The 40,707-nt window shown below is 41.7% G+C and carries 62 protein-coding genes and 2 pseudogenes; 13 read left to right on the top strand and 51 right to left on the bottom strand.

The window, feature by feature from the left end; all coding sequences use genetic code 11:
• Positions 1–74: 74 nt before the first annotated feature.
• The 5 genes from V7K27_RS32685 to V7K27_RS32665 form a co-directional block, all read right to left on the bottom strand.
• Positions 75–563 carry a hypothetical protein gene (locus V7K27_RS32685; RefSeq protein WP_334952821.1) on the bottom strand — a complete coding sequence of 163 codons (489 nt, stop codon included), beginning with the start codon at positions 561–563 and terminating at the stop codon, positions 75–77.
• Positions 563–973 carry a hypothetical protein gene (locus tag V7K27_RS32680; protein ID WP_334952820.1) on the bottom strand — a complete coding sequence of 137 codons (411 nt, stop codon included), beginning with the start codon at positions 971–973 and terminating at the stop codon, positions 563–565. The genes V7K27_RS32685 and V7K27_RS32680 overlap by 1 nt, the downstream gene beginning before the upstream one ends.
• Before the next feature lie 501 nt (positions 974–1,474).
• Positions 1,475–1,753, bottom strand: coding sequence for a hypothetical protein (locus tag V7K27_RS32675; RefSeq protein ID WP_334952819.1), 279 nt, complete (start codon positions 1,751–1,753; stop codon positions 1,475–1,477).
• A 14-nt stretch (positions 1,754–1,767) separates the two neighbouring features.
• On the bottom strand, positions 1,768–2,343 hold the full coding sequence (locus V7K27_RS32670; RefSeq protein ID WP_334952818.1) for a hypothetical protein: 576 nt from the start codon (positions 2,341–2,343) through the stop codon (positions 1,768–1,770).
• Between the two features lie 3 nt (positions 2,344–2,346).
• Positions 2,347–2,649, bottom strand: coding sequence for a hypothetical protein (locus V7K27_RS32665; RefSeq protein WP_334952817.1), 303 nt, complete (start codon positions 2,647–2,649; stop codon positions 2,347–2,349).
• Positions 2,650–3,249: 600 nt separating this feature from the next.
• Between V7K27_RS32665 and V7K27_RS32660 the strand changes: the two genes are divergently transcribed.
• From V7K27_RS32660 to V7K27_RS32645, 4 genes are all read left to right on the top strand, one after another.
• Positions 3,250–3,519: a hypothetical protein gene (locus V7K27_RS32660; RefSeq protein ID WP_334952816.1), complete on the top strand. Its 270-nt coding sequence runs from the start codon at positions 3,250–3,252 to the stop codon at positions 3,517–3,519.
• Between the two features lie 21 nt (positions 3,520–3,540).
• The gene (locus V7K27_RS32655; RefSeq protein WP_334952815.1) at positions 3,541–4,110 is read left to right on the top strand and encodes a GNAT family N-acetyltransferase; all 570 of its coding nucleotides are present in this window, start codon (positions 3,541–3,543) and stop codon (positions 4,108–4,110) included.
• 14 nt (positions 4,111–4,124) lie between these two features.
• On the top strand, positions 4,125–4,598 hold the full coding sequence (locus tag V7K27_RS32650) for a hypothetical protein (RefSeq protein ID WP_334952814.1): 474 nt from the start codon (positions 4,125–4,127) through the stop codon (positions 4,596–4,598).
• A 195-nt stretch (positions 4,599–4,793) separates the two neighbouring features.
• Positions 4,794–5,543, top strand: coding sequence for an SDR family oxidoreductase (locus tag V7K27_RS32645; protein WP_334952813.1), 750 nt, complete (start codon positions 4,794–4,796; stop codon positions 5,541–5,543).
• A 157-nt stretch (positions 5,544–5,700) separates the two neighbouring features.
• Here the strand turns inward: V7K27_RS32645 and V7K27_RS32640 are convergent.
• The 14 genes and pseudogenes from V7K27_RS32640 to V7K27_RS32575 all read right to left on the bottom strand — a co-directional run bounded on the left by V7K27_RS32640 (position 5,701) and on the right by V7K27_RS32575 (position 12,339).
• Positions 5,701–6,532, bottom strand: a pseudogene (locus V7K27_RS32640) (aldo/keto reductase).
• 300 nt (positions 6,533–6,832) lie between these two features.
• On the bottom strand, positions 6,833–6,994 hold the full coding sequence (locus V7K27_RS32635; RefSeq protein ID WP_334952812.1) for a hypothetical protein: 162 nt from the start codon (positions 6,992–6,994) through the stop codon (positions 6,833–6,835).
• Positions 6,978–7,217 (bottom strand): hypothetical protein, encoded by a 240-nt coding sequence (locus V7K27_RS32630; protein WP_334952811.1) that lies wholly within the window; start codon positions 7,215–7,217, stop codon positions 6,978–6,980. Before V7K27_RS32630 ends, V7K27_RS32635 begins: the two co-directional genes overlap by 17 nt.
• Before the next feature lie 11 nt (positions 7,218–7,228).
• Complete coding sequence (locus tag V7K27_RS32625) at positions 7,229–7,552, bottom strand: hypothetical protein (RefSeq protein WP_334952810.1); 324 nt, start codon at positions 7,550–7,552, stop codon at positions 7,229–7,231.
• The gene (locus V7K27_RS32620; RefSeq protein WP_334952809.1) at positions 7,549–7,749 is read right to left on the bottom strand and encodes a hypothetical protein; all 201 of its coding nucleotides are present in this window, start codon (positions 7,747–7,749) and stop codon (positions 7,549–7,551) included. The genes V7K27_RS32625 and V7K27_RS32620 overlap by 4 nt, the downstream gene beginning before the upstream one ends.
• A 132-nt stretch (positions 7,750–7,881) precedes the next feature.
• On the bottom strand, positions 7,882–8,352 hold the full coding sequence (locus V7K27_RS32615; protein ID WP_334952808.1) for a hypothetical protein: 471 nt from the start codon (positions 8,350–8,352) through the stop codon (positions 7,882–7,884).
• A 61-nt stretch (positions 8,353–8,413) separates the two neighbouring features.
• Positions 8,414–9,637, bottom strand: coding sequence for an RNA-guided endonuclease InsQ/TnpB family protein (locus V7K27_RS32610; RefSeq protein ID WP_334952807.1), 1,224 nt, complete (start codon positions 9,635–9,637; stop codon positions 8,414–8,416).
• A gap of 147 nt (positions 9,638–9,784) precedes the next feature.
• On the bottom strand, positions 9,785–10,102 hold the full coding sequence (locus V7K27_RS32605) for a hypothetical protein (RefSeq protein ID WP_334952806.1): 318 nt from the start codon (positions 10,100–10,102) through the stop codon (positions 9,785–9,787).
• A gap of 39 nt (positions 10,103–10,141) precedes the next feature.
• Positions 10,142–10,915, bottom strand: a complete 774-nt coding sequence (locus V7K27_RS32600; RefSeq protein WP_334952805.1) for an ERF family protein — start codon at positions 10,913–10,915, stop codon at positions 10,142–10,144.
• 15 nt (positions 10,916–10,930) lie between these two features.
• The gene (locus V7K27_RS32595) at positions 10,931–11,191 is read right to left on the bottom strand and encodes a hypothetical protein (RefSeq protein ID WP_196524403.1); all 261 of its coding nucleotides are present in this window, start codon (positions 11,189–11,191) and stop codon (positions 10,931–10,933) included.
• Between the two features lie 29 nt (positions 11,192–11,220).
• The gene (locus tag V7K27_RS32590) at positions 11,221–11,430 is read right to left on the bottom strand and encodes a hypothetical protein (protein ID WP_334952803.1); all 210 of its coding nucleotides are present in this window, start codon (positions 11,428–11,430) and stop codon (positions 11,221–11,223) included.
• 39 nt (positions 11,431–11,469) lie between these two features.
• Positions 11,470–11,700 carry a hypothetical protein gene (locus V7K27_RS32585; protein WP_334952802.1) on the bottom strand — a complete coding sequence of 77 codons (231 nt, stop codon included), beginning with the start codon at positions 11,698–11,700 and terminating at the stop codon, positions 11,470–11,472.
• Between the two features lie 66 nt (positions 11,701–11,766).
• Positions 11,767–12,135, bottom strand: a complete 369-nt coding sequence (locus tag V7K27_RS32580; RefSeq protein ID WP_334952800.1) for a hypothetical protein — start codon at positions 12,133–12,135, stop codon at positions 11,767–11,769.
• Positions 12,136–12,171: 36 nt separating this feature from the next.
• A complete protein-coding gene (locus V7K27_RS32575) occupies positions 12,172–12,339 on the bottom strand; it encodes a hypothetical protein (RefSeq protein ID WP_292843889.1) in 168 nt (55 codons plus the stop codon).
• A gap of 320 nt (positions 12,340–12,659) precedes the next feature.
• Here V7K27_RS32575 and V7K27_RS32570 point away from each other — a divergent pair, with 320 nt between their 5' ends.
• From V7K27_RS32570 to V7K27_RS32560, 3 genes are all read left to right on the top strand, one after another.
• On the top strand, positions 12,660–12,989 hold the full coding sequence (locus V7K27_RS32570) for a helix-turn-helix domain-containing protein (RefSeq protein ID WP_334952798.1): 330 nt from the start codon (positions 12,660–12,662) through the stop codon (positions 12,987–12,989).
• Between the two features lie 179 nt (positions 12,990–13,168).
• Complete coding sequence (locus V7K27_RS32565; RefSeq protein WP_334952797.1) at positions 13,169–14,767, top strand: hypothetical protein; 1,599 nt, start codon at positions 13,169–13,171, stop codon at positions 14,765–14,767.
• Between the two features lie 235 nt (positions 14,768–15,002).
• Entirely contained in the window at positions 15,003–15,575 is a 573-nt protein-coding gene (locus tag V7K27_RS32560; protein ID WP_334952795.1) for a hypothetical protein, read from the top strand.
• A gap of 217 nt (positions 15,576–15,792) precedes the next feature.
• On the opposite strand, the gene V7K27_RS32555 is transcribed toward V7K27_RS32560, so the two are convergent.
• From V7K27_RS32555 to V7K27_RS32540, 4 genes are all read right to left on the bottom strand, one after another.
• Positions 15,793–15,954: a hypothetical protein gene (locus V7K27_RS32555; protein WP_334952794.1), complete on the bottom strand. Its 162-nt coding sequence runs from the start codon at positions 15,952–15,954 to the stop codon at positions 15,793–15,795.
• 394 nt (positions 15,955–16,348) lie between these two features.
• The gene (locus V7K27_RS32550) at positions 16,349–16,822 is read right to left on the bottom strand and encodes a hypothetical protein (protein WP_334952793.1); all 474 of its coding nucleotides are present in this window, start codon (positions 16,820–16,822) and stop codon (positions 16,349–16,351) included.
• Between the two features lie 40 nt (positions 16,823–16,862).
• Entirely contained in the window at positions 16,863–17,405 is a 543-nt protein-coding gene (locus tag V7K27_RS32545) for a hypothetical protein (protein WP_334952791.1), read from the bottom strand.
• Between the two features lie 82 nt (positions 17,406–17,487).
• The gene (locus tag V7K27_RS32540; RefSeq protein WP_334952790.1) at positions 17,488–17,694 is read right to left on the bottom strand and encodes a DUF2945 domain-containing protein; all 207 of its coding nucleotides are present in this window, start codon (positions 17,692–17,694) and stop codon (positions 17,488–17,490) included.
• A 192-nt stretch (positions 17,695–17,886) separates the two neighbouring features.
• Here V7K27_RS32540 and V7K27_RS32535 point away from each other — a divergent pair, with 192 nt between their 5' ends.
• Positions 17,887–18,144 (top strand): hypothetical protein, encoded by a 258-nt coding sequence (locus tag V7K27_RS32535; protein ID WP_334952789.1) that lies wholly within the window; start codon positions 17,887–17,889, stop codon positions 18,142–18,144.
• 215 nt (positions 18,145–18,359) lie between these two features.
• Here the strand turns inward: V7K27_RS32535 and V7K27_RS32530 are convergent, their stop codons facing one another.
• Together V7K27_RS32530 and V7K27_RS32525 are read right to left on the bottom strand one after the other, a co-directional pair.
• Positions 18,360–18,671: a hypothetical protein gene (locus tag V7K27_RS32530; protein ID WP_334952788.1), complete on the bottom strand. Its 312-nt coding sequence runs from the start codon at positions 18,669–18,671 to the stop codon at positions 18,360–18,362.
• An 11-nt stretch (positions 18,672–18,682) separates the two neighbouring features.
• Entirely contained in the window at positions 18,683–19,651 is a 969-nt protein-coding gene (locus tag V7K27_RS32525) for a hypothetical protein (RefSeq protein WP_334952787.1), read from the bottom strand.
• A gap of 496 nt (positions 19,652–20,147) precedes the next feature.
• Here V7K27_RS32525 and V7K27_RS32520 point away from each other — a divergent pair, with 496 nt between their 5' ends.
• The 3 genes from V7K27_RS32520 to V7K27_RS32510 all read left to right on the top strand — a co-directional run bounded on the left by V7K27_RS32520 (position 20,148) and on the right by V7K27_RS32510 (position 22,296).
• Positions 20,148–20,747, top strand: coding sequence for a hypothetical protein (locus tag V7K27_RS32520; protein ID WP_334952786.1), 600 nt, complete (start codon positions 20,148–20,150; stop codon positions 20,745–20,747).
• A gap of 148 nt (positions 20,748–20,895) precedes the next feature.
• Positions 20,896–21,042 (top strand): hypothetical protein, encoded by a 147-nt coding sequence (locus tag V7K27_RS32515; RefSeq protein WP_334952784.1) that lies wholly within the window; start codon positions 20,896–20,898, stop codon positions 21,040–21,042.
• A 498-nt stretch (positions 21,043–21,540) separates the two neighbouring features.
• Entirely contained in the window at positions 21,541–22,296 is a 756-nt protein-coding gene (locus tag V7K27_RS32510) for a TspO/MBR family protein (RefSeq protein ID WP_292792476.1), read from the top strand.
• A gap of 135 nt (positions 22,297–22,431) precedes the next feature.
• Here V7K27_RS32510 and V7K27_RS32505 read toward each other — a convergent pair whose 3' ends face one another.
• The 24 genes and pseudogenes from V7K27_RS32505 to V7K27_RS32395 form a co-directional block, all read right to left on the bottom strand.
• On the bottom strand, positions 22,432–22,656 hold the full coding sequence (locus tag V7K27_RS32505) for a hypothetical protein (protein ID WP_334952783.1): 225 nt from the start codon (positions 22,654–22,656) through the stop codon (positions 22,432–22,434).
• A 48-nt stretch (positions 22,657–22,704) separates the two neighbouring features.
• Positions 22,705–23,262, bottom strand: coding sequence for a WGR domain-containing protein (locus V7K27_RS32500; protein ID WP_334952782.1), 558 nt, complete (start codon positions 23,260–23,262; stop codon positions 22,705–22,707).
• 66 nt (positions 23,263–23,328) lie between these two features.
• A complete protein-coding gene (locus V7K27_RS32495) occupies positions 23,329–24,897 on the bottom strand; it encodes an AAA family ATPase (protein WP_334952781.1) in 1,569 nt (522 codons plus the stop codon).
• Positions 24,894–25,145: a hypothetical protein gene (locus V7K27_RS32490; RefSeq protein WP_334952780.1), complete on the bottom strand. Its 252-nt coding sequence runs from the start codon at positions 25,143–25,145 to the stop codon at positions 24,894–24,896. The genes V7K27_RS32495 and V7K27_RS32490 overlap by 4 nt, the downstream gene beginning before the upstream one ends.
• A gap of 42 nt (positions 25,146–25,187) precedes the next feature.
• A complete protein-coding gene (locus V7K27_RS32485; RefSeq protein ID WP_334952779.1) occupies positions 25,188–25,400 on the bottom strand; it encodes a DUF2997 domain-containing protein in 213 nt (70 codons plus the stop codon).
• 3 nt (positions 25,401–25,403) lie between these two features.
• The gene (locus V7K27_RS32480; RefSeq protein WP_334952777.1) at positions 25,404–25,853 is read right to left on the bottom strand and encodes a DUF1257 domain-containing protein; all 450 of its coding nucleotides are present in this window, start codon (positions 25,851–25,853) and stop codon (positions 25,404–25,406) included.
• Between the two features lie 107 nt (positions 25,854–25,960).
• Positions 25,961–27,034 (bottom strand): annotated as a pseudogene (locus V7K27_RS32475) (hypothetical protein).
• A 233-nt stretch (positions 27,035–27,267) separates the two neighbouring features.
• On the bottom strand, positions 27,268–27,822 hold the full coding sequence (locus tag V7K27_RS32470) for a hypothetical protein (protein ID WP_334952775.1): 555 nt from the start codon (positions 27,820–27,822) through the stop codon (positions 27,268–27,270).
• Positions 27,823–27,958: 136 nt separating this feature from the next.
• Complete coding sequence (locus V7K27_RS32465) at positions 27,959–28,867, bottom strand: hypothetical protein (protein ID WP_334952773.1); 909 nt, start codon at positions 28,865–28,867, stop codon at positions 27,959–27,961.
• A 101-nt stretch (positions 28,868–28,968) separates the two neighbouring features.
• Positions 28,969–29,415, bottom strand: a complete 447-nt coding sequence (locus tag V7K27_RS32460) for a hypothetical protein (RefSeq protein ID WP_334952771.1) — start codon at positions 29,413–29,415, stop codon at positions 28,969–28,971.
• Positions 29,416–29,534: 119 nt separating this feature from the next.
• Positions 29,535–29,657 (bottom strand): hypothetical protein, encoded by a 123-nt coding sequence (locus V7K27_RS32455; RefSeq protein ID WP_334952769.1) that lies wholly within the window; start codon positions 29,655–29,657, stop codon positions 29,535–29,537.
• A gap of 222 nt (positions 29,658–29,879) precedes the next feature.
• Positions 29,880–30,641, bottom strand: coding sequence for a hypothetical protein (locus tag V7K27_RS32450; RefSeq protein WP_334952767.1), 762 nt, complete (start codon positions 30,639–30,641; stop codon positions 29,880–29,882).
• Positions 30,642–30,779: 138 nt separating this feature from the next.
• The gene (locus V7K27_RS32445) at positions 30,780–30,962 is read right to left on the bottom strand and encodes a hypothetical protein (protein WP_334952766.1); all 183 of its coding nucleotides are present in this window, start codon (positions 30,960–30,962) and stop codon (positions 30,780–30,782) included.
• Positions 30,963–31,061: 99 nt separating this feature from the next.
• Positions 31,062–31,238, bottom strand: a complete 177-nt coding sequence (locus V7K27_RS32440) for a hypothetical protein (RefSeq protein ID WP_190964335.1) — start codon at positions 31,236–31,238, stop codon at positions 31,062–31,064.
• A gap of 103 nt (positions 31,239–31,341) precedes the next feature.
• Positions 31,342–31,674 carry a helix-turn-helix domain-containing protein gene (locus V7K27_RS32435; protein ID WP_094345915.1) on the bottom strand — a complete coding sequence of 111 codons (333 nt, stop codon included), beginning with the start codon at positions 31,672–31,674 and terminating at the stop codon, positions 31,342–31,344.
• 224 nt (positions 31,675–31,898) lie between these two features.
• On the bottom strand, positions 31,899–32,069 hold the full coding sequence (locus V7K27_RS32430; RefSeq protein WP_334952824.1) for a DUF1392 family protein: 171 nt from the start codon (positions 32,067–32,069) through the stop codon (positions 31,899–31,901).
• A 98-nt stretch (positions 32,070–32,167) separates the two neighbouring features.
• Positions 32,168–32,479 carry a DUF1392 family protein gene (locus V7K27_RS32425; protein ID WP_334952763.1) on the bottom strand — a complete coding sequence of 104 codons (312 nt, stop codon included), beginning with the start codon at positions 32,477–32,479 and terminating at the stop codon, positions 32,168–32,170.
• A gap of 163 nt (positions 32,480–32,642) precedes the next feature.
• Positions 32,643–33,059, bottom strand: a complete 417-nt coding sequence (locus V7K27_RS32420; RefSeq protein ID WP_334952823.1) for a cytochrome — start codon at positions 33,057–33,059, stop codon at positions 32,643–32,645.
• A gap of 379 nt (positions 33,060–33,438) precedes the next feature.
• Complete coding sequence (locus tag V7K27_RS36640) at positions 33,439–33,636, bottom strand: UBP-type zinc finger domain-containing protein (RefSeq protein ID WP_442947666.1); 198 nt, start codon at positions 33,634–33,636, stop codon at positions 33,439–33,441.
• A 199-nt stretch (positions 33,637–33,835) separates the two neighbouring features.
• Positions 33,836–34,027 carry a hypothetical protein gene (locus V7K27_RS32415; protein WP_334952762.1) on the bottom strand — a complete coding sequence of 64 codons (192 nt, stop codon included), beginning with the start codon at positions 34,025–34,027 and terminating at the stop codon, positions 33,836–33,838.
• 332 nt (positions 34,028–34,359) lie between these two features.
• Positions 34,360–36,876: a molybdopterin-containing oxidoreductase family protein gene (locus tag V7K27_RS32410; protein WP_334952761.1), complete on the bottom strand. Its 2,517-nt coding sequence runs from the start codon at positions 36,874–36,876 to the stop codon at positions 34,360–34,362.
• Positions 36,877–36,915: 39 nt separating this feature from the next.
• Positions 36,916–37,857, bottom strand: coding sequence for a hypothetical protein (locus tag V7K27_RS32405; protein WP_334952760.1), 942 nt, complete (start codon positions 37,855–37,857; stop codon positions 36,916–36,918).
• Between the two features lie 64 nt (positions 37,858–37,921).
• Positions 37,922–38,719, bottom strand: a complete 798-nt coding sequence (locus V7K27_RS32400; RefSeq protein WP_334952759.1) for a TIM barrel protein — start codon at positions 38,717–38,719, stop codon at positions 37,922–37,924.
• Positions 38,719–39,417: a hypothetical protein gene (locus V7K27_RS32395; protein WP_334952758.1), complete on the bottom strand. Its 699-nt coding sequence runs from the start codon at positions 39,415–39,417 to the stop codon at positions 38,719–38,721. Before V7K27_RS32395 ends, V7K27_RS32400 begins: the two co-directional genes overlap by 1 nt.
• Positions 39,418–39,445: 28 nt before the next feature.
• Between V7K27_RS32395 and V7K27_RS32390 the strand changes: the two genes are divergently transcribed.
• Together V7K27_RS32390 and V7K27_RS32385 are read left to right on the top strand one after the other, a co-directional pair.
• On the top strand, positions 39,446–39,748 hold the full coding sequence (locus V7K27_RS32390) for a hypothetical protein (protein WP_334952756.1): 303 nt from the start codon (positions 39,446–39,448) through the stop codon (positions 39,746–39,748).
• Position 39,749: 1 nt separating this feature from the next.
• Positions 39,750–39,896 carry a hypothetical protein gene (locus V7K27_RS32385; RefSeq protein ID WP_334952755.1) on the top strand — a complete coding sequence of 49 codons (147 nt, stop codon included), beginning with the start codon at positions 39,750–39,752 and terminating at the stop codon, positions 39,894–39,896.
• A gap of 41 nt (positions 39,897–39,937) precedes the next feature.
• On the opposite strand, the gene V7K27_RS32380 is transcribed toward V7K27_RS32385, so the two are convergent.
• Positions 39,938–40,405: a hypothetical protein gene (locus tag V7K27_RS32380; protein WP_334952754.1), complete on the bottom strand. Its 468-nt coding sequence runs from the start codon at positions 40,403–40,405 to the stop codon at positions 39,938–39,940.
• A 107-nt stretch (positions 40,406–40,512) separates the two neighbouring features.
• A partial coding sequence (locus tag V7K27_RS32375) for a sunset domain-containing protein (protein WP_334952752.1) occupies positions 40,513–40,707 on the bottom strand: 195 nt, incomplete at its 5' end.

Here is a 40,707-nt window from a genome sequence, read left to right as displayed (position 1 = left end):
GTTTGTGTTAATTGGCGCTTTCGGATAGATGATGCGAGAATTAAACTTTCACGAATCTATCCAACCCATCAAAACTAATGACATAGACTACTAGGCTTAGTTTCAAGGTCATAAACCATGTGGTCTTGAAGTTCCCGTCGTGCTGAATCTGGGTTCTTACCCCGTAGGGCGTGGGCTTCGATTACCTGAACGCCTACAGAAATTATGAATGCCAGGTAAAAAAACGGGTTGAACAGTGCAAACGGCACATTTAGCCAATTCCAAGTCGGCTCAAACCAGGGTAAAACAGGCGGCCCAGTAAAGATTAATTGCCAAGTTGAATCAGCACTGATTATGGAACCGCCGATAAATAAAATCCCGCCAACTAATGCACGACCCGCACCACCGTTAGCAACAAACTGATTGACAATCGCGGCGGCAGCCCTAATGGGTAAACCGACAATCATCACTATAGCCTTGGCACAAAAATCGATGATTTCACCAAGCGATCGCTTCTTACCTTTAGGCTTACTATCGCTGTTGCCAGTACTATTAGTTTCCGCACTTGATGAACTATTAGCCATTACTTTTTCCTCACTGGTTTGATATTTTGAACGCTTTTACAAATCTTTTTGGCTTTGTGCTTCCACTTCCAAATTCCTTCTTCAATTCGTCCAATACACCTGCCCGTCGCATCAAAAACATCAATAATCTCATCATCAAGATATAGGGTTGTGTCTGGTCTGGGATTGCGTTTACTGTTGTCAAAGTAATTGGTAATTCTCAACTTTCGAGTTGTGGGCATCACTCCCGCCTCATACAAGGCATCACTGGTTTTAGCCCGTTCTTCTATGCGGGAACGTTCTAATTCTTCTGAGGCTTTTAGCCGTTGAAGCTCTGCATAAGCCCCCAACTTGGGTACTAAGGGGATGATTACAGGCAATATGCAGATGCCAACACCAGCCAAAGCTAAGTACAGTTGTTTCTTATACATGAGACTGCTGTGCTATAGCGCGTTCTTAGTACAAATTTTTCCCATGTTTCACACATATCTTTAATAAGGTGTTTCATGTTTCACGCCCTGAAACACTGATGAAACCGTTGAAACGTTTCATGAAACAGTGCTGTGAAACAGTTGGATGAAACACTACCCTTCATAACGGCTTTCGAGCAAGGAATTGTCTAGTGTTTCATGTTTCACGTTTGATGTTTCATGCTGGGGGAATGCTGTTTCATGCTGTTTCACGCCCTGAAACACTGATGAAACCGTTGAAACAGTTTCGTGAAACAGTGCTGTGAAACAGTTGGATGAAACACTACCCTTTATAATGCCTTTCGAGCAAGGAATGGACTGTTGTTTCGTGTTTCATGTTTCACGTTTCACGCTGGGAGAATGCTGTTTCACGCTGTTTCACGCCCTGAAACACTGATGAAACCGTTGAAACAGTTTCATGAAACAGTGCTGTGAAACAGTTTTATGAAACACTCCCGCCCATCACTCTTGCCTCGATGCCCGTCCCAGAAATGTCAATCCTGCACCAACAAGTAATCCCAACGGTATGAACATCCCACTACCAATTAATCCAGTAGCGACAACGCTACCAACGAGATATGCACTGCCACCTAAAGCGCCAACAACTGAAGTAGCAAACAATCCGGTACTGAGAATATCCATAACTTGATTTTTCCTTTGATGAGTTAATAGTTCTTGAAGCAGTCGGATTTCGGCAACAGTGGCAACAGTTTCATTTTGGATTTGTAACAATGCCGCCACTGTTTTATAAGCTTCTAAAATCGGATCTGTGTCCCCATCGAAGAAACTCTCTCCCGCAACAAATTGAGTCGCGCTTTGAGTAGTTCCTTTTTTTGGATGGACTTCCCCAGCCTTGTTGAGGCTTCTTCTGCCAAATTAATCAAACTCTGATCTATCTCGGTAATCTGGTTATCGACTTCCAACATGGATTGTTCAGCAAAGGCATCCAATACCGTCCCCTTGGCTCCAATCAAGGATTCCATGAACAACAAAGCTCCTGTGACACCAGTCGATGCACCCAAAATCTTAGATTGCTCATTTTGAACGGCTATAGCACCAGAAATAGTCTCTTTATCAGCCGCAGTTAACTTGTATGAGGCTTGTTGAATTGCTTCGTCAGCTTTAGTGATTGTGGCTTCGGGTATATCTGCTACAGGTGATTGTTGAGGCTGTAATCTTTCACTATTGGTAATATCTTGAAATCTAGCTAAAATCTCCTCTGGAACTGGTGAATCGACCGTCCATTTTTGCTCTGGATATTGACGGCGCAGCTCATCAACTACTTTTCCAGGTACTTTTTTGAGAGCTTGTGCGAATTCTTTAACAATCATGATTTACGCTCCTAAAAACTTTTCGGGGTGATTTTTTAATTCAATTGCCACCTTCTTCAAAGAACCTTTGACTAAAACGTAACTTCTAATTCTTTGAAGCACAGGTAAATGCCAGTTTGTCAACTTTGCTCGTCCGTTTAGCCCTCCATTATCTTCGTCCCGAAAATCTTCAAATTCTGGCAAGTACAAAGAAGCTAAGTCCAAATACTTTTGGAACTGTCTAATTCCAACTGATGGCTCCAATTGTCTGGCTGCCTCCTCTCGTGTTAACAATTGTTCAACTACACAGCTTCCTTGAATTAGCAATGGTTTCGGCTCCTAGAGTTCCGATTGAGTTCCTGCTGAGTTCCGACTGAGTTCCGATTGAATTCCGGTTGAGTTCCGATTGAATTCCGGTACTGATAATACTAATAATAAAAAAACCACCGACTGGTGGGGAGGGTTTTTCTAATGACTTAGTGTTTGGGAAACACTAACTTCTTAATAAGTAACTATGAATCGCCCCAAAATGATTAAGTACATACGGCTTTGGTTCGACAAATCTGGAGCTACTTTCATCCGCTAACCAGTTTTTTAGTGCCTCGACTGAGTAACCTGACAAACGACTCATTTGGTAAGTCGAAAAATTATGAACTCTTTTAAATTCTTTAGGATGTATTGGCTTAATACCAATATTTTTCATGATTGCTCCTACTATTTGTGAAGCTATTGTGTGAGTAGTCCATTTTTAAGAAGTGGTGGGAATTTAAGTTAAGAGCTTCTATCAAGCAATACGAATTGAACGCCTAAATCTAAATCCCGGCCACAAAACGTAATTGCGAATTATTTTAACGTACCATACCGCACAAATATTTGCAAACATAACGTAAACTGCCGTACTATCTTTATATTATTTCTCTGTTGTGTATGCCGAAGCCAGGATTTAAAACAATCACAGTACCAGACTGGATTGTTGAGGAGATTAAGAGACAGCCTGACTATAAAGGGAATCAAGCTGCCACTTTGGGGGCACTCGTTAGGGATGGTGTTGCGGCTCGTGGTGGGGAATTGGAAAACCCAGCAATATTCCTTGCACGCGTACTGAATAATTTACCTAATTGGGAGCGGCGCGAATCCTGGGAGTTAGCGTTGACTATTTTAAGTTGGTTGCAAGAAACAGAGCATAATGCTGATTAATGAGATTGATACAATTAGTTCATGGGTAATTTTGGTGCAATGCTTCTGGTAAAACTAATTCGCGGTCAAGATAACACGATTGTGGAAGCAGATTTAGTGGAGCTATGGCAAAAGCACGTCGATGATTATGCCAACAAGTGGAAAGAACAATTAAAACTGCACGAGCAATCAGATAAATTTTGGGACTGGGAGTTTAAACTGGAGTTTGTCATTAATAGACAAGCAAACCACGAAGGCTATGCGATTGAATACGAAGATGAAACTCAAGGATTAATGCTGATTGAAACCCAAATGCACGGTTCTCGTCTACAAGAGGGAAAACGCTTGATATATATTGATGGCATAGCTACCGCACCTTGGAATCGGTTATATATCCAACGTCCGCCAAAATTAAAAGGTGTTGGAACTGCATTTTTGGCGTTTGCCAGAACTCGCAGTTTAGAGCTAGGTTATGAGGGCAGAGTAGGGTTACATTCACTACCGGGAGTAGAAGAATTTTATGATAACCAAGGCATGATTGATGTCGGAGAGGATGAAGATTACGATGAACTAGTTTATTTTGAGTATGGAGTTTTTCGTTCTCCTGTATGAGGTAGTAAAGCTAAATGAGTCAATTATTTGATGAAGAATCTTTAAGAAAAAGTGTTGAAGCTGAGGATAAAGTTGGTGGCAACATTGGGGCTGGATTAGATTGGGGGTCAGCATTTGGTTCCTTAATGGGCAATCTAGAACTTTGGGGACGCTTCACGACGTTGCGTATTTCTCTAAATAGAGAAGTGCGGTTGTTGCTGAATAATTGGAATTTAGGGACAGCTACGAAAATTGCAGTCATTGCTGCAAGAGAAAGAATACTTGAAAAGTTTAGATTGCCGACACCAGAGGTAAGAGAATACATACTTGCTACTCTGGAAAATGATGAACTTTATGGCGAAGAATTCATTTCTAATCGAGAGATACTGCGCGAACTGCTTGGGGTGTTATTAAAACAAGAAGATTGGGAAACCATTGCAGCAGTCGCAGCAGATTCGTTAAAGAAAGAAATTATACATCAAGCTATTGGTGAAAAAATCTCAGCATAGTCAAGCTCATCGCAATAATCCTATTTGAATTACTTTTTGTTTTGCCAACAAGTGTGTGCTGTTTTACCTAGCCTTTCTTCTAGGTTTCCAATATTTAGACTTTGTGGGACGATTAAGCCAGTATTTAAACTCAGCTTAAACATTTTGTTCTGAAATGTGATCTAAATTTATCACTACACACAGGAGTGCTTAATCATGGTGCAGGACGAACTAAAGAACAAAGTAGCTTTGATTACTGGTGCAAATAAAGGTCTGGGGCTGGAAATGAGTCGCCAACTCGGACAACATGGATTGACAATTCTGATAGCGGCCCGAAACTTAGATGCAGCTAAAACAGCAGCAAGTAACTTAGAGAATGAAGGAGTAATAGCTCACCCAATTGCCCTGAATGTCACTGATAGCAATCAAATTGAATCTGCTGTTCAACAAATTAGTAACTCTTTTGGGAAACTTGATGTCTTGATCAATAACGCAGGTGTGTTTTTAGATGGTGATTGGTTAACCAGTAATGCTAGTTCTATTTCTGTAGACATTATTCGACAGACATTTAGCACCAACTTTTTTGGCTTAGTGGAATTAACTCAACGAGCATTGCCGTTAATATTGAATAGCCCTAGCGGTCGAATTGTGAATATGTCGAGTATTGAAGGCTCGTTAACACTTCATTCTGACCCCAATTCATTCATCTATGATTCCAAACCATTTGCTTACAATGCTTCTAAGGCAGCAGTGAACTCATTCACGATTCATTTGGCTCATGAGTTACGTAATACTCCGGTGAAGATTAATAGCGCTCATCCGGGTTGGGTAAAAACGGAATTAGGTGGTGAAGGTGCAATGATGGACATCGCATCAGGTGCGAAAACTGGTGTTGAATTAGCGATATTGCCAAATGATGGCCCCAGTGGTGGGTTTTTCCATCTTGGTGAACCTGTAGCTTGGTAACTTGGTAACTCATCCCACGGCTTCAAGCCGTGGGCTCGTCAACTCACGCGCAATTAATCTCATGCTCCCTTATCGGTTGAGACGTGAAATTTCTTGCTGTTTCAGCTAACTTATTTGAACTGGGAATGAAAACTTACTTACCAGTTCGGTAACTAACTTAACGATTAACAGTACTCATATCAGGGTAGCGTAAGCCTGCGGTAATCCCTTTTGGTGCAACTGCCTCAATTTGAGCGAGTTCATCTGATGTAAGAGTCATGGAAGTAGCTGCAATGTTTTCCTCCAAATAGGTGCGTCGCTTTGTACCAGGAATTGGGATAATATCTTCACCTTGAGCTAATAGCCATAAGAGAGCAAGTTGGCTAGGTGTGACTAAGCGGACTGTAAGCCACAAAACCAATTCCTAACTCTCGTACAGTAGATAAAATTTCATCTTCTGGGTCGCGGCTCCACAAAGAATACTCTGTTTGAAGTGCAGTAATTGGGTGGGTTGCCTGCGCCCGTCGAATTGTCGCCGGAGCAGCTTCGGAAAGTCCTAGATAGCGCACTTTACCAAGTTTGACTAACTCTGCCATTGCTCCTACGGTATCTTCTATTGGCACATTAGGATCGACCCGATGTTGATAATAGAGGTCAATTGTCTCAATCCCCAGCCGTTTAAGTGAAGCATCACAAGATTGATGGACATATTCTGGCCTGCCACTAACGCCTTTCCAACCGCCGTCTTCAGTACGGACATTACCAAACTTGGTTGCTAATACTACTTTGTCTCGACGATCAATAATTGCTTTGCCTACTAATTGCTCGTTGGTAAACGGGCCATACATATCAGCAGTGTCGAGGAAATTTACCCCAAGTTCTAATGCACGGTGGATAGTAGCGATCGCCTCAATTTCATCACGACCGCTGTAAAACTCAGACATTCCCATGCAACCAAGTCCGATCCTTGAAACTTCCAATCCTTGATTCCCTAGCAAAACACTTTTCATCTAATAGTCTCCTAATCAGTGATCAGAAAAATAAACCCTTCAGCATTATCCCTTTCCCTCTGAACAAGTCATCTATTAGAAGAAGTACTTCCTGGTAGAATAATAGATACGCCCGAACTGCAACTAGGATGCGGTTCAGGGACACCTGCTAAACCAAAAGCCAGCCTCGCTGTGAAAGAGCAGGTATTGTGATGTTGAAATAGTTCGGTTTCTTTTGCCCAAAAACCAGGAGAGAGCCACTTAAAGTAGTGGAAAAGGCGAAAACTGCAATGGCACAATTGAGGATCAACTGTTTTTTGTTCATCGTTGTTTTTTCGGCGGTTCGTATTTGGATAACAAAGCGCTGAAGTCGTAAATCGTTACTGTTGGCTTTGGCTTTGGCTCTGGTTCAGGTTTTGGTTTCGACTCTATTACGAGTTCAGGATTGCCGAAACCAATTGCATTTTTAATTTCCTGTTCCATGACTGGATTCTCCTTGTTGAGAAAATTGCTCTACCTGCTCGATTGCGTTGACTATATCTCCCAAAATATTGAACGCATCATTTAGCACCACATCGTTTGAGGTACAAAAATGTTCTGACGATTGAATTTTACGATAATCTCGACTACTCCCCACAAGCCGCAACGTATATTGACAACCTTGCAATATGGCTCGAATTTCTGATGTGGTTAATTTGATTTCCATCCTTGTTCCTCCTAAAACTTGTCCTGACGAATACTGAAACTCGCTCCAATCAAAGCACTGCCCAATAAGCCTGAAAAACTAACTAACATCATCCCCAAACAAATGTTCTTCTGATGCTGCCAATTTCGAGAACTCATAGCAATCTCCATTCCCCAGCACCCCATTGCCCCTGCTCCTGTAAATCCGGTAAAAAGCAGGGAGACAATTGCAGTTGTTTCTATGGTGCGGTTGATGAAAATTTTGGGGTTGAATCTCTTTCGAGTCCGGCGTAGAACTAATTTATTACGAGTGTTAGAAGGCAAGGATGATTGATAAATCGCTTTCTGTGTTTTCATTTGGCATCCTCCAATTCAACAAAAAATCCCGCACCAGTATTCTTAATCTTCACTAACTTTTGATTGACCAGTGTTTGAATCAGGCTAAGACTGAAGTTTATACTGCCCAATCGTGCGCTACCTCCACAACGACGGAGATACTGTAGGCACAGTGAGGACTGGTCAGTAGGGGTGGGATGAGTGGATTTTCTCGGCATAATCTTGACTATGACTCTATGATTTGTAAATGATGTGCATTGAAAAAAATTCCTTGACCAGTTGGCATATCTGAGAAATGAACACTTTTAGCGATCGCACACTGATGATTGAATGCAATCGCGCTTTCAGTTTTAATCTTTGAGCTTATGCTGTTGAATCAAAGCCAGCACAATGTTTGGAGTTAAAGGACTCCAACGTGGTTGGCTAAAACGTTGACCATCCCAATTAAATTGCACTAAAGAAAAATCTTCTGGTTCTTCGTTTTTACTTATTTTATTGCGAGGATAATGCTCGATAAATAGAAAATTATCCCCCAGATAGCGACCTGACGATAACACAGTATTCTGGTATTTTCGCCAAATCAATGTAGCTAGACCCTCCGCAGAATTAGTAATGCTTGTCCCCGTGTCTTGTTCATCTAAATCCGAACATAAGACAATGCTCGGCATGGAATATTCTTGATAAATTAGCAGATGACATTTACTATCCCAGTACTTTGGATTACTTTGCTGTAGTTCATGTCCGGCTCCTTTCCAAACGAAAATAGTGTCAAGCACTAAGCTAGGTGAATCAAGATTAATGTTTGTAGTTTGAGTAGTCATAGTTTTCCTGCTCTGACATCGCAATAAGTTGTACAGTTAATAACTTTATGGACAAATGTCCTCAAGCCACTTTTCCCGGTGTTAAGCGGAATGGGTAAACTGCAATACCCTCTATCCCTAAGCTAAAAGCCGCTGGGACTACCTTTCTTGTGATATTCAGACTTCCATTGATATCTGCATGAATTAGCCTACCATCCTTGGATTTGTACCAAGCACGTTTAACTCGTTTACCACTGAAAGTATGTTTTTCACCTTTCTTGTAAACGGGAATTGGATCTAAATCAAGGAACGAGGATGCAGAAGTGTAGGATTCTTCGTCAACCAAAACGGTCATACCAACTAACACAGCTTTGTATTGCAACTGCTCAATAAAACGAGCATGAGGAATACTTACGAAGTTCTGATTAGTTTTTGTACCAAGGTTAATTTCCTGTTTCCATTGCTCGTTTTTCCCAATAACCAGTGTCCCAATTCCCTCGGACACCAAATGGTCAATAATCCATCGACTTGCATTGTGCAGATAATTATCGACTCGGTTATTTCGTTTAGAAGTTAGGGCGTTGATTCTCCGGTAACTCTTAGCATTTCCCTTCAACTGTGATTGGAATTTAGCCTTAATTTTGTTGTATTGCTGGTTGATTGACTTTAGCGGTCGTCCATTAACAAGTACTGGTTTAAACCCAGGTTTGTTTGAAGTTAACGCCGCTAAGTTATCTAATCCAATATCAATACCCGCTACCCAACTTTGATTTAACTCTTTTGGTTCTGGTTCCTTTTCGTAAACAACCTCTACAACGTACTGCCCAGATTTGGGAATAACTCTAACCTCTCTAACATTACTAACTGAGGTTGAAACTTCAATGTTCGTTTGAGATAGTTTGACGATACCTTTTCTCAGTGCTGGCTTTGAAATCGCACCCAATTCATAAATTAGGATATTACGACCGTTCTCTTTATCCTTGTATTTTGGAAGCTTAGGGCGACCTAAAAACTTTGACGGGTCTTGATTGTAGGCTTTTGTTGCCTCAAAAAATGACTTCCAATTTCTATGCAAGACTATCAACACTTGATTACTAACTTTGCGCGGTAATGCTTGATAAGATTCATGCTGCTTTACCAGATGAAATATCGCAACATTGTTCAGATACTTATTTTCAAAGATAAATGACTGGCGCACCAAATAGTTAGCATAGTTGTACAGGTTTTTTGAGCGCCAACATAAATCATTTATTTCTTTGTATGAAACGTGACTTGTTTTAATTATATGTCGCTCAACGAGTCTCATCGTCTTCTCCATTTGCTCAGCTTGTGTTGATCATGAAGTGGATCTACTTCTGTTGTTACCTCAGAATCAAATCGATCCATAACAAACGCGCGAAGATAATCATATTCGGTCAAGAATTTTTCTCCCTCGTATATTGGATAAATTTTACTAATAATTCGAGTTTTCACCGATGCCATATTGCCATTTTAGAAAACTGACGGGAGTACAGATTTCTGACCAATCACAAGCTCCCATTGGTGCATTCCAGTCTTGTCGGTATTCCTCTCCAAAATACCCCAGTCCCCAATGCCAATCGTCATATTCCGGCTGTGACTCCCATCCAAACCAGAGAGCAACATTTACTTTAATCAGATACAAAAACTTAATCATCCATCCGCCACTGTAATCAGAAATGAAATCGTAAAAGTCTCCTAGAAAGCGTTCATTTGTTAATGCAATTAAATCCATTCTTGACCAAAGATTCATCTTTTTCTCTACCCCTAGTTTGAAGTATGATTTTTCTTTTCAATTGAGTTCAGGTAATTGTGCAAGCGCTCCTTCCATCCATGCTTGAATTGCTTCCATCTCAGAAACACCTCGCAATACAGCATCGATTACGTGTTTCTGATAAGAGTTAGCAGCATGATTCGGGTGTCCAAACTTATTACCAGTCCAAGCCAAACACATGGTTTTCACTAGTTCATCAATCTTGGTAGTATCAAGCTCACTCGGACTCGTAACATTTTGAGAATGCAGCCATTCTTTGACTAAATCGAGTGGATAATTTAAAAGTGTGCGAACTTCTTTGACTCGCAAATCTTTTGGGCTGATTGATGGTGCAGTTACAGCTTGTTTTGGTGGCTGGACTCTATACTGTTGATTGTCTTTGCGGGGTCTAATGTTATTCTGTGGCTGTTCAGATTTTTGAGGAGTAGTTGCACTTTCAGCATCATTATCTTCGTCAGCAGTCACCGATAAAATTGCACAAATCGCATATCGTCGTGCATAAGTTAATGCTGCACCAAACTTTTGAGAATCACTAATTTCGGGTAGAGGATAAGTGCTGGTGATATTTTCCCCAGATTCATGAAAAATATGAGTCCGTAGCACGGTTTTACCTTCAAAGATTTCAGTAGTTTGGATTATTACTAATCCATATTTACTAAGTCTGGGGGTGACAGCATCTAATACAGCATCTAGTGTTGCATATTTGCGCTTGTAGTGAGGATTAGTCCCGTCTTTTTGAATGGGATTAAACTCTGCCTTTGCCTTGATTAAAGCTTTGATTAGTTCTTGCATTATCCAGATCCTGTTTTACCAATCACTTTCATTGACATCACCGGACACTTTTTTGCGAGACTTAGCCTTATTTATCTGAAACTCTGAGGTTTTTAACACAGGCATTGCCGCAAGTTTGACTGAAGCTTTGGCTTGGTGATAGAGGAATTGGGTTATTCCATCAGCGTCTTCCCCATCCTCGACTTGCGCCCAGAGAGAACAGCCTAGTTCCAGCGATTCGTAGTCGCCTAGATTAAATTTTCTAGAGTAGCTAACAGATACAGTTGTGAATTTCATAAGATGTCGAATTTGGTAAATATTGGTTGTCAATTATTTTGATTAGTATCAACCATCTCAATACTGAGGCTTTGACATAAATCGCTAGCTTTTACACCAACAATTCCTGGCTCAATTTCAATAGTTAATTCCTCAATGATTGAATGAAAGCCAGGGTCTTCATCATTAATTTCTATCTCCATCACACCTGCATTATTCGATATAACATTATTCGAGATTAACCTCGTTGGTGATTGCAATTCTTTTGGTGTGCAATCGCCCTTTCTACCTTCAGCAACTTACGCCGCTACTGCCGCCCGAACTCCCAGCGACGCAATCACTTGTTCAGCACTAGCAGCCACGCGATTGAGTCCGTATTGTCTGGGTTTTGCGTACCAGCCTTCTTGATTGCACCCGATGAAGCCAACCAAATGCCCGTCTTGGTAGAGTTTGGTGCTAAACGAGAGCCAATCAATCTCGCCGTGGTACAGACCAAAAACAGTGCAGGCTTCTTCTAATTCATCGCTCAATCGTTCGTTTCGTTCTAGTGGCGTTTCCGGTAATGTCGCTTTGACTTCTGCAACTCTTGTAGCGAACTAGTCTCGGTCGAAGGGTAGCCGTCCGCCACCGACTAATTGCGCCCATACCGTGATTCCGCCTTCGATCCAGATCGTCCGAACTGATTCGGGTTGGACTTCGATAATCTCGCCAATGATGCGGCGATCTCTGCTGGTGAGAGGATCTTGGGTTGAGGCTACAGCTTCGGCTTGGGATTCGAGGTGGCTGTATAGTTCAGCTTGGGCTAAGGTTTGTTCATCAACAGAAGAACTAGGAATTGCTTGCTGTGTATATGTTGCATACGTCATAATAGAAATCTCCGTAATTGGGGAAAAGGCGATCGCTGAGTTTTCCAGACATGAGCGATCGCTTTTGTTATATGTGCAAACAACGTTGTGGTTTAGCACAACGCTCTCTTTCTTGATTTGGCGTAGCCATCAAAGCTAGTTGCTAAGAGCATTATCAAGACAGCAGACAGCCGCATCAGGGGATGTGTAAGGAAGTGCTGTGTTCGGAAGAGGACACTCTACTAAATTCAGCTTTGCTGTAAAATCTTTGATTTCTAGACGAATGGCACTAAATAACCAGTTTTTTAAGACTTGGTAGGTCATCGAGATCATCCTCGCTGGCTTGAGCATTACAAGTTTGGCTGACGGCTGCTAGTCCCGGTGGCACTTGGTTTTGTGGTTGATTGAAATTAGTTAAGTTTGGTAATTTGCAAACCCTTTTTGCGTTCGGGTGCAGGCGGTTGCATTTCCTTGCCCTTATATTTATAAATATACGTGAGGCGTATGTTTTTGTCAATATCTCACGAATATTTTTAGTAGTGACAGTTATGTTAATAGTAGTCTTATGTATAATAAGGCTGTAGACGCTAAAAGAAGATTAATCGTTTTTCCACTATGAATATTAGGATTGTGGAGTAATGACGATGGATAAAAGAGTGATTCGCTGGAAGCTGAATGAAATCATGGCCCAAAAAAGAGTCAGAAATAAAGACCTGGCGGAAGGTATCGGCATCACCGAAACCTCTGTTTACAGATTACGGAAAACTGATACCATGCCCCGGATGTCACCTGATCGGCTAAACGATATTTGTCAATTTCTTGATTGTCAACCTGGAGACTTACTGATTTATATCCCAGATAACGATGCGGAGAGGGCGGAAAAAAATCAACAGAAACTAAGTAAGGGAATCGCTATAGCAAAACACCAACTTCCTAAAACTGATAAAGAAGTAACTGAGGATATTGCAGCATAAAGCGATCGCCGCCGGTCAAAGCAACGCGATCGCCTGCTCAATCCGTTGATCACAAAGTGAGCTTATTACAATGCTGACACATTTTTGGGCAAACACCCTTCAGTATCTCCTCGGTTCACTTTGGTTAAACTGCAACACCCCAACTTTCAAGCATTTACCATACATAGTGGGCAAGAGATATGCTGACACTAGACAGAGAACAAACAACAGAGCTTGACTACACCGACCTCAACAGCAGCATCAAGGAAACCTTCACCGCCATCGACAGATTTGAATGGCAAGCGGTCAATGAAATCCTCCAGATGCGCGAACAGCAGATGTACCTCGAAGCAGGGTACAAGAACTTTGAGGAATACTGCCAAAGCGAATTATCTGCCTGGGGCGGCTACCGACGAATCAATCAGTTGTTAGGGGCAAAGAAAGTCATTGACACGGTTGGCGAATTGGGGGGACACATTAAAAACGAGCGTCAAGCTCGTCCGTTACTACGCTTGGTTAAGGAACCAGAGAAACTTAAAGCTGCTGTAGCGATCGCTCTCAAAGATAACCCCTCCCCCAGCGAATCAGACTTTGCGGCTGCTGCAAATATTGTGGTTCCTCAACTTCCACGCAAAAAGCAATCTACTCAGGAACCAATGGTTCCCAAAATTCAAGAACCAGTGGTTCCTCAAAAAGCTATTGTCACAGTTTCACAACAGTCACACCCAAGGTATGGGGAAGAGGGAATCATTGAAGCTTCGGCTCCAAATCATTGGCAACAGATTGTCACCTTTGCTGATGGCGAGAGGCTGTTGGTTAACAATGCTGATTTAGATGCCCCAAGCGTTCCATTCCCAAGAGAACGCACTTACCCCGCAGAATATACCGAAGCGATCGCTCAAATCAAAGAGCAACACCAGCAGGAGTTAGAGCGCCTAGAGCAGGAATTGAGAATTGGACTACAAGCCGAAGCAGGAGCTAGAGCCGAAGCCCAGGTACAAGAACAAATCTTATCCTTGCAAAGTCTGTACAAGCAGCAGAGGGAGCAGAATATTCAATTGCAGCAGCGCTTAGATGAGATGGAATCTCTACGGCAGTTGGAGACTGAAAATCAACAACTTCTTTCTCGCATTCAGGAACTAGAACACGCCGTAGAAGAACGTCCTTCTCAACAATGGGGAAATACTATGACCCAACAGGCGACTAAAGCATTAAACAAGCAGGTGAAACAGGCGTTAGAGAAAACCATTGATTTGCGATCGCTAGCGCAGGAACCGCCCAAGGAAAACGCCCAAGAATGTCTGCGGCTCATGGGTATGGCGTTGAAGAATCTTGCCAGCGCAATGAACAATACCCAAGCGTTGGAAGCTGCGGCGATAATTCTGGGGAGTGAGCCGACACCATCTGCGATCGCCTATCGAGCCGAGCAATTGTCAATGTTGCCACAGGCGGTTAGTGACATTAGGGCAGTGCTTGTAAAGCCGGGGTCTACTTGGCAGGACTATTGGGCAGTGGCGCAAGAGTACGAGGTGATTAAACAGGACTATTGGGCAGAACTTACCACTGAGGAAACAGAATTAATCAAATCTCTAGAAAAAGCTTCTCATCCTCCGGTGATCCAAGTCGGTTCTATCGTTGCTTATGCTGACCCTTACTACACCTTATATAACGCTAGAGGTGAAGTTGTAGAGGATTTGGGCGAGGACGAGGTGCTGGTTGCTTGGGATCACTGGAAAGAAGAAGGAAGAAAAACAAGTAGGTATTTCTTGAATGAGTTGCGATTCTGGGAACCTCACTAGGCTTCCAGTGTAAAGAGTGATTTTTTAGACAACTGAATACAAGTACCAAGCCCCGCATCACAGTGGGGGAAATTTCCGTGCGTCAAAACAATTCAAAATTCAAAATTATGAATTCAAAATGGCAATCAGTGGGAGCCTGTACCCAAAATTAATCAATTAAAAATTAGTTTTCTTATTAATTTTGCATTTTGAATTTTGAATTCAAAAAAGGTCAACATAAACAGGAGATTGTACAATGACCGCAACTATTACAAGACCCAAGCCCAAAAAGGCTGCCACTAAACCACAGTCACCGTATAAAAGGCTTCATGTGATTATTCCCATAGAAGATATGCTGTGGGCTTCCCAGCAAAAGCCATCAGTTACGCAATTGTGGCAGGAGTGTTGGACGGCTGATCCTTACGGTTCTCGGTGGATGCCTCTTTCTACTGGAATGGGTTACAGTACTTTCATTCAAGCCAAGAAAGTTTTGTCCGATAGTGGACTATTCATTTTCAAGCCGGATAAGTCGATACAGGATGGCCGGGAGACAGTGAAGTGGATGGTGCAGAATTTACATGGTAGCCGGATGAAGGAATTTTGGGAGAAAGCCAATTCTGAAAAACAAGAACCAAATCCTGAAAAACGAGAATCTTATGCTGGGGATTCAGAGATAGATGCTGGCTGTGAAGAAATGGGTGCTTTAAATCAAGCATCTATTTTAAATAGAACTCAATCAGAGCAAGGGTTCCAGGAAACCTCACGAAAGGTAGCTTGCTTAGTTTTAACACGTCTAAATAATTTGTCACAAAGCGTAGGCTTAAATTGAGATAATTTAAGTTGAGCAGCAATTTCATGTGTATTTAATTTTTCAGGTTTAATTGGTGGTTGAGAATTAGGAATTAGAATCCAATCCCACTCTTCACCGCATTCTTTATGAACTGATAGAAGACAATCTATACGGTTTTCATAAACTTGCACTTCATATTTAGCAAGTTCTAATTCTTGCATTTTCGCTCGTAATTTTGACTCTTTTGCTAGCTCTCTCATAGTGAGAGCAGACTGGCGTTGTTTACGCCGTTGTTCTGCTTCTCTTTGTCGCTGGTATCTTTCAAGATTACGCCGAGCTTTTGCACATTCACGAGCCGCTCGCCGGGCTGCACTTTGTCTTGCTTTCGTAGCTGGTGATGGGTTGCCCCTGCCGTCATAATTCCATCCCATAGGATTAAAAAGTAAAATACTGTTGGATAAATTTAGCTATTATGAGTACAATTGGAGGTTATTTAATTTCTTCCCAAACTTAGTTAACCCAAATTCTTTCATAGTTAGTGCTAAAGAATTATATTTATAAATTTTGAATACAAAAACTATTGCTTATTTAGCATAAATTAAATTTAATACAGAAAGTACCGTATTTATACATAATATTTTCTCTGAAAATAACTTAAAATTGTGAAATAGTTTTAAGAGAAAACCAAGGTTAATAGTATTTTTCAGAGTACTGGAATAATAATCCGCCCTTGCAGATTGTAATTAAAAAACTGTTGAGTAAGTTCCCATAATGGGGAATTGGTTGACTGAAATGAGTAACGCGATCGCCCTTCAACTACTCGCATACTCCAGCACTCGTTCCCACTCCCAACGCCAAGCAGTCTCTACCAACATTTCCTTGCCGTTGGTGAATTGGATGAATTCTTGCCCATTGTCGTAAAACACATCAGCAACCAGCCGATTACGCACATCATACTCCCACTGAGAAACTGCGGCATTCCACCATCTTTGTCCTGCCGATTGTAACAGTGGCAGTTCCAGGTACTCATCACGCCATGCTTTTGGCTTCCATTGCTCACGCACTGCACTAATTAAAATCGCGTTCGGAAAAAATTGTAAATCATTCTTTTCTAGCCACAGCACATAGTCAATCGTGCTTCTTAAAGCATCCTCTAGTCCGTATGTGCAACCTTCTAGAGATATTTGAACTTCTTCGAGCGAAAAGTTTACCCCAATGGCAATCAAAGCTCGTTCATATTGCTTGAATATGTCGTATTTAACTGAGTCTTGTGACCAAAACCACACGCTTAATACACCTCCCAAATAATCAGCAATTTCTAGATGATCAAATTCTAACTAGCCACTTCGTAAGCGCTAAATCAACAAGAGCTTCTAAAAGGACAGGGTTTTGAAAATTTTGTTGTAAAAAATTGTTGTAGATTCCAGCATGAAGTGGTAAATACTTCTGATGATAGTAATTACCAGGGCGTTTTTCGCGTGGCATCGCATTCCATTCGGATTCGAGCTTCATTTTACCCATACCTTCTGGTATGTGACCAACATTAGTAACTATTTGCCCATTGAGCCAAAGCCTGATTCTACCGATTACTTCTTTCCTTCTGGATGTAGGGGTTGGCAACCACAAGAAGACTGCTAGCTTACTTTTAGTCCTTTGATAGCAAATTTCGGCTACTGGCTTGCTTTTGCCTCTAGAATATCGAATTGTATTTGTTCCTTCAATTTCTTCTTGAATACGCTCGTCAAAACTCAATATTTTTTCTCTTAGCTGAATAATAGCTTCCTGTTCTTCCCCGTTACAAGCACCAAGCCAGTTTAAAAGTAGCTGAGGCGCACCAGAAAAATTAGACAGTATGACACTTGCTGTCACTCTAATTAATTGGGCAGCTTTGCCAGATGGTCAATTCTTTGAGCAATCACTTGCAATTTTACGCCAAAACCTAGCTAACCTGTCAAGTAACGAGACGTAAACTAAGCAAGTTACCCGTAATAACAGTTTTGTCACTTTTAACTAAATACTGTGGATTATCTTCTGAGGCAGCAACATGATGTCCACTGATATCTATAGGCGAAGTTAATTTCTTTTCTACCTTACCAGTAGTTTCGCCCTGTGCCGTATTCCACTTCACTTTATCGCCCTTCTTTAATTCTTCAGCCACAGTTTTTTCTTAGATATTTTATACCTGTTTATTATCTTGGGGTCATCAGAAAAATTAATCAGCCAAACGATAGAAAAAGAGTTTACAAGGGTTATCAATCCAACGACAACACGAAAATACAGGCTGTTTAGCGGCACTTAAACAAATTCCGCCGCGCCCGTTGTCGAAAATGAATTTTCTGACAAGGAAGCGATGCCTGCGGCGGGCGTAGCCATCGCTAATCAAACACGGGAGCAATTAGAACAGGGAAATTCAGCTTCGTTGAGGGTTGAAAATTCAGTTTCAGGTGGAGAAGTCAAAGCTGTTCATCAGAGTGAAAGTTCCGCCGCGCCTGTCCCCAGCGCTGAAAAGTGGTCGCATGAGGCGATTGTTGCTTTTGTCAAATGTGCGACCAGAGCGTATGCAGAAACTCAAAGTGGCAGCGAATTCGGTGCAGAATCCGGGTTTTGAGTACTTGCTCTCGTGTTAGAGTGACGATCCGGCGAAAGCAGATTGTGACCAAGAAGCTGCTGGCGAAGTTTCCGCAGTGGGGAATTGGTAATAATTGCGTTAACGTAGCGGGGCGCAGCAAGAGTGCGACTTGCGAATTGCGAATTGGTTTGACATCTCCGATACTGAACCGTATTGGGTTACAGTGTCGGAGATGTCACAAAAAGAATATGGTTTTAAACTTTGACCAATGAACCTTTCTTGATGAAATTACCTACAAGATTATCGACCTTGATAAACTTAGTTGAATCTTCTTGTGGAGTGTCAAAGTTACAAGCAATGGTGCTGTAGTTCAGTGTAGCAGTGGCATAGTAAGTAGAGTTATTGTAAATACCGCCACCCTTACCAGACTCTTTTTTACCAGAACTAAGTTCGATTCCGAAAGCTTTATTGTGCTTGATAATGCTGTTGCCTACTGTTAAGGTTGCATTATTGTAGATGCCACCGCCTAAGTGTGCCTGATTGTCACTAATAGTACTATCACTCACCTTAACGATGCCTAAGCCGTCGTATGTAATATTAGCGAACTAATACTACTGTTGCTCACTAATAGATTTACGGTGTCGAAGTCTGTAGTGATGTACATATAGATTCCGCCACCATTAAGTGCTATGTTGTCATTAATGGTGCTGTGGTTCAGGGTCAGGCTGCCAGAGTAGTTAAAAATGCCTCCTCCGCTACCAGAGAAGGAATCGGGGCTGCCACTGACCTTTACTATGTTGCTACTAATGTTGCTGTAGTTGACGCTCAGACTGCCAGAGTTGAGAATGGCGCCGCCGTCGTCGGATGCTGTGTTGTGAGTAATGCTACTGTGATTTAGAGTTATGCTGCCAGAGTTATCAATGCCGCCGGCGTGTTCAGCAGTGTTGCCAGTGATCGTGCCATAGTTCACGGTTGTTATAGTGGCATTGCTATAGCTGTTTTCAATGCCGCCGCCATCAACTGCTGTGTTGCGAGTAATGGTGCTGAAGTTTAGGGTCAAGCTGGCTTCGTTGAAAATACCTCCGCCTTCGGTTGCAGTATTCTCAGAGATGGTACTGTGGTTTACCGTGAGAGTGCCAGTGTTATAAATGCCGCCACCATCGTTTGCAGTGTTGCCAGTGACGATGCTATTACTTAAGGTAAAAACGCCTTCATTAGAGATAGCACCGCCTCCTGCTGTGCCACTGTATTTATTGGTAATAGTCAGCCCGTTGATTGCAGATGTTACGCCACTGGTAATATCAAAAACCCGCGATGCACTATCATCCTTAATAGTTAGTAAGTTGGGATTTGTACCTTGAATGGTAAGGTCATCTGTGATACTTAGACCACTACCAGTCAAACTGATGGGATGAGCAAGTCCGTCATTAAAGAGTCCACCAAAATTGATGATGTCTTTTCCTGACAGAGCATTAGCATCTAGAATTTCCTGCCGTAGTGAACCAGCACCACTATTGTTGGTATTAGTAACGGTAAATGTAGCCATTAGTACTACTCCGATTTTTATTCAGGTGTATAAAAATTGTGCTTAATCTTTGTCATGATATTACTACGACTAAAGAATATTTATTCTACTTCTTACGGAGTATTTAAGTATTAGTTTCTTCAAAGAGATAAAGTATTACGACGAAAGCAGATTGTGAGCAAGAAGCTATTGGCGAAGTTTCCGCAGTGGGGTATCGCTCATGTAGATGGGGTGCTGGTTGATTGGAATGGGTGAGCTAGCGCTAAAAAATCGTAGCCATACCCCCATTTCATATTTACTAGGAGACTTCATCATTAAATGATACTGTACTGATTACGAACGCCTCGATAAAATTTTTCCTAAAAGCTTTTATTTATGAAACAATTTGTTGCGATTGCTGCGAGTATATTTGTTTACTTTTATTTTGCTCATTTAGTTCAAATATCTCAGGCTGATTCCAAAAACTTTGAACAAGATAATTGTACTTCCAGATTATTAACAACAGGACAGGGTTGTTTTGTCTATCAAGTTAAAGGTGCTGAGTTGTCTATTCCTGTGTTTTTCCGACATTGAAAATATTTTTGATTTTGTGAAGAAAAGTGAAAAACTTCAGTTAAGTACTTACTATATATACGGTCATTCTGCTGGAGCGCAATTTGTACATCGGATGGTTATTTTTATGCCTCATGCACGGATCAGAAAAGCTGTTGCTGCGGAAGCTGGTTCCTATACTGTACCTGACAAATATATGGAGTATCCCTGTGGCTTGAGAAAACAGACTGGAAATCAACTGCCACCTGTGGAATTAAAAACGGCGTTCAGCACACCAATGACTATAATTTTGGGTACGAAAGACAATAAACCTCTCTCAGGTGAACATGATACTTATAGTTGTGATGCCAAACAAGGTTCTAATCGTTTGAATCGTGGGGAATATTTTTACACTCAGGTGAAAAGAATCGCTAATTCCAGAAAATATAATTTGTCATGGACTTTTAAAAAAGTTACTGCTGCTCACATTGTTGCACATACAAATCCTCCCATTGAAGATCCGATGCTGGTATCTTGTGCAGCTCTCGAATTTTTTCCCAATTTCAAAGGTATTAATTGCAACTAATATTTCTCACTTCAATACATATATTTCGTTACTACGTCAAAAGCCCTAATTCTTCACCGTGATTATTTATACGAGCGATCGCTGAAAAAATCTCATAGCTCTACAAGTATCATCCAGAAATACTTTCCCGATAAGGCTTTCAAGGATTTTGAACCAGGTTTTCCATAAAAATAACCGAAAAACCCTGAAAAGTGCGGCTGCTTTTGTTTTGTCTAGCCCTGGTGGAGAAGTTGCCCTGAAAAAAGGTACAAATATTAAACTTCAATTGAAATCTGCTATTGGTACTACTCAATAGACCATTAGCTATAGTGGAATGGCACTAAGGTTAGCTATTTCTCGATGAGGGTGAAAATTCCGCCGCGTCCGTGTCAAATGCTGATAAATGGTCGCATGAGGCGATTGTAGCTTTTGTCAAATATGCGACCGGAGCGTATGCAGAAACTCACGCGTTGCGGCGAATTCTCTTCAGAATCCGGGCTTTGACTTTTTGCTCTCGTGCTGGAATGATGATCCGGCGGTGGTGATCGCGATCAAAAAACTGCTGGCGAAGTTTCCACAGTGGGGTATTGCTTGTGTGGATGGGGCGTTGCTGAAGTGGAATGAGTAGCGATCGCCTACGACAACCCTTTCAGGGAAAGCAGCCACTTGGTAAGCCTAACAGTCTCTCGTGAATTCACCTTTTTCGCCGCCATTTATTTTTATTTACGCTTTGAAAAAACATTATTTGTAAGTGTTAGACTATCAGATAATAACTGATTACTAATAATTACAAACTACGCACAATCTCTTAATTATGAATGAATCCAATAATCCAGGAATACTTGAAAAGTTTGTCAATACAGTCATGGGAGTAAAAACTGGTAATCAACAACGGTATCCAAATACATCAATAGCTACGAGACAAGAACTAGATATCAGAGCAGTTTTAGTTTATACACTAGGGACTATTCTACAAATCGTAGTCATGATTCTTGTGTTGCTGGTCATGGGAAAATTAGTAATTATGATTGATAATAATTATTCTTTTCCCACTTGGTTTAGCACTTTATTTACTGGATTATTTTTTGCTATATTAAGTATCCGTTCCCGAATTTTTTCTCTTTTAGATAATACTCGTTCTCGTCAGACTTATGATCAGGTAATCAGACCAAGATGGTCTCCTCCACCTTTAGTATTTCCCATAGTTTGGATGATAATCGCCGTTTTGCGGGTAATTTCTTCTGTATTAGTTTGGCAGCAGATGAATCATCAATTTTTAGTGCTACCTTTAATTTTATTTGTGGTACATCTGGCTTTAGGGGATACTTGGAATACGATTTTTACTGTAGAACGGAGATTAGGTGCTGCTGTCCCTGTAGTTATTTTAGGTCCTTGGTTATCTGCTGTAGTGGTGACGGCAATTTATTGGCAAACTAATCCTCTAGCAGGAATGACTTTATCATTTTCTTGTGTATGGTTAACTGTGGCTGCTGTATTGGTATTTAGAATTTGGCAATTAAATGGCTTGGAGCCATTGTATCCTTTAAAATTAACACCTGTGGAAAAATAAATATTCAAATTCACCAAGACAAGAAAGCAATGAAAAATCTCACTTGACTTTTAAGTAGATCATTCAACATACATAAAAAACGGTAGGTTAATTAAAAATCTACCGTTTTTTTGATTTTAAATTTCTATTTTTTATTTAGCCAAAAGCTAATTGCTTGGCATACTCTTGTGCTTTATCTCCAGATAAAGGCTGAAAATTTCTAATTAGCGCTGCTGCATGAGTTCCTTCGGCGCTAAAAAGCAGGGAATAGCAATAAGGTTCAGGTAGTCCTGGCTCTTTCATTTCTGCTATCCACAACCAACTTAATTCTTCGTCCTCTTCACATGAATAATCGTAATGTAGTATTACTGTATTAGACATTCTTTTTGCTCCTATTTTTATCAAAAGCTTACATCCGGGCCTTTAAAATTACAAATGTCGCCAGAAATTCTTACTAATAGTCTTGAGACTGACTACCTTGGGTTCTACAGTACTTTGTGGAGTAGCAATAGCCACCGCAGCAACTTGTGGCGCAGAGGTAGTTAACAGTGAGTTGAGTAACTCTCGCTGATAGTCGATATCTGCTACTGTGCGGTAAACTCTGTGGTAGTCAATTTGCATCCCTAAAGGTGTTGGAACAATTTTCAGATATTCATTAAGAGCAGATATGTAGCTATCACCAAAATTCTGGAGAGCAACAGCCGGACGTATAGTATTCAGCAGTTGTATCGCTCGTCTAATATCTGGAATACTACGCTCACCATCCATCTGTGGCTGACTTTCGCTGTAGCCTTTGCCTTTCTTTTCTGCTACCAGATTATGAAATTTAGCGACGGCTCTTTGATGATTGGCTAATGTGTGGACTTTTGTTTGCGCTTGATAACCGACTCTGCCCCACTGCACTGTTAAATTACCATCTTCGACAATGGCCGCCCAGAATTTATTGCTGTTCTGAATTGCGTCAACAAAAACTAAATAGATTTCCATGTTTCTTACCCTGTCAATTCACTAACTTCTGGGCATTGCCCCATCAAAGCAAGGTGTAGTGTTCTTTTAATGGCTACTAGCCCGTCGTGCAGTGGATGCCCAAGCCTGCATACGCTCAACTGCCGCAGCGTCCTGAATGGCAAGTGGGGTTATGGTTTGGCGGCAGGTTTCGAGATCAGCAAGCGTTACCTGCTGCGGTCTACCCTCATCAAATGCCAGCAAAGCAGCTTCCGAAGCGAGGGTTTCGAGTTCTGCCCCTGAAAACTTCGCGGTGGAAGCTGCGATCGCCTCCAAATACTCCGATTCCAGATGAATGCCAAAGCGTTGTAGATGAATCCCTAGAATCTGGATTCGTTCTGGTTCTGTGGGCAAGTCAACAAAGAAAGCCTCATCAAACCTACCTTTGCGCTTAAACTCACTTGGTAATGCTGATGGGTCATTGCAAGTCGCTACAATAAATACCCCAGCAGTACACTCACTCATGAACGTAAGCAAAGTACCGAGGATGCGTTGAGAAACACCGCTTGTATCGCCCTGACCTGAAAGTGCTTTTTCGACCTCATCAATAAACAAAACACAAGGTGCGATCGCGGATGCTGTTTTCAATGCGCGTTTAACATTACCTTCGGATTCGCCAACTAGTGAACCTAGAAGGGACGCAATATCAAGTTGCAGAAGTGGTAGATTGAGTATGCTAGCGATGTTTTTGGCACAGTGGGATTTTCCTGTTCCGGGTGGGCCAGCCAGCAATACACCTTTTGGTTGGGGTAACGAGAGACTTCGCGCCTCTTGTGTGAATAGCCGCCGCCGCCGAGTCAGCCATTCGCGCAGTAGATCCAAACCGCCGAATGCGATTGTCGCAGGTTTACCCAACTCAATACCCATTTGAGACAGTAGCCGAGTTTTGTACTCGACGGCTTTGGGAATAAAATCAGTGTCAACGACGACACCATCATTAGTTAAGTTTTCTTTGACTGTTAACCGAAGGAAATCACTAATTTCTTCTAAAGTTAAACCCAGTGCTGCACGAGAAAGGGTTTCTTTCTCAGCATTTTCTAGGGAAATAGTAAAAGTCAATTCCTGTTCAATAGCTGACTGTTGTAGGTCATGCAAATAAGAATTGATATGTTCAAGTATTTGGTCAATACTCGGTAAAGGGACTTCACAATAAGGAATCAATCTGACTAGGGATTCGTGTAGTTGTATGTTCTGACCCAACAATACAATGCGTTTATCTGTGGGTTTTAACCTGTGGTAAAGGTTTTTGACTTTGGATAAAATCTCCCAACTCAATTGGGGTGAGTTCTTAGCAATAAAGGGGTGAATATCTCCGAGGATAAATACACCATTCCCACTAAAATTCGCAATGTAATCAAACACATATAACAATGGATCAGCCTGTGGAGGTCTTTTGTACTCTGCGACTGGCTTAAATACCAATCCCCCATCTGCTGCGATTAAACATTGCTCCAAAGTTGATACTCCGAGATTCCAGAAGAACACTGGACTTGAGAGCTTGCTCAATGCCTCTGTAGTCAGCCACTGAATAATCGTCGCTTCATCAGGAGACAGCACATCAACCGCAGCGATAGGGATTTGTGAATCGAGTGTGGAGAGTAGATTTGAGAGTTTCATTGTTTTTGATAAGGTAGTGGAGCTAGTTCATCGTGAGTATTAACAAGTCTCACGACTACTTCATAAACTTCGGCATCGCCGTCAAAAACTTCTGCTGTACCGTTGTTCTCTTGGTAGGCAATCGCGCTAACGATGGAATTCAATAGCACACACAGCCCTTCAGTATTCGCTTTGATGATTACGGGCTGGCGTGGTTTTTGCTGGGCGTATACATGGATAAAGGGGTATTCTTTAGCTAGTTCGTTCATGATTATTTTTAAGGGGGAAGAAACTTGATTCCCCCGTGTTGATTACTGACGCAAACGTGTTTGATTACTGTTTGTAGTCCGAAGTTGTTGGGTTTGGGCTTCATCCTTGTAAGTGCGATCGCTCTCGCTCACAACTCCCAAAGCGGATTCAAACGGTTGCGTAGCTAATAAACAATTCAAATCCTCAAACCCCTCAGCCTCAACACGAACTTCACCAGTAGCGCTGTCAAAATGAATCAGTATTGAGCGTTCCATAATTTATCTCCGTGCAAATTGTTTAACTTCTTGATGTCCGGCAAAGGTTAGGCGTAGAGTTTGCACGGTTCCATTGGTTTCTTCACTAATCGCGCATTCACCAAACTGCTCTTGTAACTCGGCAGCAATGGATCGAACCATCCGTTGTCCATAAGCCAGCATTAGTTTATTGCTGAAAAAGTCTTTGCCCAGCTTCTTTACTGTTTCATAACTGTCGTGTATTACGTCGTACACGCCGCTTGACTGATTCCATTTGAAACCGATATCTGCACGGGCTTTTATGGTGCGACCAGATACGATGATTTCAGCACTTTGTCCTTGTGAACCGCCATAGTATCCTTTTAGTGGCTGTGCTGTTTCGTGAACTTGCGGTGATAGGTTTAGATCCGTGAGTGCAAAAATAAGACATTCACGGTTAGTGAGTTTAGTTTTAACTGTTGAGAAATGCGACATGAGAATTTTGTCCCTATAGTAGAAGTGCGGTATTCTTTTTGAGATGAATATTGCATTTTTCGTTAAGGTACTTAGTCTTGAGCGAATGCACCCGCCCAAGACTGTTTTTACCTGAACTTGAACGACATGACCGTAGCTTTCGATAAGCCCACGTCGCCAGTCGCAAGTGATTGTAGATTGCGCTGTTCGTCTAACAACTTGATCCGAATTTCTTCCATCTTTTGCTGTAATTGACTGCGCCCATCACTGCCCAGATTCTTAGCTTCAATCGCTGGGTCGGTGACAATCGAATACATTTGCTCCATCATCTGCTGTAAACTGCTGCCAGCTTCAGGTGAAGCATTTGCCAGTAACACCCGCACTTTCATCAGGTGTTTTTCCATCTTTTTTTTGAATTGCACCGGCTTACGTCCTGGCTCCCAATCAGCCAACTCTTCGAGCAACTGCGCGGCTAGTTGTTCACCGCCAGCGATCGCTGATTCCCGTAGCCTTTGCTCCAGATTTTGGTCATACTGTTGAATGAACTTGGTAATCTGGTCTAAACACTCGGCTTGCTGCTGATTGAGTTGCTCAGAGAGGGCAGGGATAATCACCGGGCGACCAATGACGACTTGCAAATAGTCTTCGAGATCGGTCAGAGTCGGAAATGCTCTTAGCAAGTTGGCTTTGACTGATTCTTGCTTGTCGTGGGGTAATTCCCAAGTGTTAAGTGAGAGAAACTGATCAATCCGCTCTTGATAATCTTCGAGTCCTGCTTCATAATCAGCTTTTAACTGATTACGCAATCCAGGGGCGATATTATCTCTGATATTAAGCAGTTGGCTCCAAACGAGTGGAGCTAAATCAATCGGACAAACCCAATCACCAGTATCAGCAGACATCTACTCTTGAACTGAAGCAATCTCTTGCCTTAATTGGGCAGCAGCTTCATCCAACTTCTTAAATACCTTGATACCCCGCAAACCAACTTCAGAATTAGTAACTTTCACAAGGTCTGATTCAATTTCAGAAACTTCAGCTTTTAGCACATCTGCCCATTTAGGAGCAGCAGACTTTGTACTTTTCTTTAACTGAATGCGGAAGCGAATACGGGTTTTATTTAACTGTGAGAAATTGTGGCGCTCGATTACTGCATCAGTTAGGAAATTTGCAGCGATAGGGTTGTCGATTGCTTGTACCATCATTATTCACCTCAATCATTATTTTTCACTTCCAATTCAGCGAAGCTTTCTTTGTGGCTATTTCTCAACTTGTGAATGTCTGTAGTAGCTCTATAGATTACTTTCGTAGAGCTATTTTGTAGTCGAATATGTCTTTTAATGACTGGTGGTTTATGTATGGACATGGCTTAAAATAGTTGAAGTTGCTGTGAATTATCCTGTAGCACAGGCTTTTGATAAACCATGCCTTAGGACTAAAACGCCATCTCAAGAGCAGCTTTTGCCACAGCAATTGCTTGTTTACTGATTTCGCGCCAGTCGGTTTCTTCACCATAAGATGCTTTGATTAATTCCGACCCAACCCACACCCGACAGAACAACACGCTTTCATCGGTTGTCCCTGGAGTAGGCTGTAGTGTAATCGGAGAGTAAAGCTGTTGCGGAGTAAGAGTTGCGATCGCGGTTAACAAGCTTTTAGAAAAGTGAGTATCATAACCGGATTCTAAGATATACGTCCGGTCTGCTTGCACAGTTATTAGCAACTTGCAGGTTTCTTTTTTGCGGCGTTCTGTATTCTCAAACCGCAGTTCTTTAAGATATCCAGTTAAGGCAGTTTGAGGCACATCACTCGGTTCACCATTTAGTGTGTACCACAGTCCCCCGTGCTGACGATTGCAGTAGATTTTACAACTGCCAGCTTCAGAGTGCAATCCCAGTTTTGGCTTATTGATTGCTGCGACTAACAGATGCAGTAGTTCCTCTTGGCGCATCAAGGCAGCGAGTAATTCGGCATTTTCTTGAGGGGTCATTTGTTTGTACCAAAAGCATTTCACTTTCGCATTGGCGAAGCCGTTTAATTGTGATATATGAAGCGTAGAGCCAATAAAACAGCGCTCTTGATTTCACAAAAGCGCTTTTTATTACTAATTATTTGTCCTGTACAGATTATTGATGTGAATTAAATCTTGCCAGCAAATCTTCACGAGATAATTCAAGACATAGGGGAGTAAATTCTTCTGGTGTTAACTGCAATAAACTATCGACTACTTTTAAAAGTTCTTCATCAACAGAACCAAACCTAAATCTCAACAAGTTTTCTACAACTTGGCGGCGTTCAAGTTGTACTCCTTGCTCCACCCCCTCCTGTACCGCTTGCGCTCTTGCTTCTTGATAAGCTTCTGTTAAATTCATAATTAACTCCTGGTCATCTTCAGTTAAATCTGTTTGTGTCATTACACTGATACGCCACCTGTAAACCATTTCAAGAACATTACGGCGGACAATATTCTCTGGTGGAAGGGCAACCAGTTCACTTACTGCTTGGATTTGTACTTTTCCCCGACCCAACAGCCTAAACCACAGCGTGTCTGGAGTTCGCGGTAGCTTGTTGATCGCTACTATTGCTGCTCTTACTCCTTCAGGCAGAAAGTACACCCCGCTCATCCAATTGTCTAAGTCTAGTTTAGCTCCAAAAGCCTTGAGCAGAGCTTTGGAAGCACTGGGAGAAATAATCCACAGTTGTGCTAGCTCGTTCTCTGCTATTGTTGTGTCTTCCCTATTGGCTTTACGCTGTGCGTCTGCAATCACAGTGAACAATTTTTGTAGACAACTACGTACTTCTGTTCTATTCGGTTGATTGCGAAACGGTTCTAGTAAAGTAGTATTTAATACCGCAATTCTACCCAATAATCCTAAAGTTTCTGCATCAACCGCAGATGTTGGTGTTGGCGAAAATAACACATCAACAAATCTTGTTTCATCAGTTACTTCCCTATTAGTTTTTACTTCCCCAAAGGGAGAAAGTAACTCTTCTAAAAACTGCTTGGCAAATTTATCATGAGGTTGTTGGGTCATGTTATCAGTAATAATCGTGTTGTATCATACTGCTATTTCTAATTAGAGTTTGGTACAAAAGCGATCGCCCTGCCTTGTCAGCAATCGCCTTTTCCCTTTAACTACGCCGCTACCAACTCCCGTTCTACCACTGGCTGATATTCCCGTAGCCGCTCCCATTCCTGTGGCGTGAGTTCGTCAAACGGCTTATCCAGCAGTTCCTCACGAGATGGTTGCGTCAGTTCTACCATCGACAATACCCACACCGCTTCAAAGGCAGAATCACACGGAACTTTCTGCTGATGCACTGAAGTTGGCCGAATAACCCACCACTTGCCCTCTGTGCAGCCGATAGAACCGAGTTTCTGTTCATCCTTATAGATGCTGTCATCTAACAACTCAAATCCGAACTGCTCACATTGGGCGGCTATTGAGCACATAACTTCGTTCCCCGTTATAGTGGCTGGGGTTTCTTGCTGTATTGGCAGAGTTCCTCGCTTGTAATGCCATGTTACAAAGTCGTGGCATTTCATTTGTGTAATAGCACGAAATTCTTCTTTATCGTTCACTATCACTACCCACCGTTGGGTCACGAAATCTCGATGATCGTAACTAATTTGGGCTATTAGCTTTTGTCCTGCATAGATTTCGTGTTCGTAAAAATCGATTTCGATTGATGTTACTTGCTCTATTGTTGTTGCTTATGGCATGATAGAAATCTCCATATTTGGATAAAAAAGCGATCGCAGACTTTCCAGGGTACGGTGATCGCCTTTTGATTTTGGATATGAATTACGTTGTGGTAAGCCACAACGCACTCATAGAAACTTAGCGAAGCTTTATCAAGTCCGAAAAGTGCGATTACTCGTCAGGGGACTGCGATGCCTAAAGGCAAGCCGCAGAGCGTCTACACACTTATGAAGATTTGGCGAAGCTTTTGCAAAGAGGCTTGTACTCAAAATTTTCCATTCAGAAAATGTGATTCTTCCCGGTAAACTACACCAAGGCGATGACAATGTTTCTTAGCTAAATCTCAATAAAAACTAACATCTTCACCAAACAAGAATAAGACGGGTTTCTTGTTAGGGTAATAAAATTGATAAACCAGTGCTTGACCAATGCCGTGCTTCCAATTGCAAGCTTTCTTGACTTCAATTACATACAATTTAGTCAACACATCAACTCGCCCGGATGGATTAGGAGTCTCTCGAATTCCTCCTAAAATCTCTGCCAACTGGTTAGACATTCGCTCTTCGGCTGGGTCTTTTGGAGGTGATGGTGGGGCTAATGGAATTGGAGGCTGTGTTAGAGGTAGTGGTTGAGAAATTGGTTCAAGTTGCCTAAAGTCTTGCTGTATTTTATTGAGAGGCTTGGTTTGGGTAACTTCATCCTCTTGTTCGATTGTCTCAACTGCTGAATACTGCCCTAAAACTTTTTCAGGATACGTCTGTGCATAAAGGGATGTTACTAACAACCAACCGCGTTCTGTGTTTAATGTAAAGTTGCATTTTGGTAATACCTCCATTACAGATTGAAGCGAAGCTTTCAGTCCGATTGTTTCAACCCATTTTTGACGTGCTGGTGTTAGTGGACGCAATAATAATTGTTCTTTTTGTTTTATGTATTTCTGATGATAAAAGTCAATTGCTTTTCTCCAGTGTTTTGGATTTTCTGTGTCAAAGTCCCGAAAATCAGGCAAGTATCTCTTAACAATATTTGCTCTCGCTGAATAACCAGTAACTTGTACCCATTTGTTTCTGGCTTCATTCAAATTTGTAATCGGATTCTTAGCCAATATGCTCCTCCGATGTCCTTAGATGAATTCTCTGAAAAAAGCGACTACATATCTTTGATTATTGCAATTGCTTTTATTTTTGTTTGTAGAAAGCCTTGTGCTGAGGACACAAAGCTTTTTACTTGATTGAGCGTAGCTTTATACTTGTTCTTGCCTCAGTATCTCGTGAATCAACACTTGGCAGCGTTTGCTGGCTTGGTGTGCTTGCCGCATTAAAATTCGGCTTTGTTCTCGGTCTGTTGGGGAAACTTGTACAGCTTGTCGGCTATAGTCAGTGGCCTGATGTGCTAATTCTTTTGCCCTAGCTTTTAAATTTTTCATTCGTCCTCCAGTTAGATTAGCAGAAAATCTATATTTTCTACCTCTTCATAAATTTTATCGGCACGACTGGCCAGTAAACTAGCATCACATTCGGATTTTTCAACCAGTTTTTAGACGTGGTAGGTCATCGGAATCATCTCGCGGCGGCTTGACCATTACAAGTTTAAGGCTTCCGGCTGCTAGTCCCGGCGGCGGCTGGTTATTGTGGTTTCGTATCGTTAACTCGATTTGTAAGGGTTGAATTTTGAGCGCTTCTTTGTTTTTCAAAAGAGGCATCACGCTCGTCTCCTCTCTTATGATTACCATATTACTACGCTCACCAGTGGTTGTCAAGTGGTTGTCAAGTGTTTTTCGCTGGTGAGCGTAGTAGATATTTCTCTTAACTGTTGTAATCTATGTTCCAAATAAGTGAAGTGATATCCCCATCTAAAGCAGCACAAAGTTTCTCTAGAATTTCTGTACTAACAGTCATCTGAGTTGGTTTTTTTGGTTTGTTAATAAAGACGTGAGGAGTTTCTAGCTGCTGAATATAAGCTACAGAAACTCCCACAGCATCAGATAGCTTTTGTCTACTATATCCAGCTTTCTCTCTAAGCTCCCTGAGTTTTTGGGCATTTTCTTCATTCCACCTAAACGCAGCGATGGGTGTTACATCTACTGTGATATTCATTTTTACTTTAATTTTATTTTCACTGCGCTCGCCAGTTGACATGATCATATTATTAATATACTGGTGTCAACCATAAGGCTACACCAAGGAAAAGTTAAAGCGATCGCCCGCCGGGAAGCAATGCGATCACTTAGCTCAATTCATTTATTCACAACAAAGTGAACTAATTACGAACTAATTACAATGCTGACACACTTTTGGCGTGTTTCAGAAATCAACCAAATGCCTCAGTCTGGGCAGATAGGCAAATACGCGATTGATAATCGTCATACACTAACATTGACTAAATCAACATCAGCAAGCCATATTGTTCTGCTTTGGGCAGACACTTCTTCTAAAATTGGAGAGCGCCACTCTACCCCATAAAGCCAATTATCTTTGAGGCTAAAAATTCCTTGAATAATACGGCGTGTAAGTAGGTGGGTGGGAAAATTTATAAGTATGTCATTGCGAGTGAAACGGAGTGTAACGAAGCAATCACAAGGACTTTGGCGGTTTTACATTTTGTTACATAGTTAGGTTAATTTGTGCCTACCTACTTAGGCTGTTCACCAAAATCAACCTCAACTATATCCCCCAATTTAAAAGCTGGAGTAAAAACAGTGGACTTTTCTAGTAGATTTGTTCTATGAAATTCTTGTTCAGCTAAGTAGAGAGTTTCACTCTGGCAAACAATTGTATAAATCCATTGCTGTCTTTCCCACTGAACACCACAGCAGTAGCCTGACAAGTCTGAGATTGGCAACAAAACTTTTTCTAATATTCTTACTGCTACTGGAGGCATGGTCTGACCCCACTCAGGAGAAATATGCCAACAGGATTCTAAAGCGGTAATTTGGTTAATCATCTGGGAATGTAGTTCTCTTTTTTATACATACACTCACTTGCTTCAGTCTGATCCGGAATATAATTAAAATTTCGGGAAGCTAAGGCAACAGATGGGAATTCAAACCCAATCAATTCGAGAGCCTCCCAATTTGAGAAGACTTTACTGATACACTAATTCGTAACTAAGATAAAATTATTTTGGCAGTAGCGATCGCCTGCTCCACACTCTCCACAATATAAACATTTTCTGGCGACATTTTTTTAAAGAAAAGTTGACTTTCTTCATCATTATTCAATAAAATTACTTGCTTATTGGCTTTCAAAGCTAGAGCAATTTCTGAAGCGGTTCCTGCACCCATCCCGCAAGCAATTACCACATCACTGGTAAGAACGTTAATATTGTTTCTAGAATTACCCATGTCTGTGAAAATAGCAATATCCACCCAAGAGGACATACCATCCTGATTTTCACCTGGAAGAATACCAATAGTTAAACCATCAGCAGATTTTGCACCTTTACTTACTGCATCCATTACCCCTACATTTCTACCACCAGTGAGTAAAACCCATCCTTGTTTGGCAAGAAATTGACCTAATATAAGTAGGTAGGCACAAATTAACCTAACTATGTAACAAAATGTAAAACCGCCAAAGTCCTTGTGATTGCTTCGTTACACTCCGTTTCACTCGCAATGACATACTTATAAATTTTCCCACCCACCTACTTATAAGCATTTTGTAAATCATTTGCTGTCGCATTTTCTCCTCTCCCCATAACCCCAATAATAATTCTTCGCATAAAATTTCAGATGATACTGCTTTTGGGCGACAAGTCAAAGGTTTCTCCATAAAAGGGCAATTGGCTGAGGCGTTAGGAAGATAGCAATCGCACTCTTAAGGCAGTGAAGCGCGTTTGCCTCAGTTTAATAGTTTTTTGCCTGCTCATCCAAAAAACACCATAACCACTGTTCTCCTAACTCAGCCTTTGCTAATTACTGAATGTCCAGTTTCCTCGTAATGCCGTCGCGCATGTTGATGAACAGAAGAATCACAGCACAACATCTTGCCACAACTTTGACAAATACGGAGATGCACCCAGCGACTGTTTATTAGGATACACTCTTCACAACGAAATACTGGGTAGTTTGCTTTAGAAATCAGAGTTTCCGTAGTCATATTGTCTAAATGTTCGCAACTCATAGGAATTTGAATGACACATTAATCAGAGTATAGATTAGTGCAGAGAAACTTCTATTTAATACAGCGATGGCTGCGCCAACGCCTGCCGGAGGATGCCCGAATGCGAACAGCGCCTCAATTCTAGAGAAGGGCTGTAAGGCTTCTGCAAAGCTTTGCAATCAAACCAAAATTTTAATTAAATATCAATATTTATCTGTTCTATCTGTCTAGCAGCTTTATCCCAAAGCTTTGCAGAAGTCTCATCTTTCCAATGAGTTCTAAGATTTTCTGCTTTTTTATGACTGATTCGTTCTAACATTTCTAGAACTGCGGCTAATGTTAATTGATCAACAATTGCCTCTAAAGACTCCATATATTCTTTTGTCATAACTAACCTCTTGAATAGCTTTTAACATTTTTCCTAATTTTACATATTCAGATAGCTAATCTATATTATTACATTTAACAATTATATTATCTGAAAAATGCCAACGAAATTTACAGTCAAAGTTTTGCTGAAGGCTTACGTTTGTCTATCCTTACTACCAGTAAGGCACAATGGTTGCTGGAATTGTCATTACCTCCTGGGTTTTGGGTTACGCCCTTCACGCGCAGAGCGATGCCTACGGCGGCAAGCTACGCGTCGCTCGAATCACCCAAACCCATCAAGTAGTTAGCCATTATACGCACGCTACGCTATCACTTGGAACGAGTTAATCCTTATGCTTTTTTGACTCGGCAGGCAAAACATTTAAATGCCTGCTGTCCTGAAAGATTGTCATAATATTGTTTATCTATCAAGATATTAACTGACTCATAGTAGGGAGTTTCAAACTCTTCTGCCATTTTCTGCCCAGGCCCGAACCAGCTAGGGACAAAAATAGTATCTTCTCGAATTCCTGACCAAATTAATGCAGTGCCAATGATTGATCCTCTGGGACTTTCAACTATAATTTCATCACCATTTTTAATACCTACTTTTTTCGCAGCTTCTGGGTGAATTTGTACCAATCGAACACCATTCATTTGCTTACCCGTATAAGTCCAGTGAGTTACAGAGTGGAAATGAACTACACTTGGTCTGCCAGTCATTCCCATTAGTGGGTACTCTTTATGTACCTCACCAGAAGTCATTTTTCCTAATTTAATGTTTTGAGTCAGTGCCTGTGGATTTACAGGATTTTTTACCAACTCAGAGGTGTATTCAATGGTAGGATGCTTACCTGTTACCTCTGGATGGGTATAGAAGCTTGGTAGAGCAGAGTGTCCAGCCTCGGCTAGCCGGCTTTGCAATTGTGGAGTATAAATTTCTACCTTACCACTGGGGGTGAGAAATCGTTTACCAACATTCTTAGGATTAAGAGATGATGCGGCTTCATACCAAGATGCATGATCTAGGTAAAGTGTGCTGACACCGGGATGCTCTACTGTTGGGCAAGGCCAGCGCAGGGGTTCTGTTCTTTGAGATAGTCTGTGTTGGGTCATACCCCCCATTCCTGGAGTATTGGTTAGAAAAGTTGCCCACAGCTGACGATAGTCTTTCCAAGAATCAGGAAAGTTGTCCCTCCAGTATTCAGGCGGATTGCGTTTGTCTAATTTCGCTGTGGCGTGTGCTAAATCAATCCAGATATGCCAATCTGGTTTGGACTCGCCTACCGGAGTAACCACTTGTTCTTGCCAACGGATTGCTCGATCATCCCGCCGCATATAAACGGTTTCCATTTCAAAACCACTGGTTACAGGCAAAATAATATCAGCATAGTACGCTGACTCTTCCATAAACAATCCAGTGTAAACATAAAATTCTAATTGGTGGTAAGCCTGTTGTACTTTTATTGTGTCTGAACAAGCCAATAAAGGATTCCCTTGAGTAACGATCGCTTTGAGCTGATAAGGTTCACCTGAAATGATCGATTCCGCAAAATAATCTGGACCGACTGGTAGTGCAATATCTTTGCTAGGTATTTTACCAATAATAGCTGGTAAATTCAAGCTCCCTGGCCAGGTATTGTGCATGAAATTGCAACCACCACCGTTTATACCTATATTGCCTGTAATCGCAGCCAGGAATGTCAAACAACGGTAAGTGTCAAAAGCCCCTAGTTGATGAGAAATCCCCGCATTGCAGAAAATAGCAGCAGGCTTAGTTTTGGCATAAGCCTCAGCTAAAAGCTTAATTTTTAATGCTGGAACATCCGTTACAATTGCAGCCCACTCTGGTGTGTAGCCCTTACTTTTAAGGTGATTTTTCAGTTCATCAAAACCCAGTACCCACTGTTGTACAAAGGCAGCATCATATAATTTATTACTAACAATGTGATAGAGCATTCCCAAGACCAAAGCCAAGTCAGTGTGTGGTTTCGGTGCAATCCACTCATCAGCTTGCGCTCCTGTAGGAGTCAAGCGCGGGTCGATAACTACTAATTTGGCTTTGGTCTGAACACGACTTCTGAGAAGATAGGCAAAGGTTACAGGATGGGTTTCTGCTTGATTCGTACCTAAAAACAGAAAGAATTTTGCACTTCCCAAGTCTTCTTTTTTAGTCGTATCATCGATTCCGTAGCCGTTTGTAAAATTACCCAAGCCAAATGTCCATGCTAAAGCATTGCCACCTGCATCGTTGCATACAGGTCCAACATCAGTATTATTAGGGCTGCCCAACAAACTGAAGTAGCGCTCAACTAAAGAACCAGTTCCCCTCGGCAGTCTCCCAGAGGTTTTGTTGGCGATCGCTCTAGCTTCACCTGCATCCCTGAGTGCCAAAAACTTGCTAGCTATAATTGAAAGTGCTTCATCCCAAGAAATTGGCTCAAATTTAGAATTGCTGTTACCTTTGTTTCCACTAACCCGCTTCATTGGGCTTTTCAAGCGAAAACGATTGTAGACTAGCTGGGTCATCATTGGCCCCTTAATACAAAAGCCACCAGCCTGTACTGGGTCATTTGGTTCACCTAACACATCTATGATGCGTCCGTCTTTGAGATGAACTTTCAATCGGCACAGACAATTGCAGAATTGACAAGCACTATTTACAATCTTGTCTGGCTCTAGGGCAGCCGATTTCTGAATAAAATCAAATTCAGTACTTTGGAGAGGGATTCCCTGATCCTGTTCAACATTTGCAGCATCTGCCACTTCTTTTTTTAGTAACTCTGCTGCACTTACAGTAGCTGTACTAATAGCCACCCCTTGGAGAAAACCACGCCGTGAGGTCTTCTTCCTGCTTTTTGATGTCATGGAGATCCTCTCCCTACATATTGCGCTTATTACAGCATTTCACAAATGTGGGTGCCTTTGTTCATTAGCTTGATCAACTCGCTGCCACAGTTCACGGTCTTCTCGATAAATACTCAACGCTGAAATCGCATCTTTTGTATCGATGTCTTTTCCTTGAGCTACCAGTGAGATGATAAAATCTATTGCTTTATCTTGTCGCAGCATTGCAATTGCGAGTAACAATGTGCGACGAAGTTCTACGTTTCTTGTTTGCTCCCAGCAATTTCTGAGAAGATCAAATGCTTTCTCTAATCGTGATTCACCCAACGTCAATGCTGCTAACTCACAGATTTGCTCCTTTGGGTCAAAAAGAAAACCAGCAACTATTGCAAGTGAATCAATCGGAGCTAGTTGTAATAAAGCACTGAAGCACTCCGAAATCACCTGTGGTGCTTGATCGCCGATGCGGGTTTTTAAACGAAGTAAAGGTACACCTTGGGGATTTCCTGTGTAGGCGATCGCTTTTGCAGCAGCAACTCTTGCTTCTGGTTTGGGGTCAGCTAGTAGATCGGCTAATTCGTTCATTACATCTGAGTAGTTTATTCTCACCAGACCGAAAGTACATATACCGCGAAGATGGGCAGCAGTATCTTCTTGACCTCCCCATACTGGCTCCATCTGAATATGTCGAATACCTTGCAGAAAAAGGTTTTCATCACTATATTCTAAGTGATACAGTGTTTGTGCTATCTCTTTCTTGGCAAGACAATTTTGGTCTACTTGTGCGGGTTTGACCATCATTCGAGCAAAAGCTTCTACAAGATCAGCAACCAACTCAGTGATAATAGATTCGCCGACTATCTTGGCTGCTTGGGCAACAGCTATAGAATATTTGCTCTTGAGAACTTGGCGTAAAATTATGATCCCTTCTTCACTTATGGGATGCTCTCGAATTTGGGCAAGAATAGATAAAGTTTCTTCTAGTTTTTGTGATTTTGGCATACATCACACCACTTCCAGGTCATAAAATGCAGCAAATTAGATCTATTTGGTTTGTTTTCTGAATTTATAAGCTTACTATTAAAGCAGCGATCCGCTCGTACTCTTGCTGTACTACCGAAACAGGTAATCGATTTAATCGGCTCTCTAGCACAAGAGGAACTCCGACTGGAAATTGAGTAATATGCGGTATCCACCAAGTATGGGGTGTAATGCGAGAGTGAATATCTTGCCGTCCATCATTGTCTGAAATGTGAATCTCTAAAAGTCTCTCTGTTGGGAGTCCCAACCATTGATTCTGAGTTACTAGGCTTTTGTCATGCCAAATGTTGAGATGCGCCAAGTCAACTACTATCTTGAGTTGTGGAGAATCTTGACAAAACTGGGCAAGTTCTGAAGCATTGTCCAAAAGATTTTCAACATCACTGACGGGTGGTGTAGGATACATTGTCTCCACACCCAAAACAATACCTCGCTCCTGGCATAGCTGGTGAAGATAATGAATGTTTTCCACAAATATTGTATATGCTTGGTCGCGTTCAGTTGTTTTTGAAAAATTTCCCCCATGCACTGAATAGGCTGTAATACTTATACTTGCTAAGTAGTCTGTCAGTCGCTGAAAATATTTCCAGTCTTGCGGTTGGGCTAGATTAAGGGGATAGTGGCGCTCACTCCAGACAAAAGCGTGGTGCGCTCGAAAGACTATTCCTTGTTGTCCAAATTCCTCAATTGCTTGCACAGCCAAAGCATCAGGTCTAGGTCCGATTGCTAGTTCAATATGCCGAATTCCTGCTTGCCAAAATACTGTTAATGCTTCACGGGTTGATACTCCACCGTAGGCTGATAAACTCAGATACAACTCCATCACTCCTCCCGTGTTGATACATATTCAAAAATTGCAGTTTTAGGCGTGAGAGTTAAGATTTTTGTGGCATACCCTACCAATACGCTTATTTCCTGAGTCAATTGCTGTTTTTGTTCATCTGGATATTCCATATTTCTGAACAAACCTCCTACTTCATCTGAAATGTAGTAGTCAATTTGTTCTTTCATATTCGTCTCTGTACACTCATTCAAGTTATAGATGCGTTTTTTTGGTACTTCAATTAAATGCTCAACTGAACCTAATCTTAGAGACAAAGTATAGCTGTACCGAATATAAGTACGTTCGTCATCATATGCATCAGGATCTTCCTGAGTCTGATAGTTGCTTAAACCTATCGGTAGCTCGACGGTTATTAATAACCAGCTAGTTGGATCATCTGCAATACTAAACTCAGATTTGCGTGCGTACCAATTATTGTTCTTAATCTGTTTTAATTCTTGCACAAATGCTCTCAATTCTGGTGTTGGCAATAAGCAACGAGCATCGGTAGCCAGAGCATCGGTGATGCGTTTGAGTTCTATTGCCTGTGCTTCTACCAGTGTCTTTTCTGCATCACGAAGTTCTTGCATTCGTGTTTTTACTAGCTGTTGCAAATCTGCAATCCGTGGATCGAATTGACTGACATGGTTTTGCACTAATTCTTCATAACTGGAAAGTAAGGAATTAGAATCTGTCATAGCATGACTCAATTTTTGAGCGCAAATTTTGGACTATCAGCAACGGATAAGGGAGAGCAAGCCGCCTGAGCAGACTGCGTTATTTGACCTTGCACCAAAGCATTACGACCCAGATCGGATTGATCCGTTGCAGTTACAGGTGCGATCGCTCTCTTTTTGGAGAGTGCCAGCAGATAGCCCAGGTGATGCGTGTTTGTACTTCATCGTTGACTCTGCGGCTGGCCTGATTTTATATGTGGGGGAAACTTGCTACAAGTTTCAAGCGCTGGAAAGGGATTCACGCCTGCAAGGATTACATCGCAAGCTATCAGGATTTGCATTATCGCTATGAGATGAAGACAGCAGTCAACATCGCGTTTTGGTGGGATACACCCACTGACCGACGCGCACGGCAAGAATTAGAATTGAACTTAATTTTGAAGTGGCGATCGCCTTTCAATAAGGAGAACTGGGAGCGCTGGGGGCAACCGTTTGGGTAGAAGGTTATTCAACTTTTTACTCAATCCTGGGTAACAGTCAGTTATTGCAGCAAGGCATTATTTATCCGATGCGCTTCCTCTGATGAACTTTCTCTAATGTCAAAAGCTTGCTGCACTATGGCTTGAATTGACTCTGGCAATGATTCAAATTTTTCTGAGTTGAGTATAACGAGGCGGCAACCGGGGTAAGGCATAAAATCAATAAAGGGTTCCATCCCCGATGTAATCAGAGTTTTGCTAAGTTCCGCGATGGGATGATGGGGCTTTTGGTTGTCCTGGGTGCGGTTTATTTCTGATGCCATGTAACCGCAAAACCAACTCAAGGTGTCAATATCTTTCTGGAATGCTGCCAAAATCCCTGTCACTACTTGCTGGTTAAGCTTAACAGGCAGATTGTCAAAAATTTTATCTAGGGCTTCTGGGTGTCGCTTGTGGCAGTAACGCACTGCATTTTCAACTAGTTTATCGATTTTAGTGGGTTGAGATTGCCCAAATCCCTTTGCACACATAGCACTGCCTCAACATTTATGCGATCAGAAACGCGATTTTAACAGAATTGGTGGGGCGATGAGCAGGAGCAAAAGCAGGATGTATTTGAAAATTTGCCCTGTTTAGATCACTTAGGCGCACGGAAACCAGCTTTTTGTGCTGTTGCTGGGTCTTTAAAACAAATATCCGGCTTGACTTTTTCGTAATCTAAGGTTTTAGGAAGGTGATAAATGTTGCCTCTCTTCTTGGTAATTTTGCCTTTTAGGGGTGCATCACTTGGGCAAGTTGTTTCGTTTTGTGGTTTCACTCCAAGATTTTGTGC

The organism is Nostoc sp. (assembly GCF_036919575.1).
Taxonomy (GTDB): domain Bacteria; phylum Cyanobacteriota; class Cyanobacteriia; order Cyanobacteriales; family Nostocaceae; genus Nostoc.
Note: the sequence above shows the minus strand (reverse complement) of the source record. Positions and strands in the feature narration are given on the sequence as shown.

Coding starts and splice junctions, on each gene's coding strand:
- V7K27_RS32685 (WP_334952821.1), bottom strand. CDS start 563: ATGGCTAATAGTTCATCAAGTGCGGAAACTAATAGTACTGGCAACAGC.
- V7K27_RS32680 (WP_334952820.1), bottom strand. CDS start 973: ATGTATAAGAAACAACTGTACTTAGCTTTGGCTGGTGTTGGCATCTGC.
- V7K27_RS32670 (WP_334952818.1), bottom strand. CDS start 2,343: ATGATTGTTAAAGAATTCGCACAAGCTCTCAAAAAAGTACCTGGAAAA.
- V7K27_RS32660 (WP_334952816.1), top strand. CDS start 3,250: ATGCCGAAGCCAGGATTTAAAACAATCACAGTACCAGACTGGATTGTT.
- V7K27_RS32655 (WP_334952815.1), top strand. CDS start 3,541: ATGGGTAATTTTGGTGCAATGCTTCTGGTAAAACTAATTCGCGGTCAA.
- V7K27_RS32650 (WP_334952814.1), top strand. CDS start 4,125: ATGAGTCAATTATTTGATGAAGAATCTTTAAGAAAAAGTGTTGAAGCT.
- V7K27_RS32645 (WP_334952813.1), top strand. CDS start 4,794: ATGGTGCAGGACGAACTAAAGAACAAAGTAGCTTTGATTACTGGTGCA.
- V7K27_RS32635 (WP_334952812.1), bottom strand. CDS start 6,994: ATGGAACAGGAAATTAAAAATGCAATTGGTTTCGGCAATCCTGAACTC.
- V7K27_RS32630 (WP_334952811.1), bottom strand. CDS start 7,217: ATGGAAATCAAATTAACCACATCAGAAATTCGAGCCATATTGCAAGGT.
- V7K27_RS32625 (WP_334952810.1), bottom strand. CDS start 7,552: ATGAAAACACAGAAAGCGATTTATCAATCATCCTTGCCTTCTAACACT.
- V7K27_RS32620 (WP_334952809.1), bottom strand. CDS start 7,749: ATGCCGAGAAAATCCACTCATCCCACCCCTACTGACCAGTCCTCACTG.
- V7K27_RS32615 (WP_334952808.1), bottom strand. CDS start 8,352: ATGACTACTCAAACTACAAACATTAATCTTGATTCACCTAGCTTAGTG.
- V7K27_RS32610 (WP_334952807.1), bottom strand. CDS start 9,637: ATGAGACTCGTTGAGCGACATATAATTAAAACAAGTCACGTTTCATAC.
- V7K27_RS32605 (WP_334952806.1), bottom strand. CDS start 10,102: ATGAATCTTTGGTCAAGAATGGATTTAATTGCATTAACAAATGAACGC.
- V7K27_RS32600 (WP_334952805.1), bottom strand. CDS start 10,915: ATGCAAGAACTAATCAAAGCTTTAATCAAGGCAAAGGCAGAGTTTAAT.
- V7K27_RS32595 (WP_196524403.1), bottom strand. CDS start 11,191: ATGAAATTCACAACTGTATCTGTTAGCTACTCTAGAAAATTTAATCTA.
- V7K27_RS32575 (WP_292843889.1), bottom strand. CDS start 12,339: ATGACCTACCAAGTCTTAAAAAACTGGTTATTTAGTGCCATTCGTCTA.
- V7K27_RS32570 (WP_334952798.1), top strand. CDS start 12,660: ATGGATAAAAGAGTGATTCGCTGGAAGCTGAATGAAATCATGGCCCAA.
- V7K27_RS32565 (WP_334952797.1), top strand. CDS start 13,169: ATGCTGACACTAGACAGAGAACAAACAACAGAGCTTGACTACACCGAC.
- V7K27_RS32560 (WP_334952795.1), top strand. CDS start 15,003: ATGACCGCAACTATTACAAGACCCAAGCCCAAAAAGGCTGCCACTAAA.
- V7K27_RS32555 (WP_334952794.1), bottom strand. CDS start 15,954: ATGACGGCAGGGGCAACCCATCACCAGCTACGAAAGCAAGACAAAGTG.
- V7K27_RS32535 (WP_334952789.1), top strand. CDS start 17,887: ATGCCTGCGGCGGGCGTAGCCATCGCTAATCAAACACGGGAGCAATTA.
- V7K27_RS32525 (WP_334952787.1), bottom strand. CDS start 19,651: ATGGCTACATTTACCGTTACTAATACCAACAATAGTGGTGCTGGTTCA.
- V7K27_RS32510 (WP_292792476.1), top strand. CDS start 21,541: ATGAATGAATCCAATAATCCAGGAATACTTGAAAAGTTTGTCAATACA.
- V7K27_RS32505 (WP_334952783.1), bottom strand. CDS start 22,656: ATGTCTAATACAGTAATACTACATTACGATTATTCATGTGAAGAGGAC.
- V7K27_RS32500 (WP_334952782.1), bottom strand. CDS start 23,262: ATGGAAATCTATTTAGTTTTTGTTGACGCAATTCAGAACAGCAATAAA.
- V7K27_RS32495 (WP_334952781.1), bottom strand. CDS start 24,897: ATGAAACTCTCAAATCTACTCTCCACACTCGATTCACAAATCCCTATC.
- V7K27_RS32490 (WP_334952780.1), bottom strand. CDS start 25,145: ATGAACGAACTAGCTAAAGAATACCCCTTTATCCATGTATACGCCCAG.
- V7K27_RS32485 (WP_334952779.1), bottom strand. CDS start 25,400: ATGGAACGCTCAATACTGATTCATTTTGACAGCGCTACTGGTGAAGTT.
- V7K27_RS32480 (WP_334952777.1), bottom strand. CDS start 25,853: ATGTCGCATTTCTCAACAGTTAAAACTAAACTCACTAACCGTGAATGT.
- V7K27_RS32470 (WP_334952775.1), bottom strand. CDS start 27,822: ATGACCCCTCAAGAAAATGCCGAATTACTCGCTGCCTTGATGCGCCAA.
- V7K27_RS32465 (WP_334952773.1), bottom strand. CDS start 28,867: ATGACCCAACAACCTCATGATAAATTTGCCAAGCAGTTTTTAGAAGAG.
- V7K27_RS32445 (WP_334952766.1), bottom strand. CDS start 30,962: ATGAAAAATTTAAAAGCTAGGGCAAAAGAATTAGCACATCAGGCCACT.
- V7K27_RS32440 (WP_190964335.1), bottom strand. CDS start 31,238: ATGCCTCTTTTGAAAAACAAAGAAGCGCTCAAAATTCAACCCTTACAA.
- V7K27_RS32435 (WP_094345915.1), bottom strand. CDS start 31,674: ATGTCAACTGGCGAGCGCAGTGAAAATAAAATTAAAGTAAAAATGAAT.
- V7K27_RS32425 (WP_334952763.1), bottom strand. CDS start 32,479: ATGATTAACCAAATTACCGCTTTAGAATCCTGTTGGCATATTTCTCCT.
- V7K27_RS36640 (WP_442947666.1), bottom strand. CDS start 33,636: ATGACTACGGAAACTCTGATTTCTAAAGCAAACTACCCAGTATTTCGT.
- V7K27_RS32415 (WP_334952762.1), bottom strand. CDS start 34,027: ATGACAAAAGAATATATGGAGTCTTTAGAGGCAATTGTTGATCAATTA.
- V7K27_RS32410 (WP_334952761.1), bottom strand. CDS start 36,876: ATGACATCAAAAAGCAGGAAGAAGACCTCACGGCGTGGTTTTCTCCAA.
- V7K27_RS32405 (WP_334952760.1), bottom strand. CDS start 37,857: ATGCCAAAATCACAAAAACTAGAAGAAACTTTATCTATTCTTGCCCAA.
- V7K27_RS32400 (WP_334952759.1), bottom strand. CDS start 38,719: ATGGAGTTGTATCTGAGTTTATCAGCCTACGGTGGAGTATCAACCCGT.
- V7K27_RS32395 (WP_334952758.1), bottom strand. CDS start 39,417: ATGACAGATTCTAATTCCTTACTTTCCAGTTATGAAGAATTAGTGCAA.
- V7K27_RS32385 (WP_334952755.1), top strand. CDS start 39,750: ATGAAGACAGCAGTCAACATCGCGTTTTGGTGGGATACACCCACTGAC.
- V7K27_RS32380 (WP_334952754.1), bottom strand. CDS start 40,405: ATGTGTGCAAAGGGATTTGGGCAATCTCAACCCACTAAAATCGATAAA.